The sequence below is a fragment of the Streptomyces sp. NPDC005761 genome (assembly GCF_040630635.1).
Taxonomy (GTDB): domain Bacteria; phylum Actinomycetota; class Actinomycetes; order Streptomycetales; family Streptomycetaceae; genus Streptomyces.
Map to the genome: position 1 here is coordinate 57,672 of NZ_JBEXXX010000010.1, position 55,005 is coordinate 112,676.

General features: G+C 71.1%; 55 protein-coding genes, 1 pseudogene and 1 riboswitch (2 of these 57 running past the window's edge). Of the genes and pseudogenes, 31 read left to right on the forward strand and 25 right to left on the reverse strand.

Annotated features, from left to right (window positions below; genetic code table 11):
* The 6 genes from ureG to ABZ434_RS12450 form a co-directional block, all read right to left on the reverse strand.
* A protein-coding gene (gene ureG / locus ABZ434_RS12425) for an urease accessory protein UreG (protein WP_359134660.1) crosses the window boundary here: on the reverse strand, positions 1-569 show its 5' portion. The gene continues 109 nt to the left of window position 1, outside the view; the window shows 569 of its 678 coding nt (coding positions 1-569); it begins with the start codon at positions 567-569; its stop codon lies off the left edge, out of view.
* Between the two features lie 49 nt (positions 570-618).
* Entirely contained in the window at positions 619-1,281 is a 663-nt protein-coding gene (locus ABZ434_RS12430; protein ID WP_359134662.1) for an urease accessory UreF family protein, read from the reverse strand.
* 13 nt (positions 1,282-1,294) lie between these two features.
* The gene (locus ABZ434_RS12435) at positions 1,295-3,016 is read right to left on the reverse strand and encodes an urease subunit alpha (protein WP_359134664.1); all 1,722 of its coding nucleotides are present in this window, start codon (positions 3,014-3,016) and stop codon (positions 1,295-1,297) included.
* Positions 3,009-3,320, reverse strand: a complete 312-nt coding sequence (locus ABZ434_RS12440; protein WP_359134666.1) for an urease subunit beta — start codon at positions 3,318-3,320, stop codon at positions 3,009-3,011. Before ABZ434_RS12440 ends, ABZ434_RS12435 begins: the two co-directional genes overlap by 8 nt.
* Positions 3,321-3,333: 13 nt before the next feature.
* Positions 3,334-3,636 carry an urease subunit gamma gene (locus ABZ434_RS12445; protein WP_359134668.1) on the reverse strand — a complete coding sequence of 101 codons (303 nt, stop codon included), beginning with the start codon at positions 3,634-3,636 and terminating at the stop codon, positions 3,334-3,336.
* 138 nt (positions 3,637-3,774) lie between these two features.
* A complete protein-coding gene (locus ABZ434_RS12450) occupies positions 3,775-4,404 on the reverse strand; it encodes a helix-turn-helix domain-containing protein (RefSeq protein ID WP_359134670.1) in 630 nt (209 codons plus the stop codon).
* Between the two features lie 108 nt (positions 4,405-4,512).
* Between ABZ434_RS12450 and ABZ434_RS12455 the strand changes: the two genes are divergently transcribed.
* Complete coding sequence (locus tag ABZ434_RS12455; protein ID WP_359134672.1) at positions 4,513-5,505, forward strand: ABC transporter permease; 993 nt, start codon at positions 4,513-4,515, stop codon at positions 5,503-5,505.
* Positions 5,506-5,567: 62 nt separating this feature from the next.
* Here the strand turns inward: ABZ434_RS12455 and ABZ434_RS12460 are convergent, their stop codons facing one another.
* Positions 5,568-5,852: a type II toxin-antitoxin system Phd/YefM family antitoxin gene (locus ABZ434_RS12460; protein ID WP_359134674.1), complete on the reverse strand. Its 285-nt coding sequence runs from the start codon at positions 5,850-5,852 to the stop codon at positions 5,568-5,570.
* Between the two features lie 93 nt (positions 5,853-5,945).
* Here ABZ434_RS12460 and ABZ434_RS12465 point away from each other — a divergent pair, with 93 nt between their 5' ends.
* The 3 genes from ABZ434_RS12465 to ABZ434_RS12475 all read left to right on the forward strand — a co-directional run bounded on the left by ABZ434_RS12465 (position 5,946) and on the right by ABZ434_RS12475 (position 7,873).
* Positions 5,946-6,581 carry an ATP-dependent Clp protease proteolytic subunit gene (locus tag ABZ434_RS12465; protein WP_359134676.1) on the forward strand — a complete coding sequence of 212 codons (636 nt, stop codon included), beginning with the start codon at positions 5,946-5,948 and terminating at the stop codon, positions 6,579-6,581.
* A 7-nt stretch (positions 6,582-6,588) separates the two neighbouring features.
* Entirely contained in the window at positions 6,589-6,897 is a 309-nt protein-coding gene (locus tag ABZ434_RS12470; RefSeq protein WP_359134678.1) for a hypothetical protein, read from the forward strand.
* Positions 6,898-7,201: 304 nt separating this feature from the next.
* Positions 7,202-7,396, forward strand: a riboswitch (cyclic di-AMP (ydaO/yuaA leader).
* A gap of 3 nt (positions 7,397-7,399) precedes the next feature.
* Positions 7,400-7,873 carry a C40 family peptidase gene (locus ABZ434_RS12475; RefSeq protein ID WP_359134680.1) on the forward strand — a complete coding sequence of 158 codons (474 nt, stop codon included), beginning with the start codon at positions 7,400-7,402 and terminating at the stop codon, positions 7,871-7,873.
* A 33-nt stretch (positions 7,874-7,906) separates the two neighbouring features.
* Here ABZ434_RS12475 and ABZ434_RS12480 read toward each other — a convergent pair whose 3' ends face one another.
* Positions 7,907-8,554: a LysE family translocator gene (locus ABZ434_RS12480; RefSeq protein ID WP_359134682.1), complete on the reverse strand. Its 648-nt coding sequence runs from the start codon at positions 8,552-8,554 to the stop codon at positions 7,907-7,909.
* A gap of 72 nt (positions 8,555-8,626) precedes the next feature.
* Here ABZ434_RS12480 and ABZ434_RS12485 point away from each other — a divergent pair, with 72 nt between their 5' ends.
* Positions 8,627-9,544: a LysR family transcriptional regulator gene (locus ABZ434_RS12485; RefSeq protein WP_359134684.1), complete on the forward strand. Its 918-nt coding sequence runs from the start codon at positions 8,627-8,629 to the stop codon at positions 9,542-9,544.
* Between the two features lie 112 nt (positions 9,545-9,656).
* Here ABZ434_RS12485 and ABZ434_RS12490 read toward each other — a convergent pair whose 3' ends face one another.
* Positions 9,657-10,088, reverse strand: coding sequence for an ATP-binding protein (locus ABZ434_RS12490; protein WP_359134686.1), 432 nt, complete (start codon positions 10,086-10,088; stop codon positions 9,657-9,659).
* A gap of 209 nt (positions 10,089-10,297) precedes the next feature.
* Between ABZ434_RS12490 and ABZ434_RS12495 the strand changes: the two genes are divergently transcribed.
* The gene (locus tag ABZ434_RS12495) at positions 10,298-11,158 is read left to right on the forward strand and encodes a helix-turn-helix transcriptional regulator (protein WP_359134688.1); all 861 of its coding nucleotides are present in this window, start codon (positions 10,298-10,300) and stop codon (positions 11,156-11,158) included.
* Positions 11,159-11,183: 25 nt separating this feature from the next.
* Entirely contained in the window at positions 11,184-11,390 is a 207-nt protein-coding gene (locus tag ABZ434_RS12500) for a DUF397 domain-containing protein (RefSeq protein WP_359134690.1), read from the forward strand.
* A gap of 33 nt (positions 11,391-11,423) precedes the next feature.
* On the opposite strand, the gene ABZ434_RS12505 is transcribed toward ABZ434_RS12500, so the two are convergent.
* Positions 11,424-12,578, reverse strand: a complete 1,155-nt coding sequence (locus tag ABZ434_RS12505) for an 8-amino-7-oxononanoate synthase (RefSeq protein WP_359134692.1) — start codon at positions 12,576-12,578, stop codon at positions 11,424-11,426.
* Between the two features lie 143 nt (positions 12,579-12,721).
* Between ABZ434_RS12505 and bioB the strand changes: the two genes are divergently transcribed.
* The 4 genes from bioB to ABZ434_RS12525 all read left to right on the forward strand — a co-directional run bounded on the left by bioB (position 12,722) and on the right by ABZ434_RS12525 (position 16,717).
* Positions 12,722-13,894 (forward strand): biotin synthase BioB, encoded by a 1,173-nt coding sequence (gene bioB / locus ABZ434_RS12510; protein ID WP_359134694.1) that lies wholly within the window; start codon positions 12,722-12,724, stop codon positions 13,892-13,894.
* A complete protein-coding gene (locus ABZ434_RS12515) occupies positions 13,887-15,191 on the forward strand; it encodes an adenosylmethionine--8-amino-7-oxononanoate transaminase (protein ID WP_359134696.1) in 1,305 nt (434 codons plus the stop codon). The genes bioB and ABZ434_RS12515 overlap by 8 nt, the downstream gene beginning before the upstream one ends.
* Position 15,192: 1 nt before the next feature.
* Positions 15,193-15,882: a dethiobiotin synthase gene (bioD, locus tag ABZ434_RS12520; RefSeq protein WP_359134698.1), complete on the forward strand. Its 690-nt coding sequence runs from the start codon at positions 15,193-15,195 to the stop codon at positions 15,880-15,882.
* A 136-nt stretch (positions 15,883-16,018) separates the two neighbouring features.
* On the forward strand, positions 16,019-16,717 hold the full coding sequence (locus tag ABZ434_RS12525; protein WP_359134700.1) for a class I SAM-dependent methyltransferase: 699 nt from the start codon (positions 16,019-16,021) through the stop codon (positions 16,715-16,717).
* 201 nt (positions 16,718-16,918) lie between these two features.
* Here ABZ434_RS12525 and ABZ434_RS12530 read toward each other — a convergent pair whose 3' ends face one another.
* Both ABZ434_RS12530 and ABZ434_RS12535 read right to left on the reverse strand, forming a co-directional pair.
* The gene (locus tag ABZ434_RS12530) at positions 16,919-17,290 is read right to left on the reverse strand and encodes a fic family toxin-antitoxin system, toxin component (RefSeq protein ID WP_145767569.1); all 372 of its coding nucleotides are present in this window, start codon (positions 17,288-17,290) and stop codon (positions 16,919-16,921) included.
* Complete coding sequence (locus tag ABZ434_RS12535) at positions 17,287-17,514, reverse strand: hypothetical protein (protein WP_030921856.1); 228 nt, start codon at positions 17,512-17,514, stop codon at positions 17,287-17,289. The genes ABZ434_RS12530 and ABZ434_RS12535 overlap by 4 nt, the downstream gene beginning before the upstream one ends.
* Positions 17,515-17,845: 331 nt before the next feature.
* On the opposite strand from ABZ434_RS12535, the gene ABZ434_RS12540 reads away from it, so the two are divergent.
* The 7 genes from ABZ434_RS12540 (at position 17,846) to mug (ending at position 25,347) form a co-directional block, all read left to right on the forward strand.
* On the forward strand, positions 17,846-19,126 hold the full coding sequence (locus ABZ434_RS12540; protein ID WP_359134703.1) for a cytochrome P450: 1,281 nt from the start codon (positions 17,846-17,848) through the stop codon (positions 19,124-19,126).
* Between the two features lie 79 nt (positions 19,127-19,205).
* Entirely contained in the window at positions 19,206-19,625 is a 420-nt protein-coding gene (locus ABZ434_RS12545; RefSeq protein WP_359134705.1) for a GNAT family N-acetyltransferase, read from the forward strand.
* A 241-nt stretch (positions 19,626-19,866) separates the two neighbouring features.
* The gene (locus ABZ434_RS12550) at positions 19,867-21,204 is read left to right on the forward strand and encodes a hemolysin family protein (RefSeq protein WP_359134707.1); all 1,338 of its coding nucleotides are present in this window, start codon (positions 19,867-19,869) and stop codon (positions 21,202-21,204) included.
* Positions 21,201-22,220 (forward strand): hemolysin family protein, encoded by a 1,020-nt coding sequence (locus tag ABZ434_RS12555; protein WP_359134709.1) that lies wholly within the window; start codon positions 21,201-21,203, stop codon positions 22,218-22,220. The genes ABZ434_RS12550 and ABZ434_RS12555 overlap by 4 nt, the downstream gene beginning before the upstream one ends.
* Before the next feature lie 123 nt (positions 22,221-22,343).
* On the forward strand, positions 22,344-23,186 hold the full coding sequence (locus ABZ434_RS12560) for an SGNH/GDSL hydrolase family protein (protein ID WP_359134711.1): 843 nt from the start codon (positions 22,344-22,346) through the stop codon (positions 23,184-23,186).
* A 135-nt stretch (positions 23,187-23,321) separates the two neighbouring features.
* Positions 23,322-24,764, forward strand: a complete 1,443-nt coding sequence (gene purB / locus ABZ434_RS12565) for an adenylosuccinate lyase (RefSeq protein ID WP_359134713.1) — start codon at positions 23,322-23,324, stop codon at positions 24,762-24,764.
* A 19-nt stretch (positions 24,765-24,783) separates the two neighbouring features.
* A complete protein-coding gene (gene mug / locus ABZ434_RS12570) occupies positions 24,784-25,347 on the forward strand; it encodes a G/U mismatch-specific DNA glycosylase (RefSeq protein WP_359134715.1) in 564 nt (187 codons plus the stop codon).
* 288 nt (positions 25,348-25,635) lie between these two features.
* Here mug and ABZ434_RS12575 read toward each other — a convergent pair whose 3' ends face one another.
* From ABZ434_RS12575 to ABZ434_RS12590, 4 genes are all read right to left on the reverse strand, one after another.
* Positions 25,636-26,073, reverse strand: coding sequence for a hypothetical protein (locus tag ABZ434_RS12575; RefSeq protein ID WP_359134717.1), 438 nt, complete (start codon positions 26,071-26,073; stop codon positions 25,636-25,638).
* A gap of 4 nt (positions 26,074-26,077) precedes the next feature.
* Positions 26,078-26,521 (reverse strand): hypothetical protein, encoded by a 444-nt coding sequence (locus ABZ434_RS12580; protein WP_359134719.1) that lies wholly within the window; start codon positions 26,519-26,521, stop codon positions 26,078-26,080.
* A gap of 380 nt (positions 26,522-26,901) precedes the next feature.
* Positions 26,902-27,639, reverse strand: coding sequence for an ABC transporter permease (locus ABZ434_RS12585; RefSeq protein WP_359134721.1), 738 nt, complete (start codon positions 27,637-27,639; stop codon positions 26,902-26,904).
* A 2-nt stretch (positions 27,640-27,641) separates the two neighbouring features.
* Positions 27,642-28,586, reverse strand: coding sequence for an ATP-binding cassette domain-containing protein (locus tag ABZ434_RS12590; RefSeq protein WP_359134723.1), 945 nt, complete (start codon positions 28,584-28,586; stop codon positions 27,642-27,644).
* 107 nt (positions 28,587-28,693) lie between these two features.
* Here ABZ434_RS12590 and ABZ434_RS12595 point away from each other — a divergent pair, with 107 nt between their 5' ends.
* The 3 genes from ABZ434_RS12595 (at position 28,694) to ABZ434_RS12605 (ending at position 31,778) form a co-directional block, all read left to right on the forward strand.
* Positions 28,694-29,866, forward strand: a complete 1,173-nt coding sequence (locus ABZ434_RS12595) for a histidine kinase (RefSeq protein WP_359134725.1) — start codon at positions 28,694-28,696, stop codon at positions 29,864-29,866.
* Between the two features lie 4 nt (positions 29,867-29,870).
* Positions 29,871-30,521, forward strand: a complete 651-nt coding sequence (locus tag ABZ434_RS12600; RefSeq protein WP_359134727.1) for a response regulator transcription factor — start codon at positions 29,871-29,873, stop codon at positions 30,519-30,521.
* A 99-nt stretch (positions 30,522-30,620) separates the two neighbouring features.
* On the forward strand, positions 30,621-31,778 hold the full coding sequence (locus ABZ434_RS12605; protein ID WP_359134729.1) for an ROK family protein: 1,158 nt from the start codon (positions 30,621-30,623) through the stop codon (positions 31,776-31,778).
* Between the two features lie 44 nt (positions 31,779-31,822).
* Here ABZ434_RS12605 and ABZ434_RS12610 read toward each other — a convergent pair whose 3' ends face one another.
* Together ABZ434_RS12610 and ABZ434_RS12615 are read right to left on the reverse strand one after the other, a co-directional pair.
* Positions 31,823-32,590 (reverse strand): GntR family transcriptional regulator, encoded by a 768-nt coding sequence (locus tag ABZ434_RS12610; RefSeq protein ID WP_359134731.1) that lies wholly within the window; start codon positions 32,588-32,590, stop codon positions 31,823-31,825.
* A gap of 294 nt (positions 32,591-32,884) precedes the next feature.
* Positions 32,885-33,769, reverse strand: coding sequence for an RNA polymerase sigma-70 factor (locus ABZ434_RS12615; protein WP_359134733.1), 885 nt, complete (start codon positions 33,767-33,769; stop codon positions 32,885-32,887).
* Positions 33,770-33,921: 152 nt separating this feature from the next.
* Between ABZ434_RS12615 and ABZ434_RS12620 the strand changes: the two genes are divergently transcribed.
* Positions 33,922-34,752, forward strand: a complete 831-nt coding sequence (locus ABZ434_RS12620) for an alpha/beta fold hydrolase (RefSeq protein ID WP_359134735.1) — start codon at positions 33,922-33,924, stop codon at positions 34,750-34,752.
* Positions 34,753-34,809: 57 nt separating this feature from the next.
* Here the strand turns inward: ABZ434_RS12620 and ABZ434_RS12625 are convergent.
* A pseudogene (locus tag ABZ434_RS12625) lies at positions 34,810-35,703 on the reverse strand (DMT family transporter); the annotation flags it as partial.
* A 26-nt stretch (positions 35,704-35,729) separates the two neighbouring features.
* Here ABZ434_RS12625 and ABZ434_RS12630 point away from each other — a divergent pair.
* The 3 genes from ABZ434_RS12630 (at position 35,730) to ABZ434_RS12640 (ending at position 40,498) form a co-directional block, all read left to right on the forward strand.
* Positions 35,730-37,163 carry a PLP-dependent aminotransferase family protein gene (locus ABZ434_RS12630; protein ID WP_359134737.1) on the forward strand — a complete coding sequence of 478 codons (1,434 nt, stop codon included), beginning with the start codon at positions 35,730-35,732 and terminating at the stop codon, positions 37,161-37,163.
* Between the two features lie 118 nt (positions 37,164-37,281).
* Positions 37,282-38,862: an alkaline phosphatase D family protein gene (locus ABZ434_RS12635; RefSeq protein WP_359134739.1), complete on the forward strand. Its 1,581-nt coding sequence runs from the start codon at positions 37,282-37,284 to the stop codon at positions 38,860-38,862.
* Between the two features lie 238 nt (positions 38,863-39,100).
* On the forward strand, positions 39,101-40,498 hold the full coding sequence (locus ABZ434_RS12640; RefSeq protein WP_359134741.1) for a GNAT family N-acetyltransferase: 1,398 nt from the start codon (positions 39,101-39,103) through the stop codon (positions 40,496-40,498).
* Here the strand turns inward: ABZ434_RS12640 and ABZ434_RS12645 are convergent.
* Positions 40,434-41,678, reverse strand: coding sequence for a PLP-dependent transferase (locus ABZ434_RS12645; RefSeq protein WP_359134743.1), 1,245 nt, complete (start codon positions 41,676-41,678; stop codon positions 40,434-40,436). The two genes, ABZ434_RS12640 and ABZ434_RS12645, sit on opposite strands and share 65 nt — an antisense overlap.
* A 59-nt stretch (positions 41,679-41,737) precedes the next feature.
* Between ABZ434_RS12645 and ABZ434_RS12650 the strand changes: the two genes are divergently transcribed.
* Together ABZ434_RS12650 and ABZ434_RS12655 are read left to right on the forward strand one after the other, a co-directional pair.
* Positions 41,738-42,259: an Lrp/AsnC family transcriptional regulator gene (locus tag ABZ434_RS12650; protein WP_359134745.1), complete on the forward strand. Its 522-nt coding sequence runs from the start codon at positions 41,738-41,740 to the stop codon at positions 42,257-42,259.
* Between the two features lie 35 nt (positions 42,260-42,294).
* On the forward strand, positions 42,295-43,980 hold the full coding sequence (locus ABZ434_RS12655; RefSeq protein ID WP_359134747.1) for a DUF885 domain-containing protein: 1,686 nt from the start codon (positions 42,295-42,297) through the stop codon (positions 43,978-43,980).
* A 49-nt stretch (positions 43,981-44,029) separates the two neighbouring features.
* Here the strand turns inward: ABZ434_RS12655 and ABZ434_RS12660 are convergent, their stop codons facing one another.
* Entirely contained in the window at positions 44,030-44,506 is a 477-nt protein-coding gene (locus tag ABZ434_RS12660) for a rhodanese-like domain-containing protein (RefSeq protein WP_359134929.1), read from the reverse strand.
* Between the two features lie 122 nt (positions 44,507-44,628).
* On the opposite strand from ABZ434_RS12660, the gene ABZ434_RS12665 reads away from it, so the two are divergent.
* A complete protein-coding gene (locus ABZ434_RS12665) occupies positions 44,629-45,075 on the forward strand; it encodes an Lrp/AsnC family transcriptional regulator (RefSeq protein ID WP_359134749.1) in 447 nt (148 codons plus the stop codon).
* On the opposite strand, the gene ABZ434_RS12670 is transcribed toward ABZ434_RS12665, so the two are convergent.
* The 3 genes from ABZ434_RS12670 to ABZ434_RS12680 all read right to left on the reverse strand — a co-directional run bounded on the left by ABZ434_RS12670 (position 45,065) and on the right by ABZ434_RS12680 (position 50,117).
* Positions 45,065-48,115 (reverse strand): SMC family ATPase, encoded by a 3,051-nt coding sequence (locus tag ABZ434_RS12670; RefSeq protein WP_359134751.1) that lies wholly within the window; start codon positions 48,113-48,115, stop codon positions 45,065-45,067. The genes ABZ434_RS12665 and ABZ434_RS12670 overlap by 11 nt on opposite strands.
* Positions 48,112-49,278 (reverse strand): exonuclease SbcCD subunit D, encoded by a 1,167-nt coding sequence (locus tag ABZ434_RS12675; protein ID WP_359134753.1) that lies wholly within the window; start codon positions 49,276-49,278, stop codon positions 48,112-48,114. Before ABZ434_RS12675 ends, ABZ434_RS12670 begins: the two co-directional genes overlap by 4 nt.
* 212 nt (positions 49,279-49,490) lie before the next feature.
* Positions 49,491-50,117 carry a YigZ family protein gene (locus ABZ434_RS12680; protein ID WP_359134755.1) on the reverse strand — a complete coding sequence of 209 codons (627 nt, stop codon included), beginning with the start codon at positions 50,115-50,117 and terminating at the stop codon, positions 49,491-49,493.
* 59 nt (positions 50,118-50,176) lie between these two features.
* On the opposite strand from ABZ434_RS12680, the gene ABZ434_RS12685 reads away from it, so the two are divergent.
* From ABZ434_RS12685 to ABZ434_RS12695, 3 genes are all read left to right on the forward strand, one after another.
* On the forward strand, positions 50,177-50,587 hold the full coding sequence (locus ABZ434_RS12685; protein WP_359134757.1) for a CoA-binding protein: 411 nt from the start codon (positions 50,177-50,179) through the stop codon (positions 50,585-50,587).
* A gap of 88 nt (positions 50,588-50,675) precedes the next feature.
* The gene (locus ABZ434_RS12690; RefSeq protein WP_359134931.1) at positions 50,676-51,485 is read left to right on the forward strand and encodes an AAC(3) family N-acetyltransferase; all 810 of its coding nucleotides are present in this window, start codon (positions 50,676-50,678) and stop codon (positions 51,483-51,485) included.
* 161 nt (positions 51,486-51,646) lie between these two features.
* The gene (locus ABZ434_RS12695) at positions 51,647-52,510 is read left to right on the forward strand and encodes an alpha/beta hydrolase (protein ID WP_359134759.1); all 864 of its coding nucleotides are present in this window, start codon (positions 51,647-51,649) and stop codon (positions 52,508-52,510) included.
* A 69-nt stretch (positions 52,511-52,579) separates the two neighbouring features.
* On the opposite strand, the gene fxsT is transcribed toward ABZ434_RS12695, so the two are convergent.
* Positions 52,580-55,005, reverse strand: the 3' portion of a protein-coding gene (fxsT, locus tag ABZ434_RS12700) for an FxSxx-COOH system tetratricopeptide repeat protein (protein WP_359134761.1). Its footprint extends 1,534 nt past the window's final position; only the last 2,426 of its 3,960 coding nucleotides appear in the window; its start codon lies off the right edge, out of view; it ends in the stop codon at positions 52,580-52,582.

Here is a 55,005-nt window from a genome sequence, read left to right on the forward strand (position 1 = left end):
GCGGCGTCGCGGGCCATCCGGCCGAGGTCGGAACCGACGTACGGCGCCAGGTCGGTCTTGTTGATCACCAGCAGGTCCGACGTGGTGACGCCGGGGCCGCCCTTGCGGGGGATGTCGTCGCCGCCCGCCACGTCGATGATGAAGATCTGCGCGTCCACGAGCCCTTTGGAGAAGGTGGCCGTGAGGTTGTCACCACCGGATTCCACGAGGATGAGGTCGAGCGGGCCCACGGTGTCCTCCAGGTCCTCGACGGCTTCGAGGTTGGCGGAAATGTCGTCGCGGATGGCGGTGTGCGGGCAGGCGCCGGTCTCGACCGCCTGGATCCGCTCGGGCGGCAGCACCGCGTTGCGCAGCAGGAACGCCGCGTCCTCACGGGTGTAGATGTCATTGGTGACGACGGCCAGGGAGAGCTGGTCACGCAGGGTGCGGCAGAGTGCGGCCACGGTCGCGGTCTTCCCTGATCCGACCGGTCCCCCGAGGCCGATGCGCAGCGCGCGCCGGGTGCCGTCGGGGCGTGCGGCGTCGGCGCCGACGGCGGCCGGACCGGAGTGGGCGTGGTCGAGGTGCATGATGTGGCTCCTGTGCGCGTGGGACGGGGTGCGGTTCGGTGCACCGGGGTCATGAGGCGAAGAGCCGGACCGGCCGTCCGGCGTGGGCCTCGGCGGCGATGTCGAGCAACGGTGCCGAAGCGGCGGGCAGTTCGCCGACGGGGCCGGGCGCGGCGGCGGCGGCCCGTTCGGCGACGTGGTCGAGTTCGGGGGCCAGTCGGGCAAGGACGGCGGTGGCGTCGAACGGGTTGAGGGAGAGCAGCCGGACCACGGCAGTGGCCGGTCCGCTGACCGTCTCGTACGCGGCACAGTGTGCGGCGTCCTCGGGTCCGAGTCCCGCCGCGCGCGCGGTCAGGCCGAGTACGACCGGCTGGTGGGCGCCGCGCGGCCGGGCCAGGGCGAGTGCGTCGAGTTCCTCGCCGGGCCAGGTCGCGCGGGCTGCTCGCATGAGCTGCCGGCCCAGCTTGCGGGCGACCGCCCGCAGGGCCGGTGAGGGCGTACGGGCGTCGGCGGCCTCGTCCAGGGCCAGCGGGTCGTGCCCGTGGGCGGCCGCCGCGGCGAGCGCCGCGGCGGTGAGCCCGGTCGTGTGCAGACGGCCACGGCAGAAGGCGGCGAGGTCGTCGGCGTTGCGGATGCGTCCGGCCACGACGGCGGCTTCGGCACCGCCGGAGTGGGCATGGCCACCGGCGGGGAACCTGCCGTCGGCCAGCACGAGCAGGGCGGCACGGTGCATCCGGCGTCCGTTCTCAGAAGAGGAAATAGCGCTGAGCCATGGGCAGTTCGGCCGCGGGTGCCGGTTCGACCGGTTCGCCGTCGATCGTGACCGCGAAGCTGTCCGGGTCGACTTCGACCCGGGGCAGCGCGTCGTTCTCCTTCATGTCGGCCTTGGTCAGGCCCCGCGTGCCGGTGATCGGTACGAAGCGTTTGCCGAGTCCGAGCCGTTCCGGCAGTCCGTCCTCGATCGCCGCGCCCGACACGAAGTTGAAGGAGTTGCCGGCCGGGGCCCGGCCGACCGCACCGAACATGGGTCGCGGCAGGACGGGTTGCGGGGTGGGGATGGAGGCGTTGGCGTCGCCCATCTGTGCGTACGCGATCTGGCCGCCCTTGATGACGGTCTGCGGCTTGACGCCGAAGAAGGCCGGCTCCCACAGGACCAGGTCGGCGAGTTTGCCGGTCTCCACGGAGCCGATCTCCCGGTCGAGTCCCTGGGCCACCGCCGGGTTGATGGTGTATTTGGCGACATAGCGACGGACTCGGCGGTTGTCGGCCCGCCCGTCGCCCGGCAACGCGCCGCGGCGCTTCTTCATCACATGGGCGGTCTGCCAGGTGCGCAGGACGACCTCACCGATGCGTCCCATGGCCTGTGAGTCCGAGGAGATGATCGAGATGGCTCCGAGGTCGTGCAGGATGTCCTCGGCCGCGATGGTCGAGGGCCGGATCCGCGACTCCGCGAACGCCAGGTCCTCCGGCACGGCAGGGTTGAGGTGGTGACAGACCATCAGCATGTCGAGGTGTTCCTCGATGGTGTTGACGGTGTGCGGCCGGGTCGGGTTGGTGGAGCTCGGCAGGACGTACGGCTCCGAGACGACACCGATGATGTCGGGGGCGTGCCCGCCGCCCGCACCCTCGGTGTGGTAGGCGTGAATGGTGCGGCCTGCGATGGCGGCCAGCGTGCCGGCGACGAATCCCGCCTCGTTGAGCGTGTCGGTGTGGATGGCGAGCTGGGCCCCCGTCTCCTCGCAGACGCTCAGACAGGCGTCGATGACGGCGGGTGTCGCACCCCAGTCCTCGTGGATCTTGAACCCGAGTGCTCCTCCTCGCAGCTGGGAGTGCATGGCGTCACGGGACATCGTGTTGCCCTTGCCGAGCAGCCCGATGTTGACCGGGTACGCCTCCAGCGCCTCGAACATCCGGGCCAGGTGCCAGGGGCCCGGGGTGACCGTGGTGGCCTTGGTGCCCTCGGCCGGCCCGGTGCCGCCGCCGACCAGGGTCGTGATGCCACTGGAGAGCGCCTGGTCGACGAGGGTCGGCGAGATGAAGTGCACATGGGCGTCGATGGCGCCCGCGGTGAGGAACTTCCCGTTGCCGGAGATGATTTCGGTCTCGGGGCCGATGACGAGGTCCGGATGGACGCCGTCCATCGTGTCCGGGTTCCCCGCCTTGCCGATCCCGGTGATCCGGCCGTCCCGGATGCCGATATCCGCCTTGACGATGCCCCAGTGGTCGATGACGACTGCGCCGGTGATCACGGTGTCCGGTGCGCCTTCGGCACGGGTGGTGCGCGCCTGCCCCATGGACTCACGGATCACCTTGCCGCCGCCGAACACCGCTTCGTCGCCGGCGAGTCCGGGTCCGCCGCAGCGGTCCTCCTCGATCTCCACGAGCAGATCTGTGTCGGCGAGACGGATCCGGTCGCCGGTGGTGGGGCCGAACAGGTCGGCGTACACGGCGCGGTGGAGCTCAGCCATCGAGGGGCCCTCCGGTCTCGCCGCGCAGGCCCGGGACGATGCGCCGTCCGGCCAGGGGTACGAGTTCGATGTCGACGGGGATGCCGGGTTCGAACCGGACGGCGGTGCCGGCGGCGATGTTCAGCCGTAGTCCGCGGGCGGCCGTGCGGTCGAACACGAGACCGGGGTTGGCCTCGGCGAAGTGGTAGTGCGAACCGACCTGGACCGGCCGGTCGGCCGCATTGAGAACGGTGAGGCGGGCGACGGGCCGGCCGGCGTTGAGCTCGACGGGTCCCTCCGCGTACAGGATCTCTCCCGGAATCATCGGCGGCGCCCCGTCAGACGATCGGTTCGTGGACGGTGACGAGCTTGGTGCCGTCGGGGAAGGTCGCCTCGACCTGCACGTCGTGGATCATCTCCGCCACGCCGTCCATGACGTCGTCACGGGTGAGCACCTTGCGGCCGGACGCCATGAGTTCGGAGACCGTACGGCCGTCGCGCGCCCCCTCCAGCAGGTGGGAGGTGATGAGGGCGACGGCCTCGGGGTGATTGAGCCTCAGCCCTCGCGCGCGGCGCCTCTCGGCCACGTCCGCGGCTACGTGAATGAGCAGGCGCTCCTGCTCGTGCGGGGTCAGTTGCACGCGTCCACCTCACAGTTGTCCACCCAGTACCGGCCCTGGGCGCAGCGAGACACTAGCCGCCTTCAACAGCCTGTTGAGGGTCGAGCCGGTGTCGCACGGCGAGGTATTGCACGTTAGAGCCGAAATTTTTCCGGCACGTTAACTGACCTTTTGCAGATCCATGGACATCAGCCCGCGCAGGCCGTTCTCGAGGAACTCCGGTCCCGCGTCGCCGAACATGGCGAGTTGAGTGATGAAGCCCTGGGCGGTGGCGATCAGCGTGCGGGCCATGTGCTCGTCCGGCACGTCGGCGGCGAATACGCCGTTCACGCGGTAGACCCCCACCAACTCCGCCCAGGAGACCCGCAGCCCCTCGTACGCCTCACCGAGCGTGGCCGCCAGGCGCTCGCTGCGCAACGTCTCCGCCCACACCTGCACGATCAGCCCGGCATACGCCCGCCGGTCCAGCCCGCCCCTCCCGCCCGCGTCGTCGCCGAACAGGGTGCGCACCACTCGGCCGATCAGCACATCGGGAGTGGGCGGCGGGCCGACCCGGGCGGCACACTCGAACGCCCGCCTGACGCTTCCGACCGCCTCGCTCGCGATGGCGGCGATCAGGTCCTCCTTGCCGCTGAAGTAGCGGTACACCGCCCCGGCCGACAGACCGACCTCCCTGAGCACGTCCTGCATCGAGGTGGCGTGGAAACCGTCGCGGGCGAAGCACCGTGCCGCGCCGTCGAGGATCTGCCTGCGGCGGGCGTCGAGGTGTTCCTGGGATACACGGGCCATGTCCCCAATTTAAAACGAACGTTCCTTCTTGACAAGCGTGATCCCGGCGGGAACAGTGGCGGCGCACGTAAAACGAACGATCCTTCTCTTTAAATCGAGGTGCTCTTCATGTCCGCTGCCCCGAACCGCCGTTTGGTGGCGGTCGTCCTGCTGGTCCCCGTGGTGGTGGCGCTCGCGCTCTGGGCCTTCGCCTGGCCCTCGGCCCGCACGGCGCCCCGCGATCTGCCCGTCGGCGTCACCGGTACCGCACCGGGGGCCGACCATCTCCAGCACCAGCTGGAACAGCGCGACGGGGCCTTCGATGTCCACCGGTTCGACTCCGAGGCCGCCGCCGGCGCCGCGATCCGGGACCGGTCCGTATACGGCGCGGTCGTCGTCACACCGAGGGGCCTCGAACTGCTCACCGCTTCCGCCGCCGGTCCCGTGGTCGCCCAGCTGTTGCACGAAGCGGTTACCGCATCGGCCCCCACGGGCACCGCGGTCCCGGTCACGGACGTGGTGGCGGCACCGGCCACCGATCCGCGGGGCAGCGTACTCGGCGCGAGCATCCTGCCCCTGGCGATCGCGGGCGTGGCTACCGGTTCGGCCGTGACGCTGCTGCGGCTGCGCGGTGGACGCGCGGCCACGGCACTGCTCGGGGTAGCCACTCTGGTGGGGATCATCGCCGCCGCGCTCACCGACAGCTGGCTCGGGGTGATCACCGGTGACTGGTGGAGCGAGGCAGGGGCACTCGGCCTCACGGTGCTGGCCATCGGCGCGGCCGTGGCAGGGCTCGCCGCACTGATCGGACCGGCAGGTGTCGGTCTCGGGGCACTGCTCATGGTGGTCGTGGGCAACCCGTTCTCAGGCGTCGCCAGTGCGCCCGAACTGCTCCCCCGGCCCATCGGGGCGATCGGCCAGTGGCTGCCGCCGGGCGCGGGAGGCTCGCTGCTGCGCTCCGTCGCGTTCTTCGACGGGCGCGCGGCGGGCGGCGCCGGCCTGACCCTGGCCCTGTGGGCCGCACTCGGCCTGGCCGCGGTGATCATCGGCGGCCGGCGCCGCCCCCGTACACCGGACACTCCTGCGGCCGCACGCTCACGACAGCCCGCGCCGGCCGGCTGATCGCCTCGCCGCGGAGACCGTGCGCCGCCTCCCGGCCGGGGCCAACGGCCCTGCGCGTCCGGTCAGTCGCCCGGGCCCTGCGGACCCCGGTGCTCCGCGGCGATCCCGAAGCGGCGCCGTTCGCCCGGAGCGGACGCCGAGGAGCCGATCGAGGAGACCGAGCTGATCACCTGCTCCCGCTCCGCCGCCTCCTCGTCCTCAAGTCGCTCCAGGTCAGCGGCGGATACGAGCGCCACGAGCGGCTTGCCATGCCGCGTCACGACCACGCGCTCGCCGCCGTAGACGACTCGGTTGATCAGTTCGGCGAGCTCAGCTCGGGCTTGCGTCACCGGAATCTCGTAGGCCATGCTCCCATCATAACCTTCTGTACGTCCTGTACATTTTTTACAGAAGTACGCGCGGGTGCCTTCCCGGCCCGCGCACGGAGGAGAGGCCCCGCCATGCACCGACCCGCCGCCCGCCACGTACTGCCCGAGTTCACGGAGCGCACGTCCCAGGGGACCCGCACACTCGACCCCTACTCCAAACTGCTGGCCGAACGGGTCGTGTTCCTCGGGACACCCGTCGACGACACGGCCGCCAACGACCTGGTCGCGCAGTTGATGTACCTGGAACACGACGCTCCCGACCGGCCCGTCTCGCTCTACATCAACTCCCCCGGCGGGTCTTTCGGCGCCATGACCGCCGTCTACGACACGATGGCGTTCCTCACCTGCGAGGTGGAGACCTTCTGCCTCGGCCAGGCGGTGGCCGAGGCGGCCGTACTGCTCGCGGCCGGGGCCCCGGGCAGACGGCACGCCCTGCCGGGCGCCCGCGTGATGGTGCGGCAGCCCGAACTCGCCGAGCCGGTACAGGGGCAGCCCTCCGACCTGGAGATCGAGGCACGGGAACTGACCCGGATGCGCGAGACCCTGAACGACATGCTGGCCCGTCATTCCGGCCGCCCCGCCGCTCAGATCGCGGCCGACACCGAGCGCGATCTCGTCCTGGACGCCGAGGGCGCCAAGGACTACGGGCTGATCGACCACATCGTGCGACGGCGCGGGCTCTCGCTGCCGCCGCACGGGACGAGGTGAATGCCCGATGCAGCCACCGGAGTTCGCGCCACTGCCCGCCCTGACCCGTGCGGAGGGCGAGTTCATCGACTGCTATCTGCAAGTCCTCGACCAGGTCGGCCGGATCAACCCGGCCCACGGCGGCGACACGTACGGCGCCCTGCGCGCCGCCCAGGCGCTGGCCTCGTATTCGGCCGCACTGCGGGACGCGCTGGCATCGATGCACGAACGGGGTGAAGCCCGGATACACGCGGCCACGTTGACCCGGGCCCTGCGCGTCCTCGACGGCGAACGGCGCTCAGGCCGGGTCACCGTGCCGCCGGTCCCGCCGAGTTGAGCAGCGCGCCGAGCCGACACGCCCGGCGCATGGCCCGATTTTTCTCGCTCGTTCGGCGTAGACGTTAACTCGCGCGAGGGACAACTCAATTTGCGCTTTCGAAGTGGACGATGGGTGAAATCTCCCGTTCCACCGCTGGTACGACAGCGGCAGACGGACTCCGGAAGTTTCCCGGAAAGTCACCTCTCCACCCGAACGGGTCATACGTGATGAGCCTCACATATGGCCGTTTCACCTCGGAAATCCGGCACTCGGTGAGTCAAGATCCCTGGGACGACAAGCCCCCGCCACCGCGGCGGGGCGGTCCGGGCGGACGCCGAATCCTGCCGCTGCCCGGATGCCTGGTCGACAGGAGTGGATCGGCAGGAGTGGAGGACCCAGCACAACGGGCCGACCGGACTTCCGGTTGGCCCTCGGGGTGAAGCCGCATCTGCGGCCGGGCGACTTCGCCGGCCCGAACCCGACAGGTCATCCTTCACAGGCGGCTGACGAAGGGTTGCGCATGACTGCGCAGGTTCATGTCCCGTCTCTGCTTGCCCGGGCCGGTACGGCCTCGGTGATGACTCTCGCCGCCGTCGGCGGCACGCTGTTCGTTCCCGGCGCCGTGACCGACGCCCAGGCCGCGACACATTCGATGAAGGCCCTGAACATCGCCGCGTCGAAGAAGGGCGCACCGTACCGGTGGGGCGCCACCGGGCCCAGCCGCTTCGACTGTTCCGGGCTGACTCTCTACTCGTTCAAGAAGGCGGGCAAGAAGCTCCCCCGCACCGCCCAGCAGCAGTACAACAAGACCCGCCACATCTCGTCCTCCAAGCGGCAACGCGGCGATCTGGTCTTCTTCCATTCCGGCCGCAGCATCTACCACGTGGGCATCTACGCGGGCAGCGGCAAGATCTGGCACTCGCCCAAGACCGGGGCCGTGGTCCGCCTGGAGAAGATCTGGACGAAGAGCGTCTACTACGGACGGGTCCGCTGAAGCCGCTCCCCCGTCCCGGACCGTGCGCCCGTGTCAGTGCAGCAGCGGGCCCGAGACCAGGACCAGGCCCAGTGCGGTGAGTGCCGCGCCGCTGCCGCCCTCGATTGCGCGGGCGGTACGTGGCCGGCGCAGCCAACGACCGAGGCGGTCCACCAGGAGCGCCACCGCCGGGAACCAGATCAGCGCCATCAGCACGACGATCGCGGCGAGCAGCAGCGTCCGGGGCAGGGGAGCGGCCCCGGCCGGGACGAACTGCGGCAGGAGGCTGAGGAAGAGCACGGGCGCCTTGGGGTTCAGCGCGTTGGTCAGGAATCCCTGGCGCAGTGCGCGCCCGGTTCGCATCGTTGCCTGCCCGCCGTCCTTCTCGTCCGGCCCGGGCTCCGCCACCTGCGCGGCGCGCCGCCGAGCCGCGTGCAGGGCGCTGATGCCCAGATAGAGCACATACGCGCCGCCCAGGACCTGGACAGTCCGGAACAGCGCGGGCATCGCCACCAGCACGGCCGCCAGCCCGGCCACGGCGAGCGCGGTGTGGACAAGGAGGCCCCCGGCGACCCCGAGAGCGGTCGCCACGCCCGCCCTGCGCGAGGCGAGGGCGTTGCGTACGACGACGGTGAAGTCGGCGCCGGGCAGGGCGACCATGGCTGCGGCGACCCCCACGAAGGCGGTGAGCTGGGTGTCCATGGCTCCACCCTGCACCTCAGCAGCCTTTAGCATGTACTTGCAATCTCCAGGGTCTGCCAAAAGGAATGCTTAATGTACGACCCCACACGGCTCGCGGCGCTGGTGGCGGTCGCCGAGGCCGGTTCGATCACCAGGGCCGCCGTCCGCCTGGGCTACACCGCGCCGGCGCTCTCCCAGCAGCTCGCCAAGCTGGAGCGGGAGGCGGGCGCGCCCCTGCTGGTGCGCCATCACCGGGGTGCCCGGCTGACGGCAGCGGGCGAGCTTCTCGCCGGACGCGCACGGCGCGTCCTCGACGAGATGGAGCAGGCCCGCCACGAGCTGGCGGGCCTCGCCGGACTCTCCGGCGGACGCCTGCGGGTCGGCACCTTCACCACGGCGGGCATCCATCTGCTGCCCCCGGTGCTGAGCGCGTTCCGCCGGGCGCACCCGGACGTCGAACTGACCGTCACCGACTACGAGCCGCCGGGCGGGGTGGCCGCGGTGGCGGCGGGCGAGGTGGACCTGGCCCTGAGTCACGCCTACGAGCCCGCCGCCGCGACGGCGCCACCCCCGGGCGTCGTCTCCGAGCCGCTCCTGGTCGAGGAACTGGTACTGATCACGGCCGTCGGGCAGGTCCTGGCCGACGGCAGCGGGCGGCTCCCGGTGACAGAGCTCGCAGGACGGCCCCTGATCAGCAGCGCGCCCACGCATCCGCCTCGCCGCGGGGTGGAGAGCGCACTCGCCGAGGCGGGGGCGCTGCCCGCGGTGGTCTGCGAGTCTCCCGGCTATGCGCTGGTATGCGCCCTGGTGAGTGCGGGCATCGGAATGGCGGTGGTTCCCGAGATGGTGGCCGCGATGTCGCCGACGCCGCTGTCCGTCCGCCGGCTGGAGCCGGCCTCGTTCCGCCGCACGATCTCGGTCGTGCACCGCGGAGACCGTACGAGCGCCGCGGCGGCGACGCTGCGGGCTCTGCTGCGCAGCGGGTTCGGGCGGGCCGCGGCGTCACAGTGAACGGCGGGTGCGGTGCGGCGCGTCGGCGCCGTGGAGATCTTCAGGGCCGCGGCGGCCGACGGAAGCGGCAGGCACGTGGGCTGCGGCGACAGCGCGGGCGGTGGGGCACCCGTCAGTGCCGCACGGGCACGTGCCACGGCAGCGCGATCCAGACGGTCTTTCCGCCGTCCGCAGTGGGCGTGACGGTCAGCCGGCCACCGTACTCCTTGGCCAGCGAGCGGATGATCACCATGCCCCGGCCGTTGTCCTGCTGCACGGCCGCCGGGAGCCGCTGAGGCCAGCGGGGGTGACTGTCCGTCACCCCGAGGCGGAGTTGCTCCGCCCGCTCCAGCCGGATGTCCACCGTGAAGGTGGGCGACTGACCGAAGGTGTGCTGGACGGCGTTGGTCGCGAGCTCCGAGACGATGAGCCGGACGGTGTCCCCCGTTTCCGCTCCGTCGGGCAGCCCCCATTCGGCCAACACCTGGGCCACGTACCGCCGGGCCGCGGAGACCGAGACCGGCTCGCTCGGCAGAGTGACACGTGCTTCTTGATGGTCTGCCATGGCGAGCCGTCCCTCTCCCACCCGGAAGCGACCCCGCGATCGATGGTCCGGGTTGTGCTTCGCGCCAGATTGCCACTGATGCTGCCCTCTGCAACGGCGATCCACCAAGATATGCATATATCTGTCGCTCGAAGCGGTGAACTCTGCCCCGGATGCCCTGTGAGGGCGCCACACTGTCCGCTCGACAGGGAGAGGGAGGGAGGCACCACATGCGGCACGGCCCTGCGGTGCGACGCCGCAAGCTCGGGGAGGAGCTGCGGAGTCTGCGCCATGCGTCGGGACTCACGAGCCGGGACGCGGCTCGTCTGCTCGGCTGGCACCAGTCGAAGGTCAGCCGGATCGAGACCGGGGTGAGCGGGGTACAGCCCGGCGATGTGACCCGGCTGCTCGACGCGTACGGCACGGACGACCCGAAACTGCGCGAGGTCCTGGAGGCGCTCGCGGGTTCGGCGGGCGGCGGGGGCGCCGGGTGGTGGCACGCGTACCGCGGTCTCATCCCGCCGCAGTACCGCGACTTCATCAGCCTGGAGTCACAGGCGCGCACCGCCCGCACCCTGGAGACGTCGGTGGTGCCGGGTCTGTTGCAGACCGCCGACTACGCCCGCGCGGTGACCCGGGCCTCACTCGACGGACTGCCCACCGGGCAGCTGGACTCGCTCGTGGAAGTGCGGCTGGCGCGGCAGGGGGTCCTGCGGACCGATCCTCCCCTGAGGCTGAGCGCGGTGCTGGACGAGGCGGTGCTGCGACGGGAGGTCGGCGGCCGCAGGGTCATGCGGGAGCAGCTGCGTCATCTCAGCCGGGTGGCACAACTCCCGCATGTCCGGCTCCAGTTGCTGCCGTTCACGGTCGGCGGCTATGTGGGCCTCACCGGGCCTTTCGTTATCTTCTCATTTCCGAACACTTCTGATCTGGATGTGGTCGTTCTCGACCATTTGACGAGTAGCCTCTACCTGGAGCGGAAAGAAGACCTTGAGGCGTACAGCTCGGCCTTCCGCACCCTGCAGGCGCACGCGCTGTCGCCCGAGCACTCGTTGGACCTGATCGCCGCAATCGACCGCGACGGTCAGTGACCCTGGACTGCCCGAGGGGGGCGTCATGTCGGATTGCCTCGCACAGCACGCGTTACGGTGGCGGCGCAGCAGCCGCAGCACGGGAATGAACAACTGCGTGGAGGCCGCACCGTTCGGCGGCCGTCGACTGGCCGTGCGCGACTCCAAGGACGTGTCCAGGCCGCCCTTGCAGTTCTCCGACACGGCCTGGACATCCTTCGTCACCGCTCTGAACGGCGGTTCGCTCGGCTGAGCCGGTGGCCGGGCCGCCACGCCGGGGTGACGATCACCCGGCGTGGAGGGCAGCCGGGGCGGTCCGTCGTACGGTCGCGACCGCCAGAGCGATCTGCTCGTCCGTCAGGTCGGCACGTGCGGTCAGCCGCAGCCGGGAGACACCGTCCGGTACCGACGGCGGCCGGAAGCACCCGACTGCCATGCCGGCGGCACGGCAGTCGGCCGCCCACCGGACGGCGGCTTCGGCCGAGGGCGCGCGTACCGAGACAACGGCCGCGTCGGGTCTCACCGCGGTCAGACCGGCCGCGGTCAGCTGCTCGTACAGCGCGGTGGCGACCGCACGGGCCCTGGCGGCGCGTGCCGGCTCGCGGCGCAGCAGCCGCAGGCTGCCCAGGGCGGCGCCCACCGCGGCCGGTGCGAGTCCGGTGTCGAAGATGAACGTACGGGCGGTGTTGACCAGGTGGTCGATCACCCGGGCCGGGCCGAGGACCGCCCCGCCCTGGCTGCCCAGGGACTTGGAGAGGGTGAGCGTGGTGACGGTGCCGTCGCCGCCCGCCAGGCCGGCCGCGGAGAGCGCGCCCCTGCCGCCGTCCCCCAGTACGCCCAGGCCGTGCGCGTCGTCGACGAGCAGCGCGGCGCCCTCCGCGCGGCAGACCTCGGCCAGTTCGGTCAGGGGCGCGGCGTCGCCGTCGACCGAGAAGACCGAGTCGGTGACCACCAGCGACCTGCCCCGGTGCGCGTGCAGGGACTTGCGGACCGCGTCCGGGTCGGCGTGCGGTACGACCGCGGTATCGGCTCGGGAGAGACGGCATCCGTCGACGATCGAGGCGTGGTTGCCTGCGTCCGACACGATCAGCGAGTCCCGGCCGGTCAAAGCGGTGAGCGCCGCGAGGTTCGCGGCGTAACCCGAGGACAGCACCAGGGCCGCCTCGAAACCGCAGAAGTCGGCCAGTTCCCGTTCGAGCTCGGCGTGCAGCGCGGTGGAACCCGTGACCAGCCGGGAGCCGGTGGCCCCGCCGCCCCAGCGGCGCGCAGCGGCGGCTGCCGCTGCGGTCACCTCCGGATGCCGGGTGAGGCCGAGGTAGTCGTTGCTCGCGAGGTCCAGCAGTTCCGGTTCGGCGGGCCGCGGCCGGAGCGTCCGGACGAGTCCGGCGTCCGCGCGGCGGCGCGCCTCCTCGTCGATCCAGTCGAACGGGGCGAAGGACATGTGCGGGTCCCTTTTGTAGGCAGCTCACAGACCCTAACCGGGGGCGCAGCCGGGCATGGTGTGGCAATGCACACACCCGCTGCGGGCTCTGTTGTCCGGTTCCTCCTTGGCTCGGGGCGGTGCCGTGCGTCAGGATCATCGCCATGGACCTCCTGAACACGCTGGTGGACAAGGGGCTGCGGCGCGAGCTGCCGACCCGTGAAGAAGCGCTCGCCGTTCTGGCGACCCCGGACGACGAACTGCTCGACGTGGTGGCCGCGGCCGGAAAGGTGCGCCGTCAGTGGTTCGGACGGCGGGTGAAGCTGAACTATCTGGTCAATCTGAAGTCCGGGCTCTGTCCCGAGGACTGCTCGTACTGCTCCCAGCGGCTGGGATCCAAGGCCGAGATCCTGAAGTACACGTGGCTGAAGCCCGACGAGGCGTCGAAGGCGGCGGCTGCGGGAGTGGCCGGTGGCGCCAAGCGCGTCTGCCTGGTCGCGAGCGGCCGGGGCCCGACCGACCGGGACGTCGACCGGGTGTCACAGACCATCGAGGCGATCAAGGAACAGAACGAGGGCGTCGAGGTGTGCGCCTGTCTCGGCCTGCTCTCCGACGGCCAGGCCGACCGGCTGCGGTCTGCGGGCGCGGACGCCTACAACCACAACCTCAACACGTCCGAGGGGACGTACGGGGAGATCACGACCACCCACACCTACGCCGACCGGGTGGAAACGGTGCACCAGGCACAGGCCGCCGGGCTCTCCGCCTGTTCCGGGCTGATCGCGGGCATGGGGGAGAGCGACTCCGACCTGGTCGACGTGGTCTTCGCCCTGCGTGAGCTCGACCCCGACTCGGTGCCCGTCAACTTCCTGATTCCGTTCGAGGGCACGCCGCTGGCCAAGGAGTGGAATCTGACGCCGCAGCGCTGTCTGCGCATTCTGGCGATGGTCCGGTTCGTCTGCCCCGATGTGGAGGTACGGCTCGCGGGCGGGCGCGAAGTGCATCTGCGTTCGATGCAGCCGCTGGCCCTGCACCTCGTCAACTCGATCTTCCTGGGCGACTATCTGACCAGTGAGGGCCAGGCGGGACAGGCGGACCTCGACATGATCGCGGACGCCGGCTTCGAGGTGGAGGGTGCGGGTACGACGACGCTCCCCGGCCACCGGGTGGACGCGGGCGGCGGCTGCGGTTCGCACGCCGGCGGGTGCGCGCCCTGCGGCGACGGCCCGGAGACGGAGACCGTTCCCGCGGAAGCCACCGCGGACCGGGCGGCGCGCACGGATCTGGTGTCGGTCCGCCGTCGCGGCGCGGGTACGGATCTCGCACCCAATGCCTGAGCCGCTCTCCCCTGCCGGGCTCAGGGCCCTGGACCGGGCCCATGTCTGGCATCCGTACGGTCCGATGCCGGGCCGGCAGGAGCCGCTGGTCGTCGAGTCCGCGTCCGGCGTACGGCTCCGGCTGGCCGAACCGGCCCATGGCCGGCACGAGCTGGTCGACGGGATGTCGTCGTGGTGGTCGGCGGTGCACGGGTACAACCACCCGGTGCTGAACGAGGCGGCCCGCGACCAGCTGGACCGGATGAGCCATGTGATGTTCGGCGGGCTCACGCACGAGCCCGCCGTGCGGCTGGCCGCCAGGCTGGTCGAGATCACCCCCGAACCGTTGCAGCATGTGTTCCTCGCCGACTCCGGCTCGGTGTCGGTCGAGGTGGCCGTGAAGATGTGCCTCCAGTACTGGCGTTCGGCCGGACGGCCGGCCAAGCGGCGCCTGCTGACCTGGCGGGGCGGGTACCACGGGGACACCTGGCAGCCGATGTCGGTGTGCGACCCCGAGGGCGGCATGCACGAGCTGTGGTCGGGGGCGCTGCCCCGCCAGGTGTTCGCCGACGAGCCGCCGGGTGGCTTCGACACGGAGCCCGACGCCGCGTACGCGACGCACCTGCGCGAGCTGATCGCTCACCATGCCGACGAGCTGGCCGCGGTGATCGTGGAGCCCGTGGTGCAGGGGGCGGGCGGCATGCGCTTCCACTCCCCCGCGTACCTGCGTGTCCTGCGCGAGGCCTGCGACGCGCACGGTGTGCTCCTGGTGTTCGACGAGATCGCCACGGGCTTCGGACGTACGGGCAAGCTGTTCGCAGCCGAGCACGCAGGCGTCTCGCCGGATGTCATGTGCGTGGGCAAGGCCCTGACCGGCGGCTACCTGACGATGGCAGCGACGCTGTGCACGTCCACCGTGGCCGAGGGCATCTCGCGCGGCGAGGTGCCGGTGCTCGCCCACGGGCCGACGTTCATGGGCAATCCGCTCGCCTCCGCGGTGGCCTGCGCCTCGATCGAGCTGCTGCTGGGCCAGGACTGGGAGCAGGAGGTCAAGCGGATCGGGGCAGGTCTCCGGGACGGTCTGGCCCCGGCCGGCGAGCTGCCCGGGGTCCGCGATGTGCGCGTTCTGGGTGCGATCGGCGTCGTCCAGCTCGATCACGAGGTGGACATGGAGGCCGCGACGCGGGCGGCCGTGCGCGAGGGCGTGTGGCTGCGGCCGTTCCGCGATCTCGTCTACACCATGCCGCCGTACGTCACCGGTGACGACGACGTGGCACGGATCTGCCGTGCCGTGTGCGCTGCGGCGCGGGAGGGCTGAGATGAGCATTCTGGTGGTGACGGGGACCGGCACCGAGATCGGCAAGACGATCGTGACGGCGGCAGTGGCGGCAGCTGCCGCGGGCCGCCGGGTGGCGGTGCTCAAGCCCGCCCAGACGGGCCTGGAACCGGGTGAGCCGGGTGACGCCGCCGAGGTGGCGCGGCTGGCCGGCCGTCATGTGACGGCCGTCGAACTCGCCCGCTTCCCGGAACCGTTGGCGCCCGCGACCGCGGCTCGCCGGGCCGGGATGGCGCCGGTCCGCCCCCACGAGGTCGCCGAGGCCGCCGAGAAGCTGGCGGCCGAACACGATCTGGTGCTCGTCGAGGGTGCGGGCGGCCTGCTCGTACGGTTCGACGACGACGGCGCGACCCTGGCGGACGCGGCACGGCTGCTGGCCGCACCGGTCGTGGTGGTGGTGCCTGCCGGGCTCGGCACCCTCAACTCCACGGCACTGACCTCGGAGGCACTTCGAGCACGCGGCCTCGACTGCCTCGGGGTGGTCGTCGGCAGCATGCCTGCCGAGCCGGACCTGGCGGAGCGCTGCAACCTGTCGGACCTTCCGGTGGCGGCGGGCGCCCCGCTGCTCGGCGTGGTCCCGGCAGGGGCCGGAGCTCTCGACCCCGTGGACTTCCGTGCCCGGGCCGGAAGTTGGCTGACTGAGCGGCTGGGCGGGAGCCGGCCACTGGGCTGAAGGGTGTGCGGCACAGGACGGGGTACGCCTCAGGGGGCAGAATCGAGGTAGCCAGACCTTTCCGGCCGAGCGGGCCAGCAGGGCGTAGCCCCTCACCCGGCCCGCCCGGACCGGCCCCTTGTCGAGGAGGTCCGTCATGCGGTTGCGGAGCACGAAGATCCCGAAGGACGCGGTACACCACCCCGTCTTCGCCCGTTTCTATGCCCGGATGAGCGTGGCCGCCGAATCCGCGGCCGGGATGGCCGGGGTGCGGGCCGAGCTGCTGACGGGACTGTCCGGGCGGGTCATCGAGATCGGGGCCGGCAACGGCCTGAACTTCGCCCACTACCCGCCGGCCGTGTCCGAGGTGGTGGCGATCGAACCCGAGCGCACGCTGCGGCAGTTGGCGGTGCGGTCCGCGCTGCGCGCCGGAATACCGGTGGACGTCGTGCCCGGTACGGCAGAAGCGCTGCCGGTGAAGAGCGAGGCGTTCGACGGAGCCGTGGCCTCACTCGTGCTGTGCACCGTACGCAATGTGCAGCAGTCGCTCGCGGAGGTCCGGCGGGTCCTGCGGCCGGGTGGGGAGCTGCGTTTCTTCGAGCATGTGCGGGCCGACGGCCGGGCCATGGCAGCCACCCAGCGAGCCCTGGACCGGTCCTTCTGGCCGCTGGTCGCCGGCGGCTGTCACACCTCGCGTGACGCGCTCGCCGCCATCGAGGCGGCCGGGTTCGTGGTGGAGGCGTACCGGCGGGTCAATATGCCGGAAGGCGGCATCAGGCTTCCCACGTCCGCGTGCGTACTGGGCGTGGCGCGACGGTCGGCCGTTGTGGACCGGGGACGGCAAGGGCTGCGCTGACCGGCGGGCCTGACTCGGCCGACCTTGGCGCCTTGGCGGGCCTTGGGAGCCTTGGCGGGTCTGGGCGCCTTGGCGAGCCTTGGGTCGGTCGATCCCGCCGATCGATGGTGCAGGTGCCGGGGATCGTCGCGATACTGGTGGATCACGCGCCTGCGGAGATTCCCGAGCAGCGACGGCACGGTCGCGCGGTTCCGGTCCGCGTCACAGGCTCCACTGGCGCAGCTCATCGGCGATGGCCCTGACGTCCGCCTTGCCCTCCTTGACGAGCAGGGCCAGATCGCGCACCTGTTCCGGCGAGGTGATGACCTTCAGTCCCGATGCGACGAGGTACCCGTAGGCGACGGCCGAGGCGAACATCGCGTTGGAACGCTCCAGCGCGGGCACGTGCAACAGCAGTTGCAGCAGCGCCGCCGCTCTGGAGTGCGGGTCGCTGTAGACCGGGCTGCCGAAGATCTCCGCCTCGTGCCGTGCGACCGCGGCGACCAACGCACCCCAGTCGGTGACCTGAGGGTCGCCGGGAGTCTTGTGCTCGGCGACCATGAGCAGCCAGGAAAGATGGATCCGGAGGTTCAACGGGTGCCTTTGCGCTCCGGGCCGAACTCCTCGGCGAACACCGATTCGTACTGCTTCATGAAGTCGGCGGCGGCCTCGACAAAGGTGTGGCCGACCTCGCCCGCGTCCTGTTTGACAAGTTCCTCTATGTAGCGGTTCACGCTCATCCCCCTCTGGAGCGCGCGCTGCCGCGCGGCCTCGGCGGTGGCCTCGTCCACTCGAACGTTCAGCTGCGTCTTGGGCACCCCCTCACGCTAGCGCGGTATCGCTAGCACCGGCAAGGGGAACGGGACCTGGCGGCTCCTGGCAGCTCTGCTCGCCCGGCCCTCGGGCCGTCCGGCGGTTGGCGGCAACCCCGCCACCTGGCATATCACCGCAGGCCGCCGGCCCGGGCGTCCGGGCGCCGGCGCCCGTACCGTCGAAGGATGAGCGACGGATACCGCACCCGCCCGCCCCCTTCTCCGAACAAGTGGTCATAATTCCTGGTCAGGCAGCCGAAGTCACCGAAGTCGGCCACGTCCTGGCGGCGAACACCTGCCGACCGACCAGATCTCGCGACGACTCATGGAGTGCACTTTGAGTACGACGTTCCGTTCCCGTATCACCGCCCGGCTCGGGCGCACCTACCTGGCCAGGATCCAACGGCACGGAATCGGCTCCTCCACCATCAAGCTGTTGCCGGAGGAACTGCTCATGCTGCTGCGCCGCGACGGTCTCGATCCCGTGCGCCGGGTGGCCACGACTCGGGCGAACGCCCCGGTGTCCAGGGTCTCGCTGCCGTTCGGCATGGACGCCTGGGTGGTCACCGGATACGAGGAGTCGAAGGCCGTGCTCGGCTCCGCCGGGGGGTTCAGTACGGACTTCGCCCACCTCGCCGGCAATGCGGGGATAGCCGCCGAGCAGAGCCCCGGCGGGCTCGGTTTCAGCGATCCGCCGGTGCACACCCGGCTGCGGCGCATCCTCACCCCGGAGTTCACCATGCGCCGCCTCCGGCGTCTGGCACCCCGGATCGAAGCCATTGTCGAGGAACGTCTGGACGCGATGGAGGCCGTCGCCGGCCCGGTCGACCTCGTGCACGAGTTCGCGCTGCCCGTCCCCTCCCTCACCATCTGCGAACTCCTGGGCGTGCCGTACGAGGACAGGAACGACTTCCAGCAACTGGCCATGGACCGCTTCGATCTGTTCAGCGGGACGACCGCGCCCTTCGGGGCCATGTCCGAGTCGCTGAACTACTTCAGAGGGGTGGTCAAGGCTCAGCGACAGAACCCCGGGGACGGGCTGCTCGGCATGATCGTGAGGGAGCACGGGGACAGCGTCGACGACGAGGAACTCGCGGGCCTCGCCGACGGAGTGCTCACCGGCGGCTTCGAGACGACGGCCAGCACGATCGCCCTCGGCTCGCTGGTCATGTTGCGGAACGCGGACGTCCTCGACCGGCTGCGCACGGACGGCACGACGACCGCACCGTTCGTCGAGGAGGTCCTCAGGTATCTCTCTGCGGTCCAGATGGCCTTCCCCAGGTTCGCGCGCGAGGACATCGAGATAGCGGGGGTGGTCATTCCGCGCGGGGACATGGTCCTCTGCTCCCTGAGCGGTGCCAACCGCGATCCGTCGTACGTCACGGACGACGGGCGCTTCGACCTGGACCGCGCCACCCCCTCGGGTCATCTGGCCTTCGGCCACGGCATCCACCGCTGCATCGGCGCCGAACTGGCACGCATGGAGCTGCGTGTCGCCTACCCGGCGCTGGCCAGGAGGTTTCCCGCCATGCGGCTCGCCGTCCCGCCGCAGGAACTCGGTTTCCGCAAGCTCTCGATCGTCTACGGCATCGATTCACTTCCGGTACACCTGCGCTGAGGCGGCCTGCGCCCGCACACGTACGAGCAGATTCGAAATTCGTTCGCCCATCGGAATGACGCTCTGCTTGGCTCATCCCATGAGTGACCTTCACATTCGCTGCGCCGGCCACGACGACATCGACGGCGTCCTGCGGTTCTGGCCCGAAGCCGCAGAGGGAACAAGCATCAGCGACGACCGCGACGGGGTGTCCCGGCTGGTTGCCCGTGACCCGGAAGCCCTGCTCCTGGCGGAGCGGGACGGTCGGCTGGTGGGCACCGTCATCGCCGGCTTCGACGGATGGCGATGCCACGTCTACCGGCTGGCCGTGCATCCCGAATTTCGCCGGCAAGGCATCGCCACGGCGTTGCTGGAAGCGGCGGACGCCCGTTTCGCCGCGCTCGGCGGCCGTCGGGCCGACGCCATGGTCCTGGAGGCCAACGAACGCGCACAGCATGCGTGGGCCGCGGCCGGCTATCACCGGGAGGACCACTGGCGGCGCTGGGTGAAGCCGCTCTGACAGCGGCGGAGCGGAGGGGGAGTCCGCTGATCCGCGGCCGTCGTCCTGGAGCGCGGAGGACTTCCCCGCTCGACGGAGGACTTCCCCACTCGCCACTTTGCTGATCCTTTACTATGGGTGTTCCTGTCGATCCATTTGAAAGGTGTGAGCGTCCGCCCATGGGCGAGCCTCCCAGTAGCCGATATCGCCGAGATCGCGCGATCCTCCTGTCACTGCCCGATCATGGGACGGAGGTGAACCGATGACCGAAGTGCTCCTGCTGCTCGTGGCCGTACTGCTCTCGCTCGCCTGCGGCGCCTTCGTCGCGGCGGAATTCTCCCTGACCACGGTCGAACGCGGCCAGCTCGAACGGGCTGTGGAGCGGGAGGAACGCGGCGCCGCGAGCGCCATGAAGGCGGTACGCAGCCTCACCTTCCAGCTCTCCGGGGCCCAGCTGGGCATCACCGTCACCAACCTGGTCGTCGGCATGCTCTCCGAATCGTCCATCGCGAAACTGATCAGTGGTCCGGTCGAGGCCGTCGGACTCTCACCCAGCGTGTCGTCGTCCGTGGCACTGGTGATCGGCACCGCCCTGTCCACCGTGTTCCTCATGGTGGTCGGCGAGCTCGTACCGAAGAACTGGGCGATCTCCTCGCCGCTCGCCGTGGCGAAGACGGTGGCCACCCCGCAGCGGGCCTTCACCGCCCTGTTCCGGCCCTTCATCAGCCACCTCAACAACACGGCCAACCACATCGTGCGCCGCTTCGGGCTGGAACCGGCCGAGGAGCTGGCGTCCGCCCGCAGCCCGCAGGAGCTGGTGGCACTTGCTCGGCACTCCGCGAAGGCGGGCGCCCTCGAGGCCGACACGGCCGAGTTGTTCGTGCGCACCCTCAATCTCGCGGAGCTGACCGCGGAGAACGTGATGACGCCGCGGGTACAGGTCACCGCGCTGGAGGTGCAGGCGACGGCGGAGGACGTCGCCAATGCCACGCGGGCCACCGGGCTGTCCCGGTTCCCCGTGTACCGGGGGAGCCTCGACACCGTCGTCGGCGTCGCCCACATCAAGGACGTGCTGGCGATCCCCGCCGAGCAGCGCCCCCGCAAGCGGGTCTCGGACATGCTGCGCGAGCCGTTGCTCGTGCCGGAGACCCTGACCGTGGACCGGCTGCTCGACCGTCTCTCCGGCAAGCTCGCGATGGCGGTGGTCATCGACGAGTACGGCGGCACGGCGGGTGTCGTGACGCTGGAGGACATCGTCGAGGAAGTCGTCGGCGAGGTGCGGGACGAACACGACCCGCACGAGACACCTGATCTCGCACGAGCCGGCGAGGACGCCGACGGACGCACCCTGTGGTCGGCCGACGGCGCGGCCCGCACCGACCAGCTGGAAACGATCGGACTGAGAGTGCCGGACGGACCGTACGAGACCCTCGCCGGACTGATCGCCACGGAGGTGGGCCGCATCCCCGCGGTCGGTGACTCGATAGAGCTGGCCGGCTGGCGCCTCGACGTGGTGGACGCCTCCGGGCGGCGCGCCGCCCGCGCGCTCCTGCACGCACCGCTGCCCGGTTCCGACGAGCTGTCGGAGGACGAGCGATGACCGCCGTACAACTCTTCATCGGCCTGCTGACCCTGGTCGTGAACGCCTTCTTCGTCGGCGCGGAGTTCGCTCTCATCTCCGTACGGCGCAGTCAGATCGAACCACAGGCCGAGGAAGGGAACCGGCGGGCGCGCAGCGTCATCTGGGGCCTTGAACACGTCTCGGCGCTGCTCGCGGCTGCGCAACTGGGCATCACGCTGTGCACCCTGGTCCTGGGTATCGTCGCCGAACCCGCCATCGCGCACCTGCTGGAGCCGGTCTTCGACGCCGTGGGGGTGCCGCACGGACTGGTGCATCCGATCTCGTTCGTGATCGCACTGTCGGTGGCGACCTACCTCCACATGCTGCTCGGCGAGATGGTGCCGAAGAACATCGCGCTGGCCGAGCCCGTGAAGACCGCGCTGCTGCTCGGGCCGCCGCTGGTGACCCTGGCCCGGGCGCTGCGTCCGGTGATCTTCGCGATCAACGCCTTCGCCAACGCGCTGCTGAAGCTGTTGAGGGTGGAGACGAAGGACGAGGTGTCGGCCACGTTCTCGGACGACGAACTGGCCCGGCTCGTCAAGGACGCCGGCGACGCCGGACTGGTCGACGACCGTGCGGCCGAGCGGCTGCACCATGCGCTGGAACTGGGGCGCAGGCCGGTGCGCGATGTGGTGCTGCCGGTGGACCGGGTGATGTACACGCGGGTCGGGACGACGCCCGAGGAACTGGAACGGCTCTCGTCCGAGACCGGGTTCTCGCGATTCCCGGTGATGGACAGCGAGCAGCGGATCCTGGGCTACCTGCATGTGAAGGACGCCTTGGACGTCACGCCCCGCGACGTACCGTTCCCGGTGACCGCGATGCGGCCGATCGCCCGGGTCCGGGCGGCGACACCGCTCGATGACGTGCTGACCGCACTCCGGCGCAGCCGTACGCATCTGGCCGCCGTTCTGGACGAGGACGACCGTCTGGCCGGCATGGTGACGATGGAGGACGTACTCCGGGAACTCGTGGGCAGGCCCCAGCCGCGCTGAGCCGTCCCCCGAGCCGCGGTCCCGCTCCCTTCCGGGCGCGGGACCGCACCCGGTCACAGGGCCCCGGGGCCTGCCGCCGTATCCGGGAAGTGCCGCCCCGCGCCGCGATACGATCGCAGGGCCATGGAAATAAATGCCGAATACACCAGTCTCGTCGCGGTAGGCGATTCGTTCACCGAGGGCATGTCTGACCTGCTGCCCGACGGCTCGTACCGGGGCTGGGCGGATGTTCTCGCCACCCGGCTGGCCACCCGCACCCCCGGGTTCCGGTACGCCAACCTCGCCGTACGCGGAAAGCTCATCAGCCAGATCGTTGACGAACAGGTGGACGTGGCGGCGGCCATGCAGGCGGACGTGGTGACGCTGGTGGGGGGTCTCAACGACACCCTGCGGCCCAAATGCGACATGGGCATGGTTCGGGGCAGGCTGGAGGAGGCCGTGGAGCGCCTCGCGCCCTCGTGCAAGAAGCTGGTCCTGATGCGCAGCCCCGGTCGCAACGGCCCGGTCATGGAGCGTTTCCGGCCGCGGATGGAGGAGCTTTTCTCCCTGGTCGACGACCTGGCCACCCGGCACGGTGCGGAGGTCGCGGACCTCTACGGGGCTCCGGTGCTGGGCGACCCCAGGATGTGGGACGTGGACCGGCTGCACCTGACCGCGGAGGGCCACCGCAGGGTCGCGGAGGCCGTCTGGCAGACGCTGGGTCTGCCGCCGGAGGACGACTGGCAGACCGTGCTGCCCTCCGCGGTACCAGTGCGCTGGTCCTCCCGGCGCGTGGACGACGTGCGCTTCGCCCGCCGTCACCTGCTCCCCTGGGTGGGGCGGCGCCTGACCGGGCGCTCCTCTGGTGACGGCCGGGCGGGGGCGCAGTTCAGCGCCGAGCTGGGGCAGGCCTTCTGGGTCACCCCCGCCGATGCCGGGAGTCCGGGCCCTGTCGCCACCTGGCGACGGGTGGACATGAGCCGGTAGCCGGCCCGCCGGGCTCGGCTGCGATCCCGCCGAAGCCGACTCCGCCCCCACCCCGGTCCCCGCTTGCGCGCTCGTAGCAACGCACAAACCGGGGGCGGCGCCGACCTGCATAAACCGCCAGTAGAATCTGGACACGTGACTGCTGTGTCTGCGAAGCCTCGCATCCCCAATGTCCTGGCCGGCCGCTACGCCTCTGCGGAGCTGGCTGTCCTCTGGTCCCCCGAGCAGAAGGTGAAGCTGGAACGTCAGCTGTGGCTGGCGGTGCTGCGCGCCCAGAAGGACCTCGGGATCGAGGTACCCGACGCGGCCCTGGCCGATTACGAGCGCGTCATCGACCAGGTCGACCTGGCCTCGATCGCCGAGCGCGAGAAGGTGACCCGGCACGACGTCAAGGCCCGCATCGAGGAGTTCAACGCCCTCGCCGGCCACGAGCAGGTCCACAAGGGGATGACTTCCCGCGACCTGACCGAGAACGTCGAGCAGCTCCAGATCCGCCTGTCCCTGGAGCTGATGCGCGACCGCACGGTGGCGGTCCTGGCCCGGCTCGGCAAGCTCGCCGGTGAGTACCGCGATCTGGTCATCGCCGGCCGGTCCCACAACGTCGCGGCGCAGGCCACGACGCTCGGCAAGCGCTTCGCCACCGCGGCGGACGAGCTGCTGGTGGCCTATGGACGGCTTGAGGACCTGCTGGGCCGCTACCCGCTGCGCGGAATCAAGGGGCCTGTCGGCACGGCCCAGGACATGCTCGACCTGCTGGGCGGAGACGCCGGGAAGCTCGCCGACCTGGAACAGCGGGTCGCCGGACACCTCGGCTTCGCGCAGGCCTTCACCTCTGTGGGTCAGGTCTACCCCCGGTCGCTCGACTACGACGTGGTGACCGCCCTCGTCCAGCTGGCCGCTGCGCCTTCCTCGGTCGCGAAGACGATCCGGCTGATGGCCGGCCACGAGCTGGTGACCGAGGGCTTCAAGCCGGGCCAGGTCGGCTCCTCGGCCATGCCGCACAAGATGAATACCCGCTCCTGCGAGCGTGTCAACGGCCTGATGGTCATCCTCCGGGGTTACGCGTCGATGACGGGTGAGCTGGCGGGCGACCAGTGGAACGAGGGCGACGTGTCCTGTTCCGTGGTTCGCCGGGTGGCGCTCCCGGACGCCTTCTTCGCGTTCGACGGTCTGGTGGAGACCTTCCTTACGGTGCTCGACGAATTCGGTGCCTTCCCCGCCGTCGTGGCCCGCGAGCTGGACCGCTACCTGCCCTTCCTCGCCACGACCAAGGTGCTGATGGGCGCGGTGCGCGCCGGTGTCGGCCGTGAGGTCGCCCACGAGGCCATCAAGGAGAATGCGGTCGCGTCCGCTCTCGCCATGCGTGAGCAGGGCACGGAGCGCAACGAACTGCTGGACAAGCTGGCGGCGGACGAGCGCATCCCGCTGGACCGCGCCCAGCTGGATGAGCTCATGGCCGACAAGCTCTCCTTCACCGGTGCGGCAGGCGACCAGGTCACCGCGCTCGTCGGCCGGATCGAGGAGATCACCAAGCAGTACCCGGAAGCCGCCGGTTACGCTCCGGGCTCGATCCTCTGACACGCCGGGCCACCGTCCGATGACACCCGAAGAGCTCCAGGCCGCCCGCGACCGCGTTGTTCCCGATGTGGTCGCGGGCGGCCTGCGCGTGCTGTTCTGTGGGATCAATCCGAGCTTGATGACAGGTGCCACGGGCTACCACTTCGCCTTCCCGGGTAATCGCTTCTGGTCGGTTCTCCATCAGTCGGGGTTCACTCCCCGGCAGCTCAAACCCTGCGAGCAGTCCGAACTGCTCGGCTACGGGCTGGGCATCACCAACGTGGTGGCCAGGGCCACGGCCCGAGCCGACGAACTGTCCGCCGAGGAATTCCGCGCCGGGGGCCGGCTCCTCACCGCGAAGGTCGAGAAACTGCGGCCGCGATGGCTGGCCGTCGTCGGGATCACGGCCTACCGGACGGCGTTCGGCGAGCGGCAGGCGCGCATCGGGCCACAGGACCGGCAGATCGGCGGGGCCCGTGTCTGGGCGCTGCCGAACCCCAGTGGCCTGAACGCCCACTGGACCGTGAGCTCCATGGCCGGCGAGTACGGACGCCTCCGGTCAGCTGTCGACTCGGACGCCGCGATACCCATCAGCGAGGCCTGACTGCCGCACAGGTGCTTCCGGCAGCCGCGCCCGATACCTGATCACCTCACGCGACAGCACTGCCGACTGGCGCAGGGCGGACATTCCGGCAGCCTCGGCCTTGAGCCCGCTCCCGGACACAGCCTCCGCTCCCGGATCCGTCCCCCATGCCCGCAGCCGCCCGGGCACTCTCCCCGCCTCTGTCCCTGTCCCGCCCGTCGCCCTGCCGGCGTCTCCGCTTGCTCTCGCTCTGCCGGCCTCGCCCCGTCGCCTTCGCTCCGAGAGTTGCCCCCGCCCCCGAGACAGAGGTCACGGCGGATCGATCTCGGTCACCACCACGCTGAGCTCACACCCGGGGCCCTCCGCCTCCAGATACAGCGCCAGGGCGAGCCACCGCGCCTCGATGCGCCAGAGCCGGAGATACTCACAGCCCGCGACCGTCTCGGCCCACGGATCGGGTATCTCCTCACCTGACATCATTCGCTCCCGGGCACTCCACAGGCTGATCAGCTGCGGATCGCCCCAACGTGCGCCAAGCACGGTGATCAGGGCCTCGTGCTCCGCGAGGCACTGCGTACGGTGCTCCAGGCGCCCTGCCTCGTCGTCATCCCAATGATCATCGTCGGCGTGCAGGGACGCCGTGTGGTAGCCAGGACCGCTGATTCCCGAACCCGAGCGGATGCGATCCGCGGGAAACTCTCGGGTGCGCATCCCGTCAATGAGGCGGAGGTGATGTGCAGTGGTCATGCCGTCAGTAAACCGTCCGGCACTGACAACGGGCGCCCCGACCTGCGCTTTGAGAGGTTTTCAGCCACCCGTCAGTTCCCGTCACCGTCACTGTCACCGCTGCTGCCGCGCCGGCGTCACTGCGACGGCAACCGCTAGCGCTCCAGCTCCCGGCCCCGCTCCCGCTCCCGCTCCCGCAGCCACCGAGCGCGAGATTCGAGCGAACTTCACCACCCCCGACAACCCTTCGTCGGGTGGGGCGTTCAGGCCGGGCGGCTTCACACGGCCCGGCTTCAGCCGGATGTACTCCGGCATCAGGCGGCTGACCCGTTCCGGGCTGCCTGACGTTCACTGCGCAACACTCCCCCATCGCCGGCTTCAGCTCGATGACCGGGGCCCCGGACACCGCATCGCGACCCACCACAGTCAGTTCGCGGCCCTGGACGGATGCGAGGGCGCAGCACGTCACCCGATGCGGTTCGGTCCGCGGGGAGCCGCGACCGGCGAAGACACCGATGGGCGGAGGGTCGGAGCGACCGCTATATGGCGCGGTTCACGATAGTCGGCGGATTCGGGGATCTGGTCGAAGACGAAGAGGATCTCCACGTGGGAGAAGCCCTCCCGCCCCTGGAGGCACACCTCACCGAAGCGCTCGTCGGCGGTGGTCCCGCTACGGCATGACTACGGCGCCCCAGTTGGCCGTGCGCTGAACGCCCCTCCGGTCGCTCCGCGCTGCACCGCTCGGCGTGATCTCGAAGCTTGGCATGGACGGTTCCAGTCTCTCGCTCGGCGCCGTGCCCGTCGGGCACACGTGTCCGGTCAACTGGCCACCCGCCGCCCGAACATGTCCTAGGCATCCCGGCGACGCAGGGCCCACCATCCGGCCAGCAAGGCCGCCCCTGCCCATGCCGCAGTGACGGCCAGCCCGGTCCAGGGCCCGATGCTGCTGTCCGGATGCTGGTGCAGCACCAACTGTCCGGCCCGGTCGGGAAGATAGTCGGCCGCACCGCCCCCCACGTCACCGACGACGAACGAGACAATCAGGATGAAGGGGATGAGCAAACTGAGCACGGCAACCGCGCTGCGCAATAGGACGGTCAGCCCGGCGGCGAAAAGAGTCATCAGGGCGAGATATACACCGCTGCCGAAGGCGGCCCTCAGGGCGCCCGGTTCTCCCAGCCCGATGGCGTACTCCCCCATGAACGACTGTCCGACCAGAAACGAGCTGAAGCTGGTGACCAGTCCTGTGGCGAGGGCCGCTCCCCCGATGAGTGACATCTTGACTGTGTAGAAGAGTGTGCGTCGCGGAACCGCAGCCAGCGACATGCGCAGCGCTCCGTTGACGTACTCGGACGAGATCGCCGTGGCTCCGAAACTTATGGCCGCGATCTGGCCGAAGTTCAGCGCGTAGAAGGCGCCGAAGACGAGATCCGCATCCGCGCCGTCCGCCTCGGCCTGGCCGACAGTGGCAAAGCTGAGGACGGTGACGGCCATGGTCGCGAGGAACACGGCCACCAGGGACCCGGCTACGGAGCGCACCGATCTGATCTTGATCCACTCGGAACGCAGGACTGCGGTCGTCGACATGCTCAGGCCTCCTGTGGGGCGGTGGCGGTGGAAGTGGCGGACTCGAACTCGGCTGCTCCTGCGGTGAGATCCAGGTATGCCTGTTCCAGCGTGGCCTGCTCGTCCACGAGCTGAAGAATCGGGAAACCTTCAATCGCGGCGAGCGCGCCGATCTCGTCCGCTCTCGCTCCCTCCACCGTCCAGCACCCGTCTTCGCCCTCCGCGGCCCGATATCCCTTGCGTGTCAGGACATGGCCGAGCCGGGACGATTCGGTCGTGCTCACCCGCATCCGCACCCGGGGCCGGCTCCGGGCGTCCAGGAACTCCTGCATCGGGAGGTCGACGAGCAGGCGGCCCCGGCCGAGGACGATCAGATGGTCGGCGAACGATGACGTCTCGTTCATCAGATGGCTGGAGACAAGTACGGTGCGGCCCTCGCGTGCCAGCCGCTTCATCAACTCCCGGATCCAGATGATGCCTTCCGGATCCAGCCCGTTCGACGGCTCGTCGAGCATGACCACCTCCGGGTCGCCGAGCAGGGCTGCCGCTATGCCGAGGCGCTGACGCATGCCGAGGGAGAACGTCTTGATCCGCCGGCCTCCGACGTGGCCGAGTCCGGCCTCCTCCAGGACTTCCTCGACCCTCGACCTGCTCATACCGTTACTCGTGGCCAGCGCGAGCAGATGGTTGCGCGCGGTCCGCGAGGCGTGGGCGGCCTGCGCGTCGAGCAGCACCCCTACACGGCGCAGGGGATCATTCAGAGCCGCGTAGGCGTGCCCGCCGATCGTGGCGGTACCGCCGGTGGGCCGGTCCAAGCCGAGGACCAGGCGCATGGTGGTGGACTTGCCCGCCCCGTTCGGCCCGAGGAAGCCGGTGACCCGGCCGGGTCGAACGCTGAATGTGAGACGGTCCACGGCACGGATCGCGCCGTAATCCTTGGTGAGCTCGTTTACGTCGATACTGGTCATGTGCTCAGACTGGCCGCCCGGCCCGACAGCGGTCCTCCCCCGACGGAGGGGATCGTCTCCCTCGCTCGGGGGAGCCGATCCGAGGAGCTCGCTGACACGATGGCACCATGTCCAGCCTTCTACGCCCCTTGACCATGCCGGTCACCTACACACGGTGGCTGCATCTGCTCCTGCCCGGCGCCGTCGTGAGCGTCTGGCTGTTCATCTCGACGGACACGCCATGGGTGCCGGTCGTCCTCGCGGCTCTGGTGGGGCTGATTCCCGGCATGCGCCTTGCGGAAGGAGTCCAGGCACAGCTGCTGCTCACGCCCGAGGAGCGTGGCGACCCCGGGGCATCCGTCGCGGTCGCTCCTTCCACCTCGTGGTCCGAGCGGTGGCGGACCTCCCTCTGGCTGGAGGTGCGACTGGTGTGCGCCGGGCTGGCCGGGATGGCGACGGTCTGGCTGTCGGCCACGGCGGTCGACCTCGTCCGCTCAGCGGCCGGTTCGCAGCCGAGCGACGAGTGGTTCGCCACCGGTCTGGGCACGCATTGGTGGGCTGCGCTCCTCGCTCCGGTCCCCCTGGTCATGCTGCTCGCTGTGGTCGTGGGATGCGGAGAGCTGATCACCGCAGCCGCCCGATGGCTGCTCGGACCGACTCCGGCGCAGCGGATGACCGCGTTGGAGGAGCGTACCGAGCAGTTGCTCGAGCGCAACCGGATCGCGCGGGAGCTGCACGACTCGATCGGGCATGCCCTGACGATCGCCGTCGTGCAGGCGGGTGCGGCCCGAGCGGCACATGATCCGGCGTTCACCGAGCGGGCGCTGTTGGCGATCGAGGAGACGGGCCGCGACGCGCTGGACGACCTGGAACGGGTGCTCAGAGTGCTGCGCGAATCGGGCACCCCGTCGGGGCAGCGGCCATCGCTGAGCGAGGCGGACCGTCTGCTGGACTCCGCGCGCGGCTCCGGGGCCGAGGTGGATGCGGATGTGTCCGGTCCACTGGAGCAGGTACCGGCGTCGGTGTCCCGCGAGGGATACCGCATCCTCCAGGAGGCACTGACCAATGTCCTTCGTCATTCCGGATCGGTCGCGGTCCGGGTCCGCATCACCGTCGCCGACAGCCGGCTTGAGCTGGAGGTGGCGAATCCGCTCACGGGTTCGGCCACTGCCACGGGGGGCGGAAGTGGTTTGAGGGGTATCAGGGAAAGAGCCGCGCTGCTGGGCGGCAGCGCCAGGACAGGACCGCACAAGGGGGAATGGATGGTGCACGCGAGCCTTCCTCTGCACCGCATACGCTGACCCGATGCCGGTAACCGTTCTTCTCGTCGACGACGAACCTCTGGTCCGCGCGGGACTGCGCGCGGTCCTGGAAGCCCAGCCCGACATCGAGGTGGTGGGTGAGGCGGGTGATGGTGCCGCGGTGATCCCGTTGGTGCGTCAGCTGCGTCCTGATGTGGTCGCGATGGACGTCCGTATGCCGTTGATGGACGGCATAGAGGCGACTCGGGTGCTGCTGCGGACGGTGTCGGCGCCACCCAAGATCCTGGTGGTGACGACGTTCGAGAACGACGAGTACGTCTACGAGGCATTGCGGGCCGGTGCGGACGGGTTCCTCCTCAAGCGGGCCCGGCCGGCCGAGATCGTGCACGCCGTGCGACTGGTGGCGGAGGGCGAGTCCCTGTTGTTCCCCGCAGCAGTGCGACAGCTGGCCGCCGAATACGGTACGAGCAAGGCGCGCGAGGCCATGGAGCGGGCTGCCCTCACCGAGCGCGAGGCGGCGGTGCTGCGCCTGATGGCCCGCGGTCTGTCCAATGCCGAAATCGCAGCTCGGCTCGTGGTGGGCATCGAGACGGTGAAGTCCCATGTCAGCGCCGTGCTGGCGAAGTTGGGTGCCCGGGACCGCACCCAGGCGGTCATCGCCGCCTACGAGTCCGGATTCGTCGCTCCTGGCTGATACCGGGTGTTCACGGACGGCCCCGGCGCCCACGGTCGCCCGGTCCCTGAGCAACGAGTACGATCCGCCTGACATGCGCACAAGCTGGGAGGACACACCGTGGGCCGGCTGACCGGTGGGGACCCGTCGTTGCTGCGTCGGATCAATTCCGCGGTGGTGCTGCACGCCCTCAGGGGTGCGGAATCCCCGACCCTTACCGACCTGACCCGGATCACGGGCCTGTCCCGGCCTACGGTCGAGGGCGTCATGGAGGGGCTGTTCGAAGCAGGGCTGGTCGTCGAGTCGGCCCCGGACGGTGCCGAGGCGCGGCGTCAGGGGCGTCCTGCCCGCCGGTTCCGGTTCCGGGCCGAGGCAGGACACCTTCTGGGCATCGAGATCGGCCCGCACCGGGTCTCGGCGTTGCTGTCGGGACTGGACGGCCGCATCATCGGTGCCGGCTCACGCGAGGTGTCGGAGACCGCCTGCGCGGACGACCGACTCGACAGGGTGCGGGCCGTGGTCGCCGACGTCCTGCGGCGGACGGGCGTGGCCCGCAGCAGTCTGCGGGCGGTCGGCGTGGGCAGCCCTGGCATCGTCGAGGCCGATGGCACCGTCCGCCTCGGCACCGCTCTTCCGGACTGGACGGGGCTGGCGCTCGGTGAGCGTCTGAGGCGCTCGTTCCGCTGCCCCGTGCTCGTGGAGAACGATGCGAACGCGGCGGCGGTCGCGGAGCACTGGAAGGGGGCGGCGACGGAGTCCGACGACATCGTGTTCGTCCTGGCGGGTCTCAGCCCAGGGGCCGGTTCCCTCATCGGGGGGAGACTGCACCGCGGATTCGGCGGGGCAGCGGGCGAGATCGGTGCGCTGCATCTCCTCGGCCGTGGCGTCACGCCGGAGAGGCTGCTGTCGACGACGGACACGCCCCTGGATCCGCTCGACGAACATGCGGTCGCCGCGGTGTTCGCCAAGGCGCGGCAGGGCGATGAGCAGGCGCAGGCTGCCGTCGAGCGGTTCATCCAGCGTCTGGTCCACGACGTGGCGGCGCTGGTGCTGGCGCTCGATCCGGAACTGGTGGTCATCGGCGGCTGGGCCGCCGGACTGGACGGGGTACTGGACCCGCTCCGCGGTGAGCTGGCCCGCTACTGTCTGCGGCCCCCTCGGGTCACCCTGTCGCTGCTCGGCGAGGCTGCCGTGGCCACGGGCGCACTGCGTCTGGCGCTCGACCATGTCGAGGAACAGCTCTTCGCGGTCGAGGGAACGGTGACGGCCCGCCGCTGAAGCGACGGGCCGTACGGTGCACGCGCCGGCGTGCGGTCATCCGGTCAGGATGCCTGGCGCGGCCGGTCGTCGTGGCTGATCTCCAGGTCGCCCGAGTCGCCGAAGGTGAGACGGCAGGTGTCGGCCCGGTACGTCGCGACGGAGACGGCCGCTGTGCCGCCGGCCGCGAGGTAGCGGGTCGTCACGACGAGGACCGGGGCACCGGGGAGCCGGTCGAGCTCCTTGGCGTCGTCCGCGCGCGCCGAACCGAGCTCCACGGAACGGTCCTGCCCGTCGAGGCCGAGCCGGTGCAGTTCCCGTACGACGCTGCGCGCCCTGGCGGGACCCGACGCGGCGTCTATCGCCGAGAGGTCCGGAACGGAGGCGGCCGGTACGTACAGCAGCTCCGCGGCGACCGCCTGCCCGTGCGTGAGGCGAATCCTGCGCACGATGTGGACGGGCTCGTCGCCCGCCACGTCCAGCATGGCGGCCACGGCGGCCGGCGCGGCCGCCGTCCGGCAGTCCACCGACTGCCAGGCCTCGCCCGCGCCGCCTCCGGACCAGTCGTGCTGCGCCGTGGAGACGGCGACGCCCACGCGCGGCGGGGCGACCGTGGTGCCCACTCCCCGGCGGCGTTGCAGCCTTCCTTCGAGTTCGAGCTGCTCCAGGGCCTGCCGGAGCGTCGCCCGGGCGACGCCGAACCGGGCGGCGAGCTCACGCTCGTTGGGGAGGATCTCCCCCACCGCAAAGTCCGAGTCGAGTGCCTCACTGAGCACGGTCTTGAGGTGCCAGTACTTCGGCTCCTGCACCGATTCCAGCTGCGTGGTCCCCACCCTGTCCTCCGCAATCGCCCAGCGGCTTTTCCGCGACGTTATTTATTAAAGGTTCCTGCCTTAACGTTGAGACCATAGGACGGCGCACCCCCTTGGTCAAGACCAATCCTGCGGCCACGGGACCGCGAACCCGCGATCCGCCGTGCAGCGTTCACAGGACGTTCGCGGAAGGCGGGGCTCGGGTCAGCAAGAAGCCCCACGTCCGGACGGGTTCGCGGGGCTTCGGTGCGCGGCTGGGCGGCTCTCCGGCACGGGCGGCCGGGGGCGACTTCCGCAGGAGACGGCCGAGGGCGGCTATTCCCCGCCGAATGTGGTGAGTTTGTCAGGGTTGCGAACGATATATACGCATTGGATGACGCCGTCCCGCACATCCACCTGGAATACGGAGTCCGGCTTCCCGCCGGAGAGCATCAGCACCGCCGGGCCGCCGTTCAGCTCCAGGAACCGGACTTCCAGATCGGGGACCTGGCCGTGGGCGACGGCGAAGAGGAACCTGCCGACCTTGTCCGCGCTCTCCAGGATCCGCAGCGGCGCCTTCGACTTTCCGCCACTGTCGCCGACGAGCCGCACGTCCGGGGCAAGCAGCGCCAGCAACGCATCGAAGTCACCGCCGGCGGCCGCGGCCAGGAAGCGCTCCGTGAGGTCGCGCCGCTGGACGGGATCGACGTCGTAACGGGGCCTGCGTTCCTCCACATGGCGCCGGGCGCGCCCGGCAAGCTGACGTACGGCCGTCTCGGACCTGTCGAGTGTCGTGGCGATTTCCGCGTACGGAAAGCCGAAGGCCTCGCGCAGGACGAAGACGGCGCGCTCCAGCGGGGAGAGTGACTCGAGGACGACCAGTACGGCGACGGAGACCGAGTCGGCGAGCACCGCCTGCTCCGCCGTGTCGGGTGCGGCCGGCCCGAAGTCGGTGACCAGCGGCTCCGGCAGCCACGGTCCGACGTACGCCTCGCGCCGGGCCCCTAGCTGACGCAGCCGGTCGATGGCGAGGCGGGTGACGATCCTGACGAGGAAGGCACGCGGCTCGCGCACATCCTCCCGCGAGGCCGCCGACCAGCGGAGCCAAGCCTCCTGGACCACGTCCTCGGCGTCGGCGATCCGGCCGAGCATGCGGTAGGCGACCCCGATCAGTACGGGCCGGTGCTCCTCGAAGAGGTCGGTCGCGGTTTCGGCTGTCACCGTTCCATCCCAGCCGACCCTGCGCAGCCTGTCCAGTTCACCTCCCCTGCCCTCTTGAACTACAAGCTACCTGGCGGTAATTGTTGCTGACGGAATGTCTAAGCCGCTTGCAGGTACGGAATGCGCGTGCCGCTTCACCCGGGAGCCCCTCCATGGCCACCACGGTCTCGTTCACCGTCGAGTCACCCCGAGGCCCGCGGACCGTGTCCGTGGCGTACGAGCGATCCGGTTCCGGCGAGCCGCTGCTGCTGCTCCACGGCATCGGCCACCACCGTCAGGCCTGGGACCCGGTGATCCCGCTCCTGGCCCTGGAGCGGGATGTCATCGCCGTGGACCTGCCCGGGTTCGGCGCCTCCCCCGGGCTGCCCGATGACGTCACGTACGAACTGACGACCGTGGCGCCACTGCTCGGGACCTTCTGCGAGGCGATCGGGGTGGACCGACCCCACGTGGCGGGGAACTCGCTCGGCGGGCTGCTGGCACTGGAGCTGGGCCGCGAGAAGCTCGCACGCTCGGTGACCGCGCTCTCGCCCGCCGGCTTCTGGACGGATCCCGAGCGCCGGTACGCGTTCGGAACGCTCCGCGCCATGCGGCTCGCAGCGGAGTCGATGCCGCTGCCCCTGATCGAGCGGCTCTCCCTGACCGCCGCCGGTCGCACCGTCCTGACCAGCACGATCTATGCCCGGCCAGGGCGGCGCTCCCCTGAGGCCGCCGTGTCCGAGACCCTTGCCCTGCGAAGGGCGACCGGCTTCCACCGGACACTGGCCGCCGGACGGACCGTCCGGTTCACCGACGACGTCCCGGGTCTACCGGTGACCATCGCCTGGGGCGGCCACGACCGGCTGCTCCTTCGACGCCAGGGCATCAGGGCCAAGCACGCCCTCCCGGGTGCCCGGCTCGTCCGCCTTCCCGGCTGCGGCCACGTGCCGATGAACGACGACCCGGCTCTGGTGGCGCGGGTGATTCTGGACACCAGCCGCTGATTCCGCCGCCCTCTCTCGACCCCGCCGGTTCAGGACGCCCGAGCCGATCGCCACCCCGGCCCCGACCAGGCAACTGCCCGCCGCCTGCGCGAGGCCGTACGAGCCGGCACCGACGAGCGGGGCGCTGAGCGCCGCGGCCACGGGAATCAGCCCGAGGAACAGCGTGGCGCGCTCCGCTCCGATGCGCTGCATGCCGCGGTACCAGCAGACGAACCCGATGACGGTCACCACAGCGGCCTGCCATACCAGCGCGGCCGCCTCGCCGGTCGTGGGCACGCGGACGAATCCCGTGCCGTCGACCAGCAGCCCGAGGACCGTGGACTCCGCCGCGGCGATCGCGCAGACCGTCGCGGAGAGCAGCTTGGGCCCGAGCGGACGCAGCACCGGCACGGCGATCACCGCGAAGCCCACCTCACCCGCCAGCGCACCGACGGAGAAGACGATGCCCGCCGTGTCGGTCTGCCCCCAGCCCTGGACGGTGAACGCGCCGACGGCGACCAGCGCCGCGGCGCTGAGCACGGCACGCGTCGGCCTGCGCCCGGCCGCCAGTGGCACGAGGACGGCCACGAGGATCGGGGCGCACCCGACGAACACGCCCGGAACGGCCGGCTCCGCGGACCGTTCGGCCGCCAGGACGGCAAGGTTGAAGCCGACCATTCCCACGGCGGCGAGCAGGGCCAGCCTGCCCCACTGCCTGGGGCCGAGCCCACGGAGCACCTCGGCCGGCGGAGGCTCACCGGCCCGGTTCAGCAGGGGCAGAAGCAGCAGGGCCGCGAGTCCGTAGCGCAGCGCCTGACCGCCGGCATACGGATAGTCGCCGAGGACACTGTTGGCGGTGAAGGAGACACCGACGAGGACGGAGGCGAAGGCGGCGAGAGACGCGCCACGCAGATAGGTCACATTCATGGGACCGACGCTATGCGGATGGGCGGCCCGGTTTAAGGTCCACATTTGTGACGTCTTCGGGGACCAATTCCATGCCGGCCACCGCCGGCGGTGCGCAGGAGTCCGTCTCGGCGGCCTGGGAACTGCTGCTTCCGGCCGCTTCGGCCCCGGCCCGTGGGCGCGGGCGGGCGCTGCAGTCCGCCCTGCGTGAGGCGGTCCGTTCCGGCCGCCTGGCGCCCGGGACCCGGCTGCCGGCAAGCCGCGCTCTCGCCGCCGATCTCGGCGTCTCGCGCGGTCTGGTCACCGAGGCCTACGAACAGCTGACCGCCGAGAGCTACCTGCGCAGCGGGCAGGGGGCGGGGACATGGGTGAGCGGATCGGTGCGGGCCGCCAGGGGCGGGGCCCGCGATCTCGCTCCCCGCGCCCCCGGAACCCACGTCGACTTCCGGCCGGGGACGCCGGACCTCTCGCTCTTCCCTCGCAGCGCCTGGGCCGCCACGCACCGTTCGGTTCTCGGCAGGCTGCCCCACAGTGCGCTGGGCTATCCGGATCCGCGCGGGCTGCCTGAACTGCGTGATGCCCTGGCCGCCCTGCTGACGAGGCGCCGCGGTGTGGTGGCCGACCCGGAGCGCCTGCTGGTCTGTTCGGGCGTCGCCCAGGCGACCACGCTGCTCGGTTTCGTCCTGCACGGACGCGGACTGGGCACCGTTGGTGTAGAGGATCCCGGGAGCCCCGAGCACGCCGCGCTCTTCGCGTCGGCGGGTCTCGCCACGGTGCGGCTCCCGCTCGACGACGAAGGGCTGTCGATCGGGCCGCTCGTGCGCTCCGGCGTACGCGCCGTCGTGACCACTCCGGCCCATCAGTTCCCCACCGGCATCGCGTACTCCGCCGCCCGCCGCAGCCGGCTTCTGGACTGGGCCAGGGAGACGGACGGCGTCATCGTGGAGGACGACTACGACGGCGAGTTCCGCTACGACCGCGCGCCCGTCGGCGCCCTCCAGGGCCTCGACCCCGAGCACGTCGCCTACACCGGCTCCGTGAGCAAGTCCCTGGCTCCCGGCCTGCGTCTCGGCTGGCTGCTGGCTCCGGCATCGATGACGGACGAGATCGTCGACCGCAAGCGGACCATGGACATGGGCAATCCGGCTGTCGACCAGGCGGTGCTCGCCGACTTCATCGTCCGGGGAGGCTACGACCGGCAGCTGCGCCGCTGCCAGCGCGCCTACCGCGAGCGCCGCGACGTCCTGACGACCGCGCTCGCCGAGCACTTTCCGGGAGCCGAGGTCAGCGGTATCGCGGCCGGACTGCACGTCATCGCCCGGCTGCCCGGACAGTACGGTCCCGAGGCCGAGTTCGTGAGCCGCGCGGCGGAGGCCGGGATCGCGCTGAGGCCTCTCGGTGACTGCGGTGACGCACGTTCCGCCGATGGATACGTGAGCCTGGTGATCGGATACGCGCACCTGCCGCCGGCGGACATCACCCGCGGTGTGCAACTGCTCGCCGCGTGCCCGCGAGGCGGGCGCTGACCGGGCGTCGGGGCAGGTGCCGGGTATTCACCTCGCGTTGGTGTGCCCGCCTCCGTCGGGCGCGAGGGTGGGCCGGTCGCTCAGCAGTCCGTACGTCCGACCCGCCGGAGGCCTCTCGATGCCGTACCGTCCGCGAATTCCTTCCCCCGACCGCCGTGCCGTGCTCCGCGGCTCGCTGGTGGCCACGGCCGCACTGACGCTCCCCGTGGCCGGCGCGGCAGCTCCGGCCTTCGCACGGTCCGGCCGCCCGGACGCGGCCTGGGGTGTGCAGGTCGGCGATGTCACGTCGTCATCCGCTCTGGTGTGGGTCCGCTCCGACCGGCCGGCCCGGATGGTGGTGGAGACGTCGGCGACCGAGTCCTTCCGGCGCGCCCGCACCTGGCACGGGCCGCTGCTGGGCTCCGGTACGGACTTCACCGGAACGACGCCGCTGTACGGCCTGCCGCCCGGTGAGCAGGTGCACTACAGGGTGACGCTCGCCGCCCCGGACGACCCCCGGCGTACCGGCGAACCGGTGTACGGCACCTTCCGGACCGCGCCAGCACGCCGACGGGACGGGGTGCGGTTCCTGTGGTCCGGCGACATCGCGGGCCAGGGGTGGGGTATCAATCCGGACATCGGTGGCTACCGGGTCTACGACGAGATGCGCCGCCTGGATCCCGACTTCTTCCTGTGCAGCGGGGACAACATCTACGCGGACGGAGTCATCGAGCCGAGCGTGACGCTGCCCGACGGACGTGTCTGGCACAACGTCACCACCGAGGAGAAGGCGAAGGTGGCGGAGACCCTCGCCGAGTACCGGGGCAACTTCCGCTACAACCTCCTGGACGACAACCTCCGCAGGTTCAACGCGCAGGTGCCCTCGGTGATCCAGTGGGACGACCACGAGGTGCGCAACAACTGGTACCCCGGGCAGATCCTCGACGACGCCCGGTACACCGAGAAGAACGTGGACGTACTGGCGGCCCGGTCGGTGCAGGCCTTCCGCGACTACTTCCCGGTGTCGAGCCTGCACGGATCCGCGGGTGGGGACAGGGTCCACCGGGTGGTCCGGCACGGTCCGCTGCTCGACCTTTTCGTCCTGGACATGCGGACGTTCCGCAATGCCAACTCCCCCGGCCGACAGCCCGACGACACCACCGGAATCCTCGGCGCCGCCCAACTGGCCTGGCTCAAGCGCGAACTGTCGAAGTCCCGGGCGGTCTGGAAGGTGATCGCCGCGGACATGCCCCTCGGGCTCGTCGTCGCCGACGGCGCCACGAACTTCGAGGCCGTGGCCCAGGGCGATCCCGGGGCCCCACTCGGCCGCGAACTGCAGATCGCGGAACTGCTCCGGTTCATCAAGCACCGCAGAATCACCGGCACGGTGTGGCTGACGGCGGACGTGCACTACACCTCCGCCCAGCATTACGCCCCCGAGCGGGCGGCGTTCCAGGACTTCGCCCCCTTCTGGGAGTTCGTCACGGGACCGCTGGCGGCCGGCCAGTTCCCGTCCAACGCGCTCGACGGCACATTCGGCCCCGATCAGGTTTTCGTTCAGGCGCCCGACCGGGCCAACGTCTCGCCCATGGAGGCACCCGCGCTCTTCGGCGAGGTGGACATCGACGGTGACAGCGGGGACTTGACCGTACGCCTTCGCGCACAGGGCGGATCTGTCCTGTTCAGCAAGGTGCTCCAGCCCGGACGCGTCGGGCAGTGAACCGGGCTGCCTGACCTGACCGCGCCGGGCCCGGGCAGGAGCACGGGGCGCCGCACGGCGGCCCGGCACGCGCCGCGCGCCAGGCGCGGCCCGGCCGGGCAACGATTCCCGGCCCGAACGCCGCTCAAAATGGACTTGCAACCGACCAAAAACAGACGATAGGCGACTAGATCCACACTTAACCCATCGGTCACAAGGCGTTCGTGATCAGGCAACACCGTTCGGTCACAGTGAAGTCATGACTGATGTGACCTACGCGAAGAACGCCCGCCGCCCCCACCACTGGCGCCGGGACCTGATCGAACTCGCCGCCCTGTTCACCGCCGTCGCCGTCGCCGACGCGATCGCCAACCTGATCGGACACCAGCCGGACGGCCCGTATCTGCTGATCGCCTCGGCGGTGGCGCTGACCGCCACCGCCGCGTTCCACACCTGGTGGGCACGCCGGCACAGTCACGCGCCACCGCCGGATGCGGAGGGCCCGGCAGGCGCGGACGACCGGGCGGTGCGGGCCGACGCCCCGTCACCGGATCCCGCAGCCGCCGAGACGGTGCTGTGGCGGATGCGGACCACGGTCCGGGACGCGCCCGGCAGCCTGGCCGCACTCTGCACCGTGCTGGCCCGCCACCGGATCGACATCCTGACCCTGCAGACGCACCCGCTGGCCGAAGGCACCGTCGACGAGTTCCTGCTGCGCGCTCCCGCCTCGCTGCCCGCGGCACAGCTGACCCGTGCCATCTCCGAAGCGGGTGGCCGCTCCACCTGGATCGAGCGCGCCGACGCCCACGATCTGGTGGATGCCCCGACCCGGGTACTCGGCCTCGCCACCCGGACCGCGCTGGACGCGGCCGAACTTCCTCTCGCCCTGCGCCAGTTGCTCGGCCGGTGCACCATCCACTCCCTGCCTGCCATGTCGATCAGCGGACGTGCCACCGGTGAGACCGCGCCCGTGGAGGGAGTGCTGGAGGAGACGGTGATGCGACTGCGTGATCCGTCCGGCGGCGTCATCACCGTCGAGCGCCCCTACCTCCCCTTCACTCCTACGGAGTTCGCCAGGGCGCGCGCCCTGGTCGAACTCGATGCGCGCCTCGGCCCCCGCATCCCGCGCAGCGCGCACGTACTCACCCTCCCCGAGGGCAACGCCATCACCGTGCGCCGGGCGGACCGCGGCGACCTCGAAGCGGCCAGGGCCATGCACGACCGCTGCTCGGAGCAGACCCTGCGGCTGCGCTACCACGGCCCCGTGCGCGACGCGGACCGCTATCTCGAGCACCTGCTGAGCCCGCGCTTCGGGCGCACCCTGGCCGTGCAGACGGCCTCCGGCCGGACAGTGGCCCTCGGCCACCTCCTCTGGGACGGTGACGAGACCGAGGTCGCCCTGCTCGTCGAGGACGACTGGCAGCGCCGCGGCATCGGCTCCGAGCTTCTGGGCCGCCTGGTGGCGCTCGCCGTCGAGGCGGGCTGCGAGAGCGTCTACGCCGTCACCCAGGCGTCGAACACCGGGATGGTCGCCGCCATGCGTGCGCTCTCGCTGCCGCTCGACTACCAGATCGAGGAGGGCACGCTCGTGATCACCGCCCGGCTGGGCGCGGCACCGGTGCGCTCCCTGCCGCCGTACGAGCAGGCTGAGCGCTGACCACCAGCTGACGGACCGGTTCCTCGCCGCTCAGTGCCTGGCACAGGTCGGCCCACAGGTCCTCGACGTCCTCCAGTCCGACCGACATGCGCAGCAGCCGGTCACCGACCCCCGAGGACTGCCGGTCCCCTTCATCCACGATGCGGTGGCTGATGGAGGCCGGGTGCTGGATCAGGGTGTCCACACTGCCGAGACTGACCGCCGGCGTGATCAGCCGCACCGCGGCGATCACCCGGTGCGGGTCCCCGTACACCTCGAACGAAACCATCGCGCCGCCCAGTTCGGGGTAGTGCACACGGGCGATCCGCGGGTCGGCGGAGAGGCGACGGGCGAGTTCCGCGGCATTCGCCGACGCGGCCCGGACGCGCACCGGCAGCGTGGCGAGACCACGCAGCAGCAGGTATCCGGCCATCGGGTGGAGCACCCCACCGGTGGCGAAGCGCACCTGGCGCAACCGGGCCGCGAACTCCTCGTCACAGGCGACGACCCCGCCCATCACGTCCCCGTGACCGCCCAGGTACTTCGTCGCGCTGTGCAGGACGATCCGCGCCCCGTGCTCGACGGGCCGCTGGAGAATCGGAGTGGCGAAGGTGTTGTCGACCAGCAGCGGCACCGAGCCGCAGGAGTGGGCGACCGCCCGGATGTCCACCTCGGCGAGCGTCGGGTTGGCAGGTGTCTCGACGATCACGAGCCCCGTGTCGGGGCGGATCGCCTCGGCGATGCCCGCCGGATCCGTCCACGTCACCTCCGTGCCCAGGAGCCCGGCGCCCAGGAGATGGTCGCTGCAGCCGTAGAGCGGGCGGACGGCCACCACATGCCGCAGTCCCATGCTCGCGCGGGCCAGCAGAACGGCGGTGAGCGCGGCCATCCCGCTGGCGAACGCCACGGCGCTCGCGGTCCCTTCGAGCCGCGCCAGGGCCGTTTCGAACCGGGCGGTGGTCGGGTTGTCGAGCCGTGCGTAGACCGGCGGACCGTCGAGCCGGGCACCGGTCGCGGCGAAGGAGTCGATCCGTTCCGCCTCGCCCCGGGAGTCGTACGAGGGGTAGGTGGTGGACAGGTCGATCGGCGGGGCGTGCAGGCCGAGAGCCGCGAGGTCTTCGCGTCCGGCGTGCACGGCTTCGGTGGCTTGCGCCCGGTTCGGGGGTGTCGTCGAGGGCGCCAGCGAGGATTCGGTGTCCATGACCTCACTCTGAACAAAGACCGGGACGTGATGGAGGAACCCCGTGCTACGTTCGGCGAATGACCGATTCTGTCGCTCTCGATACGGTGGATCTGCATATTCTGCGGCTCCTGCAGAACGATGCCCGGACCACCTACCGCGAGCTCGCGGCCGAGGTCGGGGTCGCCCCGTCGACGTGCCTGGACCGGGTCACCAGGCTGCGCCGCACGGGCGTCATCCTCGGTCACCAGTTGCGACTGGACCCGGCCAGACTGGGCCGCGGCCTGGAGGCACTCCTGTCCGTACAGGTCAGGCCGCACCGCCGGGAGCTCATCGGCCCCTTCGTCGACCGGATCAGGACGCTGCCCGAGTCGCGTGCGCTCTTCCATCTGACCGGCCCCGACGACTATCTGGTCCACGTGGCGGTGACCGACACCGCCGATCTTCAGCGTCTGGTTCTGGACGAGTTCACCTCGCGGCGCGAAGTGGCCCGCGTGGAGACGCGGCTGATATTCCAGCAGTGGGAATGCGGTCCACTGCTGCCGCCTTCGAGCCGGCCGGCCGAGGGCGGTCCGGGCCAGGCCCCTGGCGCCGAACGGTAGTGACGCGGAGGCCTTCCCCGTACGAGGATGTCCACATGTCAGACACTCCGAGCAGCGCGCTGCCCCGCCAGGTCGCCGACACCTACGTCGACGCATTCATCGAACTCGATCCGATCTCCGGCACCTATCTGGGTGTCGCGGAGAGCTCGCGCCGCCTTCCCGACTTCTCCCCCGCCGGCCAGGAAGCGCTGGCAGAACTGGCCCGCACCACCCTCGTGCGGCTCGACCGCGCGGAGCAGCTCCCCGGTGCGGCCGACGATGCGGAGCGCCGTTGCGGCCGCCTCCTGCGGGAGCGGCTGACGGCCGAACTCGCCGTGCACGAGGCCGACGAGGCGCTGCGGGCCGTTTCCAATCTGCACTCCCCGGCCCACTCCATCCGTGAGGTGTTCACGGTGACGCCCACGGAGACGGACGAGGACTGGGCAGCCGTCGTCGATCGGCTCAGGGCGGTTCCGGGCGCCCTGTCCGGCTACCGCGAGTCCCTCGCGCTCGGTCTGGAGCGGAAGCTGTACGGCGGTCCGCGCGCCACGGCGACGTTCATCGGCCAGCTCGACGAGTGGGTCGGGGACGGCACGACGGGATTCTTCCGGGACTTCGCCGCCGCCGGACCGGAATCCCTGCGCACCGATCTGGACGCCGCCGCGGCGCAGGCCACCGAGTCGCTGGAGGAGCTGCGCCAGTGGATGCGGGAGGTGTACGCGCCCGCGATCGAGGGCGAGCCGGACACGGTGGGCCGTGAGCGGTACGCCCGCTGGTCGCGCTACTTCAACGGCACCGATCTGGATCTCGACGAGGCGTACGCGTACGGCTGGTCCGAATACCACCGGCTGCTGGCCGAGATGCGGACCGAGGCCGACAAGGTACTGCCGGGCGCGGGCCCCTGGGAGGCGCTGGCCCACCTCGATGTGCACGGCAAGCACATCGAAGGGGTCGACGAGGTCCAGGCGTGGCTGCAGGGCCTGATGGACGAGGCGATCGAGGCCCTGGACGGTACGCACTTCGAACTCGCCGAGCGGGTCCGCAAGGTGGAGTCCCGCATCGCTCCCCCCGGTGGCGCCGCGGCGCCGTACTACACGGGCCCCTCGGAGGACTTCTCCCGCCCCGGACGCACCTGGCTGCCGACGATGGGTGAGACCCGCTTCCCGGTGTACGACCTGGTCTCCACCTGGTACCACGAGGGTGTGCCCGGCCATCACCTCCAGCTGGCGCAGTGGGCGCATGTCGCCGAGAGCCTCTCGCGCTACCAGGCCTCCATCGGCATCGTCAGCGCCAACGCCGAGGGCTGGGCGCTTTACGCGGAGCGTCTGATGGACGAGCTGGGTTTCCTGCCCGACGCCGAGCGCCGGCTCGGCTACCTGGACGCCCAGATGATGCGGGCCTGCCGGGTGATCGTGGACATCGGCATGCACGCGGAGCTGGAGATTCCGGCCGATTCACCGTTCCACCCCGGTGAGCGGTGGACGCCGGCGCTGGCCCAGGAGTTCTTCGGCAACCACAGCGGCCGGCCGGCCGACTTCGTGGAGAGCGAGCTGACCCGCTATCTCTCGATGCCGGGCCAGGCCATCGGGTACAAGCTGGGAGAGCGTGCCTGGCTGCTCGGCCGGGAGAACGCCCGCGCCGCCCACGGGGACGCCTTCGACCTCAAGTCCTGGCACATGGCCGCCCTGTCCCAGGGGCCGCTGGGTCTGGACGACCTGGTCGACGAGTTGTCGAAGCTCTGACCTGCGCCGGCCGGTCCCGGACGTGGCGCCCGGGACCGGCCGGGCGGTGTCAGCACCCGCAGTCGCCGGATTCGTCCGGTGCGGTGAGCGGGTCGGCGGTACGCCGTTCGCGCCCCTGCCAGGTCTCGAACTCGAAACCCTCACGCGCCCAGTACTCGAAGCCGCCGAGCATCTCCTTGACCTGATAGCCGAGTTCGGCGAGGGCGAGCGCGGCACGGGTGGCGCCGTTGCAGCCGGGGCCCCAGCAGTAGGTGACCACGGGCACGGCGGGGTCGAGCAGTTGCCGTGCCTGTGCGGCGATGAGCGCCGTGGGCAGATGTACGGCTCCGGGGATGTGCCCCTGGTCCCAGGACGCGGTGGAACGGGAGTCGAGGAGCACGAAGCCGGTGTCGTCCCCGGAGGCCAGTGCGGCGGCGACGTCCGAGACATCGGCGTGGAAGGCGAGCGAGGCGCCGAAATAGGCGGCGGCCGCTGCCGGAGCGGCGGGCGGGACCCGCAGGACGGCGTTGGCGGCGGGGGTGGTCATGGGGTGCGTGCTCATGGGGTGCGTGGTCATGGTGAAAATCTACGACCGGCCACCCATCGCCGGAAGGAGAGATCCCCGGCACACCTCTTGATCTGCCGGGGAATCCCCTGTTTCCTCTTTCCATGACCGACTATTCACCGGACGACACCGACTGGCGCATCCTGGACGCCCTGCAGCGCGAGGGACGCGCGACATTCGCCGAGCTCGCGCGGGCCGTCTCGATGTCGTCGAGCGCCGTGACGGAGCGCGTGCGCCGGCTGGAGGAGGCCGGGATCATCAGCGGCTACGCGGCCGTGGTCGATCCGGAACGACTCGGACTGCCGGTTCTCGCCTTCGTGCGGCTGCGGTATCCGAACGGCAACTACAAGCCGTTCCACGACCTCCTCGACACCACGCCGGAGGTCGTGGAGGCCCATCACGTCACGGGTGACGACTGCTTCGTACTGAAGGTGACCGCCCGTTCCATGAGGCATCTGGAGACGGTCTCCGGGAAGATCGGCGCCCTCGGGTCCGTCACCACCAGCGTCGTCTACTCCTCGCCGCTGCCGAGACGGGCGGTCAGTCGCTGACCCCGTCGGCCACCCGGTGCCGCACGGCCGATCCGTGCCGTTCCTTCACCACTTCCAGCTGGGCGGGGATGCGGCGGCGCAGATCACCGACGTGGCTGACGATGCCCACGCTGCGGTCCCGTTCCCGCAGCGAGTCGAGCACGTCGAGCACCTCGTCGAGCGTCTGCTCGTCGAGGCTGCCGAAGCCCTCGTCGATGAACAGGGTGTCCAGCCGTACGCCCCCCGCCTCGTCGGTGACCACGTCTGCGAGCCCGAGCGCCAGCGCGAGCGAGGCGAAGAACGTCTCGCCGCCGGAGAGCGTGGCCGTGTCGCGTTCGCGTCCCGTCCAGGCGTCGATGACGTGCAGGCCGAGTCCGGCCCGGCGGCCTCCCGTCCGGGCATCGGAGTGGACCAGTTCGTAGCGGCCCGAGGACATCCGCCGGAGCCGGGCGGTGGCGGCCGCCGCCACCTGCTCGAGACGGGCCGCGAGCACGTACGACTCCAGCCGCATCTTGCGTTCGTTGTCCGCGGACGTGCCCGCGGTCAGTCCGGCGAGCCGGGCGACCCGTTCGTACTCCTCGCGCACCGGCCCCAGGTCACGCACCTCGTCCGCCGCGCGGCGGGAGAGCCTGTCGAGCTCGGCGCAGCGTTCCCGCGCCGACGCCAGGGCCGCAGACGCGTCCCTCAAAAGGCGCTCGGCCGTGTCGTGGGCCCGCTGCGCGGTATGCGGATCGGCCGGGGCCCGGCCGGCGGCGGCACGGGCGTCGGCCTCGGCGAGCCGGTCGGCCACCGCGGCCGCCTCGGCCTGCCAGGCGTCGATGCGGTGCTGGAGCGCACGCTGGCCGGAGTCGGCGAGCAGGGTCTCTGCCGCGGCCTGCGGCGTGTCGAATCCGGCCCGGAAGGCGGCGTCCGCCAGCCGGTCGTCGGCCTCCTTGAGCCGCGCTGCCGCACCCTCCTCCTCCCGCACGGCCGTGGCCGCCTCGACGAGCAGGGCAACCCGCTTCTGCAACAGCGCGGCGTGCTCGGTGACGGTGCCCGACTCGCCACGGGCCAGCGCCAACACCTCTTCCAGTGAAGCCTGTTCAGCGTCCAGGCCCTCGCGACGGGAGGTGCGCGCCGCGGCCCGGCGCTCGGCCTGCTGCCGGTCCTCGGCCCGCTGCGCCTGCTCCCGCTCCGCTGCCGCCAGGGCCTCACGTGCGGCGTGCATCCCGGCTGCGGTCCGGTACGCCTGCGCGTGCTCGGCGGTCAGCGTGTCCACGAGTCCGGCAAGGGCCCCGGCCGTCGGCCCGGCCGCGTCCGCGTCCGCCACGCTGTCGGCTCCGGCCGACTCCACGGCCTCCGCGCGGGCTGCCGCATACCGTTCGCGTACGGCTGCGAGCGCGTGCTCCGCCTCCGTACGCGCCTGCTCGGCAAGCCGGTGAGCGGCCTCCGCCGTGTCCTCCGTCGCCTGGTCCACGTGTCCGTCCGCGGCGCGGGCCGGCTGCGGGTGGTCGACGGAGCCGCAGACCGCGCAGGCCTCGCCCTCGACGAGTTCCCGCGCGAGTTCGGCCGCGATGTCGCGCAGCCGTCGCTCGCGCACGTCGAGCCAGTGCTCACGCGTGCCCAGCGCGTGCTCACGGGCCGCGCCGAGCCGCTCCTCGGCGTCGACCGCCTCGGCCGCCAGCGCGTCCCTTCGGCGGGCCGCGGCCAGGCGTCGCCGCGCCGGTTCCAGCCGGCCGGCCAGGAGTTCCGCACGTGTCGCGGCCTCCTGCGCCGCCTCGATACGGGTGAGCAGCCCGCTGCGGGTGTCCTCCCAGTCGGCCAGCCACCCCTCGGCGTCGCGGATCAGTTCGTCGTCCGCCCGGGCCTGCCGCTCCAGCGCGGTGCGCTCGCTGTCGATGTCCGCGCTGCGCCGCTCGGCGCGGCGTGCGGCGTCCAGTCCGCCCAGCTCTTCGCGGAGCCGGCGTTCCAGAGCGGCCAGTTGCTCGGCGCCGGCTTCGGCGAGGCTGTCGGGGAGGCGGGCCCGGGAGAGGTCGCGGGCCGCGCTCGCACGCCGGTACGCCCGCTCGGCCTCGTCGCGAAGTTCCAGGGCCGGCGCGACGCGGTCCGCCTTGCGGGCGCGCCTCAGCTGTTCCTGGGCGTCGTCGTGTCCGGCCCTGCCCGCCTCGGACGCGGCGGCGCGGCGCCCGGTCTCGGCGTACCGCTGCTGGAGTGCGGCCAGTTCCCGTTCGGCGTCCAGGGCGGTCCGGGCGGCACCCTGCCGGCTCTCGGCCGCCGCCACCAGCACGCCGCCGATGTCGAGCCGCTCCCGGGCGCCGCTGCGGGCCGTCGCCGCCCATTCCAGTACGGCGTCCGCGAGCCCCGGTTCGCCCGGCTGCACACCCGGCAGCGGGGATTCGCGCCCGGCCGGACCGGCTGCCTGGGCGATCCGCTGAGCGAGGGCGAGGATCTGTTCGTCCCCGGCCCTGACCCGGCTCTCGGCCACGCGCCGGAGCTCGGCGAGGCGCTCCTCGACGGCGGCGAACCGGCGGGTGTCGAAGAGCCTGCCGAGCAGCTTGCCGCGCGCCTCCGCGTCGGCCCGCAGGAACCGGGCGAAGTCGCCCTGCGGCAGGAGCACCACCTGGCAGAACTGTTCGCGGCTCATCCCGATGAGCTGGGTGATCTCCTCACCGATCTCCTGGTGCGAGCGGCTCTGCGCCTGCCAGCCCTGTTCGGGGTCGTACGCCCGCAGGCCGCTCTGTGCCTTCTCCGTGGTGTGGCCGCCGCCCCGCTTCTTGGGCCGTGGCTGGGCGGGGCGGCGGGTGATCTCCAGACGGCGCCCGCCGACGGTGAGTTCGAGCCGGACCTCGGTGGGCAGGTCCGCGGGCGCGTGGTCGCTGCGCAGCGAGGTGCCGGGGCTCTGCCGGGCACCGGGCACGGCCCCGTACAGGGCGTAGCACACTGCGTCGAGGACGGAGGTCTTGCCGGCGCCGGTCGGACCGTGCAGCAGGAAGAGTCCGGCTGCGGAGAGCGCGTCGAAGTCGATCTCCTGGGTGGCGCCGAACGGGCCGAAGGCGGTGATGTCGAGCCGGTGGAGCCTCATCGGTTCACCTCGCGCACGCCGTCGTCGACCCGTACGTGATCGAAGGCGCTGCGGAGCACCGTGCGCTCCTGCTCGTCGGTGCCGAAACCGCCCCGGACGTGGGCCACGAAGTCCTCCGCGATGCTCTGGTCGTCGCGTCCGCGCAGCCGCTGGGCGTAGGAGATGTGCGGGTCGTCGGGTGCCCGGTCCGGTTCGAGGACGAGGCTGAGCGTGTGCGGGAAGCGCTCGACGAGCCGGGCCATCGGATCGGCCGGGCGGACCGGATCGGTGAGGGTGGCCTCGACCCAGGAGTCTGCGTGCCGGTCGAGGGCGGGGTCGTCGAGGAGGGCGTCGAGCCTGCCGCGGAGCCGGGCGAGGGGGCGGGGCACCGGGCAGTCGATCCGCTCGGCGGCGATCGCGCCCGAGGCGTCCAGGTCGATCAGCCACATCGTCTTGCGGTGGTGCACCTCGGAGAAGGAGTACGCGAGGGGGGAGCCGGAGTACCGGACGCGCTCGGCGACGGTCTGGCAGCCGTGGAGGTGGCCCAGCGCCACGTAGTCGACGCCGTCGAAGACCCCGGCGGGGACGGCCGCGACTCCGCCGACGGTGATGTCGCGCTCGCTGTCGCTCGGCTCACCGCCCGCGACGAAGGCGTGGGCGAGGACCACGGACCGGGTGCCGTCCGGCCGCTCGGCGAGATCGGCCCGGACCCGGTCCATGGCGGCGGACAGCACGGCCTCGTGCCCGGCCCGCTCCGTGCTGAACACGTCCTTGACCAGGGCGGGTTCGAGATACGGAAGTCCGTAGAACGCCACGTCTCCGTGCCCGTCCGGCAGGACGACGGGGGTGGCGCAACGCGCGGGGTCGGTCCGCAGGTGGATGCCGGCCCGCCCGATGAGCCCCGCGCCGACACCCAGCCGCCTCGCCGAGTCGTGGTTCCCTGAGATCATCACGGTCGGCACCCCGGCGGCGGCGAGACGGTGCAATGCGTCGTCGAAGAGCTCCACGGCGAAGAGCGGCGGTACCGCCCTGTCGTACACGTCACCCGCGACGAGCACGACGTCGACCTCGTGCTCACGCACGGTGGCCACCAGGTGATCGAGGTAGGCGGCCTGCGCCTCGTGCAGGGAGACCCGGTGGAACGACCGGCCCAGGTGCCAGTCCGATGTGTGCAAAATCCTCAAGAGCCGGCTCCGACCTGCCTGTTTCGTTTCCTCGTCCCCCGGGTCCTGTCCGGTCGCGCACCGGGCCGGTCCCGGGTGCCGGCGCCCGCCACACCTGCGCGCCCCCGCCCCTGTCCCCTCACGCACCACAGTCTCCCATCACCGGGCACGCCTCCGGGGCCCGAGGCGGGAAGAGCTCTCGTCTCCCGGCGCCGGTGTGCGGGAGCGGCCGCTCAGGCGTCCCCGTACGCCTCGTCGCCCAGTGCCAGCTCCGCCTCACCCGCCGTGGCGTCGGCCAGCCAGCGGCGGAACTCCTCGACCTCGGCGTCCGGAAGCCCGATCTCGATGGTCACCGCCTCCGCGTAGCGGACCGCGCGCACGCTGCGTCCGGTGGCCCTCAGCTCGTTCTCCAGCCGGCCTGCGCGCTGATGTCCGACGGTGACCTCCGCGATCCGGAACCGCTGCCGGGTGAGCGTGCCGATGGCGTCGAGGGCCTCGCCGACCGCGCCCCCGTAGGCCCGGATGAGTCCGCCTGCGCCGAGTTTCACCCCGCCGTAGTAGCGGGTGACGACGGCGACGACGTAGCGCATCTCGCGGCGGGTGAGCATCTGCAGCATGGGGACGCCCGCGGTGCCCCCCGGCTCGCCGTCGTCACTGGCCTTCTGTACGGAGGCGTCGGCGCCGATCACGTACGCGAAGCAGTTGTGCGAGGCGGTCGGGTGCTGCCTGCGGACGCGTGCGACGACGTCCTGGGCGTCCTGTTCGGTGGCTGCGGGGGCGAGCGCGCAGATGAAGCGTGATCGGTTGATCTCGGTCTCGTGCACGCCCGCGCGGGCGACTGTCCGGTACTGCTCCTGCATCCGGCCAGCCTATGCGCAGCTGCGGGAATGGTCCGGAGCGGCCGTCCGTTGTGCGGATCATGTACGCAGACACGGAGACGATCCGCAGGATTCTCGAGGACACCGGCGACACCTGGGCGGTGGTGGGGCTGTCCGACAACCGTTCGCGCGCGGCCTACGGGGTGGCCGAGGTGCTCCAGCGCTTCGGCAAGCGGGTGGTTCCCGTCCATCCCAAGGCGGAACGGGTGCACGGCGAGGAGGGCTACGCCTCACTGGCCGACATCCCCTTCCCGGTCGACGTGGTGGACGTCTTCGTCAACAGCGAGCTGGCCGGCGCGGTGGCGGACGAGGCGGTGACGGCCGGTGCCTCGGCGGTCTGGTTCCAGCTCGGGGTGATCGACGAGAAGGCGTACGAGCGCACCAGGGCGGCCGGGCTCGACATGGTCATGGACCGCTGCCCCGCCATCGAAATACCCGCGCTGAACGGCTGAGCGCCCCGGGCGGTCGTATGTGCGGGGTATCACACTCCGCTCCGGGCTGGGAGGATGGCCCGCTGTGAGCAGAGCCCCCTCCACGAGCGTGTCCGCTGCCCCGCACAGCCGGACCCTGCTTTCCCAAGAACTCGCCGCGCTCGGCGTCGAGCGCGGCGGCGTCCTGATGGTGCACGCGTCACTGAGCGCCGTGGGGGCGGTGGACGGCGGCGCGGAGGCGGTCGCCGCCGGGCTGCGGGACGCCCTGGGCCCGGAGGGCACGCTGGTGGTCCCGTCCTTCACCCCGGAGAACTCCGACACCTCGCCGCAGTACCGCGCCCTGGTCCACGGCCTCGACGACCGGGAGCGGGAGGCCGTCCGGGCGGCGATGCCCGCGTTCGACCCGGCCACCACGGCGGCCCCGTCGATGGGCCGGCTCTCCGAGACGGTGCGCCTGACCCCGGGCGCCGCCCGCAGCGCACATCCGCAGACCTCCTTCGCCGCCCTCGGGCCCCTGGCCGGCCACGTGGTGGCGGAGCACCGCCCCGACTGCCACCTGGGCGAGGACTCCCCACTGGCCCGCCTGCACGAACTGCGCGCCCAGATCCTGCTGCTCGGCACCGGTTTCGGCTCCTGCACCGCCTTCCACCTCGCCGAGTACCGCGTACCGTCCCCGCCCCGCCGCACCTACCGCTGCGTGGTGCGGGACGGCGACCGGCGCCGGTGGTGGGAGTACGAGGACGTGGCGCTGGACGACAGCGACTTCACGGCGCTGGGGACGGACTTCGAACGGTCGGACCGGGGGACGGCCGTCGGCACCGCCCCGGTGGGCTCCGCCACGGGCCGCCTGTTCCGCTTTCCGGCTGCGGTCGCGTTCGCCACCGGGTGGCTGACTGCGCACAGGGGGCGCACTCGTTGAGCTCGGCGTGCACCACATACGACGGGCTGACGGCGCACAGGGGGCGCACTCCTGACGGCGTTTCGCGCCTGCGCGGCAACCTCCTGGTCGGTGCACCTATATCCAACTTGCCTTGTGAGACTCATACTTACCGCGTATCGGCCCCGAGGGGAAGGCACCGGATGGAGCAGCTGATCCGCACGGAGGACGGCCGGGATCTGGCCGTTGAAAGCTTCGGGAATCCGCACGGCAGACCGGTGTTCCTGCTCCACGGCACCCCGGGCAGCCGCCTCGGGCCGGCCCCGCGCGGGGCTGTTCTGTACCGGCTGGGCATCCATCTCATCGCGTACGACCGTCCCGGATACGGGGCGTCCGACCGCCTGCCCGGCCGGTCCGTGGCCCATGTGGCAGACGACGTCGTGACCATCGCCGACGCCCTCGGCATAGGCAAGTTCGCGGTGGTGGGACGGTCGGGCGGGGCGCCGCACGCCCTCGCCTGCGCAGCGCTCCTGAGGGGCCGCGCCGCCCGCACGGCAGCGCTGGTCGGGCTGGCGCCCCGCGACGCGCAGGGGCTCGACTGGTTCGAGGGCATGACCGAGTCCAATGTCCGTGAGTACATCAACGCCGCTGCGGGTCGGGGCAGGCTCACCGCCGCACTGGAACGCAGATCGGCGTCGATCCGGGCGGACCCGATGGGCTCGGTCGTCGACATGCACCGCGGGCTGTCGGCGTCGGACCGCGGGATCGTGTCCGACACCGGCATACGCGCCATGCTGGTGCGCAACTTCGCCGAGGGGCTGCGCAGCTCCGCGGACGGCTGGGTCGACGATGTCATGTCCTTCAGCAGCGACTGGGGGTTCCGGCCCGAGGACATCGCCTCGCCCGTGCTCCTGTGGCACGGCGAGGACGATGTGTTCGCACCGGCGCAGCACACCCGCTGGCTCGGCGAACGCATCCCCGGGGCCGAGACGGTGGTGGAGCGCGGCGCCGCGCACTTCGGTGCGCTGCGCGTCCTCACCCGGGTGCTCGGCTGGGTCACCAGATGAGGACCCGGCCGGGCCCCCGGAGGCGGGCAGCCGGCCGGGTCCGGCCGGCCACCTCACCTCCTGAGCGGTTCAGACCGGCTGCGGTTCCAGATCCCGGTTGATCCGCCGCCAGGTGCGGGCCGCCACCGCGATCGGATGATCCATGCCCAGGTGCTCGACGGCCAGTGGCACGACTTCCGCCCGCAGCCGCTCCGCCTCCCTCTCGCGTTCCATCGAACGCAGGGTGACGGCCAGGTTGGAGCGGCAGGCCAGCACATCGGGGTGCGCCGGACCGTAGCGGTCCAGGAGTCCTTCGAGAGCGGCCCGTTCCCAGCGTTCGGCCAGTTGCAGCCGGTTCAGGTCGCCGTAGGCGTTGGCCAGGTTGATGGCGGCGCAGAGCGTGAAGGGGTGCAGTGCCCCCAGGCCGGCCTCCAGCGCGGCCCTGACCTCTTCGCCCGCCTCCGCCGCCGACTGGGCCGCCCCCATGCCGCGCAGGTAGATGGCGACGTTGTTACGGCAGGCCAGTGTGAACGGGTGGTCCTCTCCCAGCGTCGCCCGGTAGCCGTCCAGGGACTGCTGGGCCAGATCCAGCGCCGCCTGCTTGTCGCCGACCGCGGAGAAGTCCGCCGCGAGATTCAGCCCGCAGGCGAGCGCGTCGGGCACCTTGGTGCCGTACCTCTCCCGGTAGCGGTTGTACGTCTCCTCCGTCAGGAGCTTCGCCTCGTGCGGATGTCCCGCCTTGCGGAGGGAGACCGCCAGGCTCTTGGCGGTACGCAGTGCCTCGGGCACGTCCGCGTTGAGGACCCGTTCGAAGGCTGCCTTGACCTCGCGGAGGATCTGGACGGAGGACTCGTACTCACCGGTCTCCCTCAGGTCGCGCCCCAGGTGCCCCTTGGTCGTCAGGGTGTACGGGTGGTCCTCGCCGAGCAGTGAGCTGCGGCGCTCCACGGTGAGGTCGTCGAGCCGGCGTGCTGCCTCGCTGTCGCCGGTGAGCCGGTAGTCGATGGCGAGGTTGTGGGCGGCGACGAGGGTACGCGGATGATTGTCGCCGAAGGTCTCGCGCATCACATGGTGGATCTTCTGGTCCCGCTCCAGCGCCTCGTCGAACCGGCCCAGAGCCCTCAGGTCCGCCGCCAGACTGCCGGTGGTGATCAACAGGCTGGGATGGTCCTTGCGCAGCAGGCGGGACTGGCGGGCGAGTGTGTCCTCGTCCATCCGGCGGGCCTCCGGGTACCTCCCCTGGGCGCGCAGGGCGTTGGCCAGTTCGAAGCGCAGGTTCAGCGTCTGCAGGTCGTCCTCGCCGAGTTCCTGGGTCCAGGTCTTGTTGAGCTGGGTCCCCAGGGCCCTCGCACTCTCCAGATCACCGCGCTTGAGGAGGTAGCGGATGCGGTCGACCATCAGCTGCCGGGCTTCGGCCTCGTCGCAGTCCGCGACACCCGAAGGCCCGAGGTGCGGCCAGATCAGCTCGAAGGCCGGCCAGCTCCTGGGGTCGTTCACCGGGTTGTCCTGGTCCGCGCCCTGCGGCGGACGGGCCTCGGCGAGTATGCGGTGCACCTCGTGGACCGCCGTGTCCCGTTCCTCGGACGACAGCCCCGCCCGGACCGCGGCCTGGACGAGCCGGTGGACCTGGATGCTGCTGTCGGCCGGGTCCACCTTGGCCAGGGCGAAGCGGTTGAGCGCCTGGATGACCCGCCCCAGCATGTACCGCTCACGGAGATCGGGATCGTAGGGAAGGAGCGAGCGGAACATCGAGTCGCTGCCGATGAGCGTCATCGAGATCGGTTCGGCGGAGAAGAAGGAGCACAGTTCCAGCAGTCGGACCGCCGCTTTGGACTCCTTGCGCAGCCTGGCTATGGAGATGTTCCAGGTGGCGCCGATCTGGAGGGCGTAGTCCTCGGGCCTGCCGAGGGAGAGGACCTTGGTGCTCTGTTCCCTGAGCTGTTCGACGTAGGCGTCGACGGGGGTCGCGGTCTCGGCCAGCCAGGCGGCGGCGACCTCCACCGCCAGCGGCAGGTCGCCGACGGCCTCGGCCACACGGTCCGCGTCCCTGGCCGGGAGCTTGCGCACCCTGCGGCACAGGTGCTCCACGCTCTCCGCCCGGGTGAAGACCTCGACCTCCACCGGCTCCACACGACTGGAGATCGGCTTGTTGCGACAGGTGGCGAGAATGTGACCGTAGATACCTGCCGTCAGGGGTCCGGTCTCGTCGGGAAAGAGTTCCAGCGCCTTGTCGAGGTCCTCGACGTTGTCGAAGATGATCAGCCAGCGCGCGTACGGCGCTCCGCTCCGCAGCGCCTGAAGTGCGGCCCTGGCCGCTTCGGCGACCACGTCACCGGCGCGCAGGCCCATCTTCTCCGCCAGTTCCGCCAGGGACGACACCACGCGGTCGGGCTGTTCGGCCTCGACCCACCACACCAGGTCGTAGTCGGCCCGGAACCGGTGCGCGTACTCCCGCGCCACCTGCGTCTTGCCCACCCCGCCGAGCCCGTAGAGGACCTGCGGCAGATGCTGCGCGG

Bases quoted from the DNA above. Each gene is read 5' to 3' on its own strand.
- ABZ434_RS12430 (WP_359134662.1), bottom strand. From the start codon at position 1,281: ATGCACCGTGCCGCCCTGCTCGTGCTGGCCGACGGCAGGTTCCCCGCC.
- ABZ434_RS12435 (WP_359134664.1), bottom strand. From the start codon at position 3,016: ATGGCTGAGCTCCACCGCGCCGTGTACGCCGACCTGTTCGGCCCCACC.
- ABZ434_RS12440 (WP_359134666.1), bottom strand. From the start codon at position 3,320: ATGATTCCGGGAGAGATCCTGTACGCGGAGGGACCCGTCGAGCTCAAC.
- ABZ434_RS12450 (WP_359134670.1), bottom strand. From the start codon at position 4,404: ATGGCCCGTGTATCCCAGGAACACCTCGACGCCCGCCGCAGGCAGATC.
- ABZ434_RS12455 (WP_359134672.1), top strand. From the start codon at position 4,513: ATGTCCGCTGCCCCGAACCGCCGTTTGGTGGCGGTCGTCCTGCTGGTC.
- ABZ434_RS12460 (WP_359134674.1), bottom strand. From the start codon at position 5,852: ATGGCCTACGAGATTCCGGTGACGCAAGCCCGAGCTGAGCTCGCCGAA.
- ABZ434_RS12465 (WP_359134676.1), top strand. From the start codon at position 5,946: ATGCACCGACCCGCCGCCCGCCACGTACTGCCCGAGTTCACGGAGCGC.
- ABZ434_RS12470 (WP_359134678.1), top strand. From the start codon at position 6,589: ATGCAGCCACCGGAGTTCGCGCCACTGCCCGCCCTGACCCGTGCGGAG.
- ABZ434_RS12475 (WP_359134680.1), top strand. From the start codon at position 7,400: ATGACTGCGCAGGTTCATGTCCCGTCTCTGCTTGCCCGGGCCGGTACG.
- ABZ434_RS12480 (WP_359134682.1), bottom strand. From the start codon at position 8,554: ATGGACACCCAGCTCACCGCCTTCGTGGGGGTCGCCGCAGCCATGGTC.
- ABZ434_RS12485 (WP_359134684.1), top strand. From the start codon at position 8,627: ATGTACGACCCCACACGGCTCGCGGCGCTGGTGGCGGTCGCCGAGGCC.
- ABZ434_RS12490 (WP_359134686.1), bottom strand. From the start codon at position 10,088: ATGGCAGACCATCAAGAAGCACGTGTCACTCTGCCGAGCGAGCCGGTC.
- ABZ434_RS12495 (WP_359134688.1), top strand. From the start codon at position 10,298: ATGCGGCACGGCCCTGCGGTGCGACGCCGCAAGCTCGGGGAGGAGCTG.
- ABZ434_RS12500 (WP_359134690.1), top strand. From the start codon at position 11,184: ATGTCGGATTGCCTCGCACAGCACGCGTTACGGTGGCGGCGCAGCAGC.
- ABZ434_RS12505 (WP_359134692.1), bottom strand. From the start codon at position 12,578: ATGTCCTTCGCCCCGTTCGACTGGATCGACGAGGAGGCGCGCCGCCGC.
- bioB (WP_359134694.1), top strand. From the start codon at position 12,722: ATGGACCTCCTGAACACGCTGGTGGACAAGGGGCTGCGGCGCGAGCTG.
- ABZ434_RS12515 (WP_359134696.1), top strand. From the start codon at position 13,887: ATGCCTGAGCCGCTCTCCCCTGCCGGGCTCAGGGCCCTGGACCGGGCC.
- bioD (WP_359134698.1), top strand. From the start codon at position 15,193: ATGAGCATTCTGGTGGTGACGGGGACCGGCACCGAGATCGGCAAGACG.
- ABZ434_RS12525 (WP_359134700.1), top strand. From the start codon at position 16,019: ATGCGGTTGCGGAGCACGAAGATCCCGAAGGACGCGGTACACCACCCC.
- ABZ434_RS12545 (WP_359134705.1), top strand. From the start codon at position 19,206: ATGAGTGACCTTCACATTCGCTGCGCCGGCCACGACGACATCGACGGC.
- ABZ434_RS12550 (WP_359134707.1), top strand. From the start codon at position 19,867: ATGACCGAAGTGCTCCTGCTGCTCGTGGCCGTACTGCTCTCGCTCGCC.
- ABZ434_RS12555 (WP_359134709.1), top strand. From the start codon at position 21,201: ATGACCGCCGTACAACTCTTCATCGGCCTGCTGACCCTGGTCGTGAAC.
- ABZ434_RS12560 (WP_359134711.1), top strand. From the start codon at position 22,344: ATGGAAATAAATGCCGAATACACCAGTCTCGTCGCGGTAGGCGATTCG.
- mug (WP_359134715.1), top strand. From the start codon at position 24,784: ATGACACCCGAAGAGCTCCAGGCCGCCCGCGACCGCGTTGTTCCCGAT.
- ABZ434_RS12575 (WP_359134717.1), bottom strand. From the start codon at position 26,073: ATGACCACTGCACATCACCTCCGCCTCATTGACGGGATGCGCACCCGA.
- ABZ434_RS12585 (WP_359134721.1), bottom strand. From the start codon at position 27,639: ATGTCGACGACCGCAGTCCTGCGTTCCGAGTGGATCAAGATCAGATCG.
- ABZ434_RS12590 (WP_359134723.1), bottom strand. From the start codon at position 28,586: ATGACCAGTATCGACGTAAACGAGCTCACCAAGGATTACGGCGCGATC.
- ABZ434_RS12595 (WP_359134725.1), top strand. From the start codon at position 28,694: ATGTCCAGCCTTCTACGCCCCTTGACCATGCCGGTCACCTACACACGG.
- ABZ434_RS12600 (WP_359134727.1), top strand. From the start codon at position 29,871: ATGCCGGTAACCGTTCTTCTCGTCGACGACGAACCTCTGGTCCGCGCG.
- ABZ434_RS12620 (WP_359134735.1), top strand. From the start codon at position 33,922: ATGGCCACCACGGTCTCGTTCACCGTCGAGTCACCCCGAGGCCCGCGG.
- ABZ434_RS12630 (WP_359134737.1), top strand. From the start codon at position 35,730: ATGCCGGCCACCGCCGGCGGTGCGCAGGAGTCCGTCTCGGCGGCCTGG.
- ABZ434_RS12635 (WP_359134739.1), top strand. From the start codon at position 37,282: ATGCCGTACCGTCCGCGAATTCCTTCCCCCGACCGCCGTGCCGTGCTC.
- ABZ434_RS12640 (WP_359134741.1), top strand. From the start codon at position 39,101: ATGACTGATGTGACCTACGCGAAGAACGCCCGCCGCCCCCACCACTGG.
- ABZ434_RS12645 (WP_359134743.1), bottom strand. From the start codon at position 41,678: ATGGACACCGAATCCTCGCTGGCGCCCTCGACGACACCCCCGAACCGG.
- ABZ434_RS12650 (WP_359134745.1), top strand. From the start codon at position 41,738: ATGACCGATTCTGTCGCTCTCGATACGGTGGATCTGCATATTCTGCGG.
- ABZ434_RS12655 (WP_359134747.1), top strand. From the start codon at position 42,295: ATGTCAGACACTCCGAGCAGCGCGCTGCCCCGCCAGGTCGCCGACACC.
- ABZ434_RS12660 (WP_359134929.1), bottom strand. From the start codon at position 44,506: ATGACCACCCCCGCCGCCAACGCCGTCCTGCGGGTCCCGCCCGCCGCT.
- ABZ434_RS12665 (WP_359134749.1), top strand. From the start codon at position 44,629: ATGACCGACTATTCACCGGACGACACCGACTGGCGCATCCTGGACGCC.
- ABZ434_RS12670 (WP_359134751.1), bottom strand. From the start codon at position 48,115: ATGAGGCTCCACCGGCTCGACATCACCGCCTTCGGCCCGTTCGGCGCC.
- ABZ434_RS12680 (WP_359134755.1), bottom strand. From the start codon at position 50,117: ATGCAGGAGCAGTACCGGACAGTCGCCCGCGCGGGCGTGCACGAGACC.
- ABZ434_RS12685 (WP_359134757.1), top strand. From the start codon at position 50,177: ATGTACGCAGACACGGAGACGATCCGCAGGATTCTCGAGGACACCGGC.
- ABZ434_RS12695 (WP_359134759.1), top strand. From the start codon at position 51,647: ATGGAGCAGCTGATCCGCACGGAGGACGGCCGGGATCTGGCCGTTGAA.